Origin of the sequence: Phaeovulum veldkampii DSM 11550 (assembly GCF_003034995.1) — a bacterium.
Taxonomy (GTDB): domain Bacteria; phylum Pseudomonadota; class Alphaproteobacteria; order Rhodobacterales; family Rhodobacteraceae; genus Phaeovulum; species Phaeovulum veldkampii.
In genome coordinates this window covers 1-55,025 of sequence record NZ_PZKF01000021.1, presented here as the reverse complement: position 1 = coordinate 55,025, position 55,025 = coordinate 1, and the positions used below count along the sequence as shown (strand labels likewise).

Sequence of the window (55,025 nt, the reverse complement as noted above, 5' to 3'; positions counted from 1 at the left end):
GCTTCGTCGAGTCATGCGTCTGTAAACCGGGCCAGGCGATGTGCCGAAGTTTACGCGGACGGCGGTACCCGTGGGCTGGTACCCGGTGTAGATTTCACCGGCACGCCCGCGCTTGATCACGCAGAACAGCGTAATCGCCGAGCATCCGAATGATGACCGCCCCTTCCGGAAGCGCCTCGACCTCGTCGGCCGCTCGGCTCTGATCAGCAGCGCTGTATTCCACCACAGGTGGGCAGAGTGTCCGGGCCTCAGAACCGCGCATTCCGCATGCGCTGAGCCAAAGCATCACGATCAGCAGGGCGGCGGGTCGCGGCGTCCAGCATATGGCGTTGGATTTCATGGGTTCTCTCCGATGTTGAAAGGCGCTCGGCAAGCCGCCCGGCGCGTTCACCGGCGCGGCGGAGGTTCAGGACGAACAAGGCGATGGTGAGGGCGATCAGCAGCAGGCCCAGCGCTTTGCGCGCCGGGCCGCTGGCGAGGAATGCGGTGATCCAGCCTGTCATCGCTGGCCCCGCTTCCAGTCATCGATCCGGGCGTGGATGGCGACGGCGATGCCGATCAGCGCCACAGCGATGAAGACCCAGCGCAGGGTGTCGAGATAGGGCACCAGGGGCAGGATGGCGGATTGGGTTTCCGCCAGGACTTCCTGCGCGACTTCGACACCAGCGGCGCCGACAGTTGCGATGCCTGCCGCCCCACCGCCTTTGAGGGTGCGGCTGTCGGCCAAGACTTCACGGGCGGGGGCCACCTCCGGCACAAAGGGCGTTGCGCGAATGGGGAACGGCTCGCCCCAGCCGCGCGCAGGCCCGAGGTCGATGTGCATGAAACCCGACCGGGGATACGTGCCGAAACCGAGAAAGCCTACGGCGCGGGCGGCCTCGGCAAAAGCCACCGGATCATGGTTCGACATGGCGATGTCGAACGCCGTGCCAAGCATGTGTTTCGAGGCCGGGGCCCCTCCAACCGCCCTGTTATGGCTGGGACTGCGATAGCCGGAGCGCACGATCAGCGGCTTGCCGAAGCGGTTGCGCAGGGCTTGCAGCTTGTCCATGGCCTCGGTGTTGATCTTGATCGCGCCGGTGCCGCGGCAGGCGATCTCGGCCGGGGAAAAGCTGGGCCAGCGCCAGGCGCTTTCGGGCACGTCGCGGAAGTGGGCATAGGTCGTGGTCGGCATGATGGTCTCCAGAAATGCAAAACCCGCCTCGAGGGCGGGTGGGGTGGGAAGGATGGTTGGTGGCTTGGTCAGTCGGTGCGGCCGCGCTGGAAGGCCTCGAACATCACGTCGCGCATCGCGCGAATGTCGGTCTCAATCCGCTCCAGCCGGTCAGCATCGGCTTTGCGGTCTTCGGCACGCTGTTTGTCGATCCGCTCGCGTTCAAGGAGCAGTTCGCGGTCGAGGCGCTCCAGCATCGCCTCGTTGGTGAATGCCTTCCTCGTCACTGTGGCGGCAACGGCAAGGCAACCGCCGACCAGCGCGGTGATGGCGGCAGTCAAGCCATTGTCGCGGAAGGCCTGGCCGACCTCCTGCAGGAGGGTCGTTCGTTCTGTCATGTTGATATCCTTTAGTAATCTGTCTCGAGGTAGACGCCCGCGCAGTCGTAGGCGACGGCGGCGGCTGTCGCGCCGTTGTTCATGTAGTTGCGCGGACTGAGCAGTTGGGTGGCAGCGGGCATGTCGGTGGTGATGGTAAACTCGACCGCCGCGCCGCTGACCTCCTCGACCAACCGCAGGCCGATGTCGGACCCGTTCGGCGTGGCGGCGATGTAGAGCGTCAGCACATTCGTCAGGCTGGCCACAGGGAAACTGGCCCCGAGGTCGATCAGGGTCGGAGCGCCGGTGCCATCGTTGTGGACCAGTTGCCAGTTGGTGTGCGTCCCGCGCTGGAACCCGATGCCAATGCAGTTCACCACGGTGGCCAGCGTAAGGGTGGTCGCCAGCGCCGCCACCGATCCATAGAGGCCGAAGAACCCCATCCCCGTCGCCTGCAGCGTGGTCAGCGACAGCCGGTTCACGTAGTTCCACCCTCCCAGACCCGCGGCATTGCCGCGCCAGCAGACCCAGCCTGCCGAGCGTTCTTCGGCGGCGGCATTGGCGGTCGCGGCACTGGTGACGCGCCAGCGGCGGATGCTGGCGGCAAGGCCGGTGGTGGCCAGCGTCGGCGTAGCCACGGTGCCGACAGCGGTGCGCGGCATGCCGTCGGTCGTCACGGTGGTGCTGACTGACGGCGACCAGGTGGCCACCCGGTTGACCCCGAAATGCGGTTGCAACGGGAAATGGCGGCCCGAGGGGCGCTGAACATCGACCCAGCCCGTTCCGGCACGATTGCGGCCATAAAGCGCGATCCGCCCGGCTGGCGGTGGCGCGGGGGCTGCGTCATGCGCGGGCAGCACCAGCGGTTCAGGCAGTTCGACCCTGCCATTGGTGCGGTCGATTTTCACAGCCTCGATGAAGGCTGAGCCGTCCGGGCTGACCTTGACGCTGAAATCGTCACTGCCCAGCAGGCCGAACAAGGCCCGCGCAGAGAAGCCGGTCTTGAACGCAAAGGCCGCATCGTTCCCGGCGGCGGCCTTATTGACGGTGGCCTCGATCCCGGCCCCGGCATTGTTGAACAGGAGCGCCGGGGTGTTGACCGAAACCCGGTTGTAACTGTCGGCCGTCGCCCCGCCGAGCCCGAGAAGCTGCGCGGTGAGGTTGGCTTGGGGCATGCCGACCTGCGTGACGGCATTGGCGAAGGTGACCGTCGGCGTGTTTACGACCGTCGTGCCGCCTGCGCCTGCTGTGGCTGACCCGATGTTGACGACCGTGGTCGATCCGGATGCGCCGCCGGTGCCGAGGTTCAGGGTCTTGGTCACGCCGGTTGGATTGACCCCAGTCCCCATTCCATAGGTTGCAGCGGTGATCGCCGTGCCGATCGAGGCTGCTGCGCCGGAAACCGTGACCGTGCCCGAGGCGGTCAGCGTGCCACTGATGGACACCGCGCCCGATGCGGTCAGCGAACCGGAGAAGGTCTTGTTGCCGGAAAAGGTCTGCGTGCCCGCAAGGATCGCCAGTTCCGACGAGGTGTTCGGCAGGGCGAAGGTCCGGGTCGTGCCGGTGGTGAGGCCCGAGAGGGAGAACAACGCCTTCTTGGTCGGATCGGCGTCGTTCACCAGACTGAAGACGGCATCCGACACATCCACCGGTTCACCGACCAGATCCCAGGCCGACCCATTCCAGACGACAAAGGTCTGTTCTGCGGCAATCCAAGCCAGCCAACCCGGGCGTGGCACCAGGCGCATCCAGACGCCATCGACCCAGAAGGCGACGTTCAAATCCCAACCCAACCACAGACCTGTCGCGCCTGATGCCACGATATGCCGGTCGCCATCGGTCGGGCTGACGGGTGGGGCGGTGCGTGTTCGGTCGAGGACTGACAGCTGGACCATGGCATCCAGCAGGCGCAGCGCTTCGTTATGGGTGACATGCTTCTGTGCCTGCGATGCCAGGATGTAGGGCAACAGCAGATGGGTGGTGATGTCGGACATTTTTCGGTCTTTCTGGGGGTGCGCTTTCAGAAGGTGAGGGTGACGGATCGCCCAGCGCCCCGGCCAATCAGAGCCGAGAGCTGGAAGATGCGGATCGATAGGGATTGGCCAGGCCCGAGCGGTGCGCCCCAATCGGCGGTCTGCTGGGCGGCGGTGTAGAGGGCGCTGGTCGTGGCAACTTGTAAGGTTCTCTTACGAGTTGCTCCGTCGAGGATGTCCACCTCATAGGCTTCACTGTCCTCGGCCAAGGGCACATCGCCAGCGCCCCAAGTGTCAGCAGCCAGCGACCGGGACCGCCGCGTCCAGCGGATGGTCAGATCGCCCGGGCTGCGGGCGATGCGCCATGGTTGCTCGACATGGGCCACCGAAAACGGCCGCAGTCCAGCGCCCTCGGGCGTGAAGGTGGTGGCAACAAAGGTTTCGTCGCTGGCCGGGCGCGATGCCGGGCCGATGCGCCAGTTCCATGGCAGACCCAGATCGGCTTCGGAAATCGGCAAGGGCGCCACGGCCGTGTCCAGCACGACCACCCGCGCGCCGGTCGGCACCGTGCCGACGATGGCACCTTCTGTTCCGCGCTGGCCGCGCAGCAGGCGCGTCAGCCTGTATCGCCCAAGTGCGATCAGTTCGGCCGTGCCCGCCTGGACAATTTCCCATTGCTCAGCGCCGGTCTCGACAGCCAGCGCGTTGGCCCCACCGAGCAAGGCAATGTCCGTGACGCTCTCCAGCGTGCCGGAATAGAGATCGACCACCAGTGCATTGCCCAGATCAAAGCGCGACACAGGTCCAGCGTAGAAATCCTCAGCCAGCACACCCATGCGCGCCCGCGAGCTGAAGGTGGTCAACAGTGTGAAGCCGTCGGTCGCGGCACTGCGGTAGACCGCGATTTCGCCTGGCCACGGTTTGGCATGCGCTGCGATCATGGGCCTATGCGCAGGTTGATCCTCACGCAACTGTGGCAGGTCCAGCAGCACGATGTCGGGTGCACCGAATACCGTCGGCGTCGACAAGGACGCAGGTCGCGGCTCTCCCGGCGGCAAGTCATAGACCGCCCGGTCCTGGCGCACGGCGTCGACACTGCGCAGGTCGGAGTCCGCGATGGACACCAGGCGCATTTCCGTCAGGCGGCCATCGTGGTCGAGCAGGATCACATCGCAGGGATCCAGCGCCAGTCGCGAAGGCGGCAGGCGGAACACGGCACTTTCGCGGCCAATCCATGCCTCCATCAGCGCGCGACGGCAGCGGCGCTCGGCTTCTTCCGGTGGGATCGCCATCGGGAAGGACTCGGACGCGATGCGGGTGGTGTCGACGGTGATGCGGCGCGCCTCGACCTGTGCCGCGTCATAATCCTCGTCGGCCCGCGCGACCTGCCATTTCAAGGCCTGCGGCAGTTCGGTTTCCTGCGCCCGAGTCAGTTCCATCACATCGCCCTGCGCAGAGGCGGGGGCCACCATTCCATCCGGGGTGATCGTGGCACCGGCAATTCGGCCGCGCATCAGGAACTTGATGCGCCCTTCGCTCTCGACAGCATCGAAGCCGAAATGCCGGGCGAGTGTGGAAATTGACGCGCGTGGGGCTTCAAGCGCCGAGATCACATAGCCCTCGACCGCACCCCAGAGGCCGGAGACGTCGATCAATTCTGCGGGCATTCCGGCGCGGAGACAAAGGTGGCGGACCAGTGCCGCCAGCGATACTGCGCCCAGCCGCCCGGTCAGCCAGTGGCCCAGCCGCCAGTTCGGGCCATCAGTCCAGACATCGGTCAGTTCGGGAAAGAACGGATAAGGCCGTGCGTCCCATGTCCAGGCGGCGCATTCGGGCATATGGACCATGCGATTGCCGTAGACCGAGGACACCGGGTTGTTCGCCGACGTGCCCCAGAATAGAAAACTGGCTTCCAGATAGGCCCGCTGGATCGCATCGTCGCGCCATCCGCGCGAGAAGTAGGGCGTGAAGCTTTCCGAGGATTTTGGGTCGAAGAACACGTTCGGCTGATTGGTGCCGCGGTCAATCGCCGGGCAACCCAGTTCGGTGAACCAGACGGGTTTCGACTGCGGCACCCATGCCGTCGGCGTACCGCTTTCGGCCCCGCCGGGCCGGTTGAAATGCGGGTTTTGCCACCAAGCGCGCAGATCCTTGAAGCGGAAGACCCATGGTTTGGCCGCCGCGCCATCTGTGATCGGCGTGCGGTTCTGCGCGGTTCGATCAAGGGCGTCAGCATAGAACCAGTCGAAGCCTTCGCCGCCGGTGATGTTGGATTGCAGATACTCCCGGTCATAAATCGCAGGCGCCAGCGCGGCGTCAGCGTGATCGAACCCGTCGCGCCAATCGGACAGCGGCATGTAGTTGTCGATGCCGATGAAGTTGATATTGGCGTCCGACCAGAGCGGGTCGAGGTGGAAGAACACATCGCCGCTGCCGTCGGCAGGGTGGTGACCGAAGTATTCCGACCAGTCGGCGGCATACCCGATCTTCGGCCCAACGCCGAGGATCGCGCGCACATCGGCGGCGAGGGATTTGAAGGCGGTGACCGCAGGATAGGTGCTGGCACCGGAGCGGATCGTGGTCAGGCCTGGCATTTCTGAACCGATCAGGAAGGCGTCGACGCCGCCTGCCGCCTTGCAGAGATGCGCATAGTGCAGGATCATCCGGCGCAGGGACCACTCGCCAACCGGGCCGGTCCAGCTGACAGTGGTGCCCGACACGCTGAAGTTGGCTGGTGTGGCCGTGCCGAACAGCGCTGCGACCTGCGTGGCAGCGGTCGCGGTCTTGTCCACCGATCCTGCAAAACCCGCCGCCGGGGAACAGGTGATCCGGCCGCGCCAGGGGAAGGTCGGCTGGCCCGAGGTGGCCGCATTGGCGCTGTAGGGGTTCGGTTTGGTGTTGCCGGGCGGGACGTCCAGCAGCAGGAAGGGATAGAGAGTCACGCGCAGCCCGCGTGCCTTCATCTCCTGGATCGCTTGCACCACGGCGAAGTCGGCGGGCGTGCCGCCATAGACCGGGCGGTCCTCGGCATCGCGGCTGACAAGAAACGCATCGGCACGGGCGACGCCATTCACGACCCAAGCCGAGGGCGTCGTCGTCTTGGTGTCCACCTCGACACCCGGCCGCACGTTGCAGTTCCCGGCGCGCAGATCATTGCCAAACCACGCGACAACCAGGCTCACGCTTTCCACAGCCGGAGCGAGTGACTGCAGCCGGTCCAGCGCCACAACGATGTCCGCGGTGTCGGTGATGGCATTCAGGTTCTCGGCCACTGTCGCGCCGCCGGAGCCGTTGGATTTTTTGACCGGGGCGGTCGCATAGGTGAATTCGCCCGAGGCCGGGATCATCGTCACCGCCTTGACCAGCCCTTCGGCGGTGTCGGGATCGGCCAGCGGGCGGAACACCTCGAAACTAATCTGCGGCAGACGATTGCCGAAGGCGCTGAGGTTCAGTTCTTCGAAAACGACGTAGGCGGTGCCGCGATAGGCCGGGGTGTTGGCTGCGCCCATCTTGGCGGAGATGAACGGATCGGGGGATTGCACCTCGTCGCCCGGATACCAGCGCCAGGTGACCCCGGTCATATCCATCGCCTTGCCATCAGCCCAGACCCGGCCAATGCCGGTGATTTCGCCCTCGCACAGCGCGACTGCGAAGCTGGCATAATAGAGGTATTCGGTGGTGGTGACCTTAGGCCCGCTGCCTTTGCCGCCGCCTTGACTGGTAGTGTTGACCTCCTCGCGGAAGTCAGTGGCCCAGATGATATTGCCGCCGATCCGCATCCGGCCGAACAAGCGTGGGATCACGGCCCCTTCGGTGGAGGACGTGATGCGCAAGCTGTCCAGCCGCGCGCCCTCGATCCGCTGCGCTGGGGCGAGGGATGAGACGATCCAGTTGTCGACCACTGACCCGATAGTGGATCCGATGAAGCCGCCGATGGCCGCACCGGAAAAGCCGAGGATGGCCCCGCCAAATGCGCCGCCAATCGCGGAGCCGACGGCGCCGAGAACCAAAGTTGCCATGTCTGGGGTCTCAATCTCTGGGAAACAGGAAGGCGAAGGCGATCTTGCGCGCCCATGCCGGTGTCAGGGTTTCCTCGACCACGCCCAGCCGTTCATAGGCGTGGATGAAACGATCGGGGGCGGTCAGGATCCCGACATGCTTGGCGATGGCACGCGGGGCCATGCGGAATAGGATCAGCGTGCCGGGCCCCGCTTCAGTGGGCGTGATTTCCGGCATCATCTGGCGCGCACCCTCTGCCAGAATCTCGTGCGAGCCGGTCTCACCCCAATCCCGGCTGTAGGGCGGGATCGGGAAAGGTTCGTCGCCCACCACCTCGCGCCACACGCCACGTGCCAGCCCAAGGCAATCGCAACCGACACCGCGCAGACTGGCTTGATCGTGGTACGGCGTGCCGAGCCAGCGCCGAGCGGTGGCGATGACCAAGTCGGGATCAGCGCTCTTCACAGCACATTTCCTTCATGGCCGCCGTCTTGGCTGGCATAGCGCAGGACCGCATCTTGACCCGGAATGTTGGGAAAACCCCGGAAGTTGGCGACATTGGCAAACTTGGCGCTGCAGGTAGTGATGCGCTTGTCACAGCCCGCGCGGGCGATGAAGCTGTCGCCCTCGGCGATGGCGCGAACCGGTGCTTCCAGCAGGGTCAGGGTGGCGATGCTACCATCCAAACCGTGTGCCAGCACCTCGGTGACGCGGCCCGCATTTGCACCACTGGTCCAGGTCAAGGTGCCGGAGGTGAACCAGCCCGCATCAAAACCAGCCAGCCCGGACGCCATGAACGCCCGGTCGCGCAACAGGTCGGTGACGACGCCCGTACCCTTGTAGACGACGGTTTCCAGATCGATGCCGCAGCGGGTGTCGCCCAAGCGGGCATCACACCCCGCCTGAAACGTCCGGCCGACCGTCTGGCCGAGAAGGTGCGCAAGCGAGCGCACCTCCGCGACAAAGGCCATGCGGCCGCGGCGGATTTGCCCGACAGCACCCCGGCGTAACAGAACGCGCTGGCTGGTATCGGCCCAGTTCACCCGCCACAGCTCCACCGCCGCATTGTCCCACCGCCCGTCGAGGATGTCGGTTTCCGTGATCCGGTCGGAGGTCAGCACACCGGTCGCGTCTTGCGCATCGACGGCGAGATCGGAGCCCGCGCGGATTTCCGAGGCGGCGAACCCGCTCTCCGGCTCAAACATAGTGCCATCGAAACTGAGGGTGAGATCATGATCCGTAAAGCCCAACGCCACGCCATCGCTGCGCGAAATCCGCCAGCACCAGGACAGGGTGGTCGTGCCTTCATCGAGATGGGCCTGCAGCGCTGGGGAGAGGTTTTTCATCTGCGGATCTCCAGCAGGGGAATGGCGGTGATTGATCCCAGCCGTTCAAAATCAAGGGTGACGTCGAGGGTGTCGCTGTCGAACCGCACCGGCACATCGAATTCGAAGCCAGCGCGGACGACGACGCCACCTGCAGGGGCGGTGGTGAAGGTAACGACGCCAGTCGTCGTGTCCACGGTCCAGCCCGACATCTGCTCGACCATGCCCAGCGCCGCGCGGACAGTTCCGGCGACCGGTTTGGTGATGATCCGGACCCACGTCTGTGCTCCGGACGTGTAGCGCTTTGCCAGCTGGAAGGTCTGCTGACTGCCGGTCCCGGTGCCGATCTGCTGGTCTGTCGGAGTAATCGCCTGCGACGGCAGGGCAGATTTATAGTCTGCCCAATCCTTGTAGCGAAAGCCGTGCAAGCGGCCGTTGCGCGCCTCGAAGAAGGCGACGACTGCCGCCAGATCATCCGCACGCCGGATGCCATAGGCCACATCATAGCGGCGGCGGCTGTTGGCCCAGCTGGCATTGCGTTCCTCATCGCCGCTCGCCAGCTCTACAACTTGCGTGCGCCGTTCTGGTCCGCCCCGCGCGCCGCGGCTGATATTGTCGGGAAAGCGCACTTCGTGAAACGCCATCACATGCCCCTCCGGCTGAGGGATACGGCCCGGGCGATATCGGCTGCGACCTGCGTGCGCGACTGCCGGAAGCTTTCGGCATCGCGGGCCATGATGGTGACGGAGATGTTCGGGGCCACGGTGGTCTGGCCGTAGGCCGCTGCTTCCCGGCGCGACAGGACCCGCTCTCCCCGTTGCAGGATTGCCGGAACCTCGTCGGGCTTGATCCCGGCCCAGCCGCCTGCATGCATGCGCGGGGCATTGGCGAAGGCAAGCGCCGGGACCATACGACCCGGGCTAGGCGATCCGACCATCCCACCCGCATGCAGGATATTGGCGAAGATACCACCCGCGCCGCTCAGTGCGCCCGACAGTGCATTGGCGATGGGGCCGAGAATAAACCGACGAGCCGCCAGTTTCGCGAGATCGGCGATCATCGAGGTCACGAGATCGCGGAAGTCGAGCTTGCCGGTCTTCACGAACTCGCCCACGGCATTCTCGGCCGAAGTGAAGGCAGAGACCAGCGCATTGCCGATGTCGCCCCCAATGTCGCGCGCCTTGGCAGCGTAGTCGGCGAGCGTGGCGACGGCCGCCTCCCATCCGGTCTTGGCCACTTCGGCCCCGGTTGCGGCGGCGGCACCGGCCCCACCGGCAGCGCGCCCGGCTTCGGTCATCGACTCGTCCAGCCGGTTGGCGGCCTCTGCGGCCCCATCGAGTGCGGTTTTGCCTTCGGTTCCGGCACCGGCGACAGCATCCTTCAGCGCCTGCCAGCTTTGCAATGGACGGGTGGCTGCATCGGCCAGCATGCCGGAAGCCTCGCGATAGGCATCGGCCCGGGCGGTCGCCTCTTCAGCCATGCCGGTCAGCCCAAGATCGGGCGTAGTGACATAGGTCTGCGCCATCGCCGCCGAGAAGGCTTCAGCGGCGGCAGTTCCGGCAGCAGCTGCGGACCCTGCAAAGGGATTGTCGATCCGGCCCAGCGCCACGGGGTCCAGCGTACCGATCCGCACCCCGCCTTCGCCGACAGCCCAATCGGGCAGAAGGTCGAGTGCTGCGTTCAGCCCGTTGATGAAGTTGTTGATGCGAGTGACGACGCCGTTCAGCATGGCCTCGACGCCGCTGATCAGACCGTTGGCGGCTTGGAAGGCAAAATCACCAATCGCGCCCGGCAATTGGCCCCAGATTGCCTTCACTGCATCATAGGCGCCTTTGAAAATGCCTGCCGCCGAATTGCCGAAACTGGTCACCGCCTCAACTGAGGACTGCATCGCGCCGTAGATGGTGGCTTGCAGCCCGGCCCAGCTGGCCTCGATCTTCGACCAGGCAGACGCGGCCCCAAGGCCGATGCGATCCCAGACCTCCAACGCCAGTTCTTTCAGCAGGCCAATCGCTGCGCCAAACCCGCCCGCGCCTGCGACGAGCCGGGTGAACTGGAACACCAACTCCCCTGCGCCGACGATCAGCGCGCCGATGCCGGTGCGGATCAGCGCCCCGCGCAGGATGACGAGGCCGGTGGCAAGGCCGCGCACCGACAGAGCTGCAGCGGCCAGCCCCGCCACCCAGCGCCCTGCCATCAGCGTGGCAAAGGTCGCAGCGTAGGTGGTCAGGCGACCGATGTTGTCGAAAAGGGCATTGATGGCGATGCCAATCGGCCCGGTGCTGCGCGCCATATCGGCCAGCGTGTTGGCGATGGTTTCCAGTGCTGGGGCAACGGCCGCCGTCAACCGGTTGGTCAGCCCGAGCCAGATCAGGCTGAGTTTGGCGATTGCGTCGCCGGTCCGTTCGATCTGTGTGGCATCAGCCGCGCTGACCGCCACACCGAAATCGCGCACATCCTGCGCCGCTTCGCGCAGGGTGGCTGGATCAATGCGAAGGAAAGCCAATGCCGCCTTGTCGCCGAAGAGGTCGGATGCCACGGCGGCGCGTTCCGCTTCGGGAACAAACCGGTTCAAGGCTTCCTGGATGGCGACGATGCGCTGGTCGAGTGGCAATGCCTGAAGGTCGGCTGCTGTCAGGTTCAGCCGCTGCAAGGCCCCGACTGCCGAACCCGATCCGGCGGCAGCTTCCGACAACCGGGTGGTCAGCTTCTTCGTGGCCTGTTCGATCTCGCCCATGGAAACCCCGGCAAGCTCGCCAGCCCACGTCAGCACCTGCAGGCTTTCGACGGTGGTTTTCAGGGATGCCGCCATGTCCGCCTGCGCGCCGATGGTCTCCAATCCGGATCGGACCATCGCCACGCCAGCAGCCGCCGCAGCAACCGTCACGGCCGCCAGCGCGAGCCCGGCCTTGCGGGCAAAGCTGGCCAGCCGCGTGTTGGCCAGTTCCATCTCGGTCGAGAGGCGGCCAAAGCCCCGCGCGCCAGCATCACCGATGCCTTCCAGTTCCGCACGCACCTGGCGACCGCCCTCCGCCACGAGGCGGACGCTGACCCTTTTTTCAGCCATCGCGGCTTCCTTCCATCTGTTCGTTCAACTTGCGCACCATCACTGCCTCGATCTCAGGCAGCAGCTCGGCGGCGATCAGGGTGTCGATGCCCAGCGCGTGGGCCATGGCGAGGGCAGCGCCCATGTCCCAACCGAGGACCGCACCGGGGATTACGCGGAGTTGCCCGCCAAGGCGTCCGACCAGATCCCAAACCTGCCAGCCCTCGGGGGTCTGGGGTCGGTTCAGTCTTGCGGGGCAGTCCGGGCACGCTCCCGCGCAGGCGGCGCAGTACCGATCGCCCCCGCCGAAGGACCAGTCGGCGAGGGCGCGGAGACGTTTTTTTCTGCGTCCAGGATCAGGCCCTTGGCGACATACATCGTCTGGAAGGCTTCGAAGATCGGCCAGATTTCCAGAAGGGCGTCGATGCCCTCGGGGCTGACGGGCACGACATTTCCGGCATCATCGCCCACACCTTCCCAATCCAGCACAGCACGGCGGGCGACGGCCTTGGCCATCGCGAGGGCCAGCGCCTCTTGGCTGGCACCTTCCGGCAGGGTCTCGATTGCCGGATCGGCGCGTGCGGACACCATCAGTGCGGTGGTCAAGGGTCCGACGAGCAGGCGCAAGCCAGGGGCGAGGTCCAGCCATTCAGGCGTGGCAGTCAGGTTCAGTCGGATCATCTTTGGGCCTTTCTCAAAACAAAAGCGACGTGCCGGGGCACGTCGCTGGGGAGGGTGGTCAGTAGAGCAGGTGGACTGTTCAGGTCATTGGAGGCAGCATTTCTTGAACTTCTTGCCACTGCCACAAGGGCAGGGGTCGTTTCGGCCGGTCTTGCCGGTGATCACGCTGTTGAACGGATCGCTGCTGCGGGGCATCAGCGACGACAGGACGTTCAGGCGGCCTTCAGCCTTCTTCGCCAGGTATTCCGGAGTGAAGCAGTACCATGGCTCGAGTTCGGCGATGGTGTCAGTGATCAGCGTGTTGCTGGATATTTCAGTGAACCAGTCGGGCCGACCGGCATCCAGCGTTGCCTGAAGCCGCTCGGTGAAATCCTCGACACGGCTGTGATCCGGGGTGATCAGACCACTGTCGAACACGGCGCGCACCGCAGTTTCCATGTTTGAAAGGCCAAGGGCCGCAATACATTCGGCCCAAGACCACCAGACTTCCTCGCCTGTATTGGTGCCGGTGAGGTCGAAGAAGTCGACGAGGAACTGCGAAACGCGGGGCCGCAGACCGGGATTTTCCAAGGCAACGATGGCCAGCGTGTCAAACATCTCGCCACGCAGGAAGCTGTCAGCGGTATCATCCTGCAGAATGTCGAACAGCGGTTGCAGATCGCCGTCAAACACCCCTGCCATGACACGCGCCGAGGCTTCGGTGATCGAATCTCCCAACAGTGCATCCAGAAATTCCGGATCGCGCCGGAGCAGCTTGGCCAGTGGGCGAAATGCCCGGGTCTCGCGCCATTCCGCTAGAAGGAAGAAGATGAAAACGAACGCATCCATGCGCTCCAGATCATCGATCTTTGCCGTTTGCAGTTTGCCGATGTAGTCCAGAAACACCGGCACCATGGCTTCGCGCGATTGTCCTGCTGCTTCCAATGCGTCGCGCGGCAGCGGGCCAACGCCCTCCAATGCAGCCATGATTTCGGCGGGTGTCATGTGCGGAACCTTTCTCGGGGGAATCGTTGAAACGGATACCGCCATTTCGCGCCCGCCTCCACTGTGCGGATCAGCCTCCATACCCAATTCAATAGGCCGCCAAGGTGTTGATGAGGACGGCGGTGCACATGCGGGCGGGGCTGGCTGCCTTGGCGGCCATCCAGTCGAAGGTGGCCTGCACGCCTTGGGGTCCGGCGATTTCGATGCGCGGGCGGGGCAGATAGACGGCGTGGGCAGTGAAGGTGAAGCTGGCGTTGGCCCCGAGGCTGTAGTTGAACTCCAACTCGCAGGGCGTGCCGTCGATGGCTTGGGTGATCAGCGCCGTGTCGGAAAACCGCACCTCGATCCGTCCCGACAGGGCGGCCATGGCGGGGTCAGCACCATCAATGCGGCCATCGCCCCGGATGGTCTCAATGCGGTCGAGGTTGTTGGAATAGGTGATCTCGGCCGAGACCACGTTCCCCAGGCTGCTGCCGTTGCGTTTCACCGTGCCGTTGAAATGGCCGAAGCGCTGCAGGCCCAGCGCGGTGGGCGTGCCTGCGGCAGTGGCGGCTGCGATGGTTTCGCCTTGCGCGACAAGCCGTGCGGTCGCCGTAAGAAGGCCGGAGCGCTGCATCTGCCAGGTCAACTGATCGAGGACACAGCCGGAATACATCGCGAAACGCGGCACTTCGGGCATGGCAGTTTCGATGGCCATGCTGGGCAGCGTCCAGTTGCCTGACTGGAAGGTGTGGGTCTTGGGCGTGGTGCCGCTGGTGACCGGCTGGCCAAACGCCGCCTTCAGCCAGAACCCGAAGGCCTCCACATCAATGGGGATCACCACCTCGCCATCAGCAGTGACAGCATCCTTGATCGGGGCGAGGGGATCGCGGCCATAGCCCAGCAGTTCGGATTCCAGCAGCGGCTGTTCCGAACCGAGCGTGGTTCGGGCAAAGGGCATCAATCGGAACCCACTCACCGGCGGGGTGCCGTAAACCGTCTCATACGCAAGCGCCATCTGCGCCCGCGCGCCTTGCGCACGTGCCATGGGAGTCTCCTCGATGTTTGGGGTGTCAGGCCAGAGGGCCGGTGGTGGTGTAGTGCAAGACGACAGTGATGACCGCCGCCTTCAGCGCCGCCGCGCCCTCGATGGGCAGATCGACCGAGGCCGAGGATTCGGGTTCGACCCAGTCGCAGAGGCCGCCAAGCGTGCGGTCGGATTCAATCGCTGCGCCGATGCTGGCGATCAGGGTGTCGAAGGGGCTGGCACGACCGGTGCCAGCCTGGACAACGACCTCCAACTCGGCGCGGTGCTGGTAGTGATAGCGCAAGGGCGACAGCGTCACCTCTGGTTCGCCCGGTTGGCCGTCGCGCAAGATGATCATCCCGGCCGCCGGGATCCGTTCGGGCAAGACCTCATCGCGCAAGGTGAGGGCGGCGAGCGGCTGCAGCCGCGCGTGCAGCGCGGCGAGGATGGTTTCGCGGGTGGTGGGCATGACAGAGCACTTCCTGAATTATGACTTCTGTGATGGTCGCGGATGTGCTAAAGGTAATACCCATGAATACTCGCACGGAGCAGCACCGATGAACGCCGTCCGACCCATCGCCGTGAAGCTCGATCAGGACACCCGCGACCGCCTCAAGCGGCTGGCGGATGCCAAGGACCGCTCCACGCATTGGATGCTGCGTGAGGCCGTGGCGCAGTTCGTCGACCGCGAAGAGAAGCGCGAAGCGTTTCGGCAAGCCGGGTTGCAGGCCTGGCGGGAGTATCAGGCGACCGGCAAGCACGTGACACATGACGAAGCCGATGCCTGGCTTGCCAAGCTGGAAGCAGGCGAAGCGGCGGCAGCCCCTGAATGCCACGACTGATCTGGTCGCCCGCCGCACTGCGGGATGTCGAGCGGCTGTACCGTTTCCTTGCTGACAAGAACCCTGATGCCGCCCGACGCGCCGCCAAATCCATCCGCGAAGGCATGAACATCCTGCGCGATCAACCGGGCGCCGGGCGACCGGCTGAGGACATGGAACCGGAATTCCGCGAGTGGTTCATCACCTTTGGCGACAGTGGCTATGTGTCGCTCTATCGGTTTGACGGTGAAACGGCGGTGGTATTGGCCGTGCGCCATCAACGCGAGGCTGGCTACTGAGCAGAAGTGGCGATCACACTTTCCCCTCCACCCAATTCGCAACAATTCGCCCCGGCACGCCGTCCACCGCCCGCTCGGCATCCCGCGCCAGATCCAGCCGCTTGCGCAACTTGACTTGCGGCACCAACAGGAAGATCGGGACAGTCGTCAGCCCGCGTCCGGTCTTGGATTTCGATGCCACGGCCCGGCCTTTCGAATTCAAACGTCCTTCCGCCACCAGCAGGCTGGGCCCCCGGCGGCGGTAGATGAACCGCAGGCGCAACCCGGTGCGGCGTTCCCACTCGCCGGGGGTGATCCGGCCGCCCTTGGTGCTTTTGCCAGCGGCGGGGGTGGGGATCGCCAGCCAGAACCCGTCCTTGGACCGGATCAGCGGCCCTGTGTCATGCGCGCCGATGATCACCGGGGCGTTGGACCAGACCAGCGCCGCCGCGTTCAGGCTGTCGCCGGATTTCGGGAAACTGGCGAGGCGGATAGAGTTGCCCAGCCTGGTGCCCAGCCCCGCGCCGTTGATCTGGCCGCGCCAGGCGGATTTCAGGGAAGTGCCCGCCTCGCGCATGGCCGCCGACACTGCCTTTTCACCAGCAGCGATTTCGGCCTGCATCAGCGAGACGAGGTCTGGGTCGAAGGCGATCTTCAACCTCATGATGGCCGCAGGTCCAGTGTCCAGATCAGGCGTTCGCGGTCGCGGACAGGCTCCCCCTGGATGGTGAAGCTGCCCGCGCCGATCACGATCAGATCGCCGGGGCGGGGATCGGCCAGGTCAGACACGCGCACATCCACCATCATGGTGTCGCTGACAAACCGCCCAGCGCCGAAGTCTGTGATGCGGTCCGGGGCGCGGCGGATGACGCGGATCGGGCGTTCCTCTGATGTCGTAGCGGAAATCCAGACGGCGGTCACCGCCATGGACGGGTTGGCATAGATGCGGTCCATGGCGGCGGCGAAGGCGTTCATGTCGGGGCCGTCAGTTCGATGTGTGGATGCGGATCGCGATGCGCGGCCGCTTGTTCACCGGCAGGATCGAGGCTTCGGTCATCAGGTCGATCCAGCGGCCCTTTTCGTCGAGGTGCTGGCGGGCGTAGAGGGGCAGGCCGAGGGTATTCGCCGCCTCCAGCAGGTTGGCCGGGCCGCCGTAGGTGGTGAAGGTGTCCATCGTGCCCAAGGGGAACGCGATGCCTTCGCTGGCGGGGACCAGCCGTTCGGTGGCCTTGGTCGAGAGAGTGACGGTGCCCGCATATTCCTCGAACACGATGCCCGCGAAGGGGAAGTTCCGGCGCACATCCTGGCGCAGGGGCTGTGCGCCGGTGGCGGCGTAGAACTTGTAGGCTTCCTCGGTTTTGGGGTGCGCGATCAGCTTGTCGAAGAACTCCCGGCTGACGAGGGCATGCACGTCCGACATGCTTTCGCCGAGGAGGTTGTCTTCGATTGCCCGCAAGACCTCGCGGACCTTCCCTTGGACAAGGGTGCCTGCCGTGCCCAGCAGGAAATCCACCGAGATCTGCGCCAGGCCGAATTCGGTGAAGTAGTTGTAGAGGGTCGTGCCCGCGCCATCTTTCACGATGCCGCGCAGGGCGTTCATCTCCATGTATTCGCGGGTCTGGGCATGCTTGCGGCGCATGAGTTGCAGCTTGCGGTTCATCACCTCGACCAGCGGGTCGGCGGCATCAAAGGCACCCAGCGCGGGCTGGCCCTGAATGTCGCCGGGCAGGATGACATCATCATGCGGGATCCATGGCAGGGCGAAGGAACGCATCGACCGCCCCTCGCGGGTGCCGACAGTGGAGGGGCCGCCGAGGGGGACCGAGGGCAGCAGGTTCAGCACCCCCTCGTATTGCTCGATGATGACAGAGCGTTGGGTGACGCCTTCAAAGCGGAAGAGGCCGATCTGGCCAAGGCGGGTGTAAAGGTTGGGCAGGATGTTGATGGCCTGCGTCATTTCGGCCAGCGAGTAGCCGCCAGCGTCAAAGGGATTGCGGACAAGGGTCATGGGGTGCTCCGGTGATTTGGGGAAAGGGATGCAGACGGCGCGCGTCAGACGCCGTCGCGAGCGATGATGCCGACGGTGGCAAGCTGGGCGATCTTGGCGGTGATCTTGGTGCCGTCATCGACAGTGGCGCCGTAGGCGAGTTCTGCGCGCGACACGATCGTGGGGCCACGGGCGACGACAATGCCTGTCGCATCCGCCAGTGTGGCATCGACGGCGTAAAGCAGCACGGCGCTGGCGACCTGCGAACCGTCCGCCCCGGTCGCAGGTGACAGGGTATATTTGCCGCTGGCGGTGATCTTCCCCAGCACCGAACCGACCGGATAGGGCAGGCCTTGCAGCAGCGTGATCACCTCGCGGGTATAGTTCGGGTTGACCTCATATTTGAGGACATCGCCCATGCTGGGCGGTTCCGTCAGGACGGGCATTGGTCAGTCTCCATGGTTTGGGGAAGGGGGAAGGTGGAGGAAACGCGCGCTAGTTCAGCGCTTCGCGTCTGTCGCGGCCTTCTTGGCGGCAGCGATGATCGGGCTGTCTTTGGCGGCAGCTGCCGCGGGGGCGGTGGCGATGATGCCAGCCGCATCGCTGCGGGCGGCGAGATCAGCCAGAACCCGGGCGCGAAGCGCTTCGGGTTTCAGCCCCTTGGTGACCGCGTCGGCCGCGTCGATGGTCACGCCCAGCCGGGCGGCCTGTGCGCAGACCTGCGCAACCTCGGCCGCCTCGGCGCGCACTGCGTCGGCGGTCATGGTCGAGGGCGCTGCATTGGCCGCCGCAGTGGGCGGCTCTGGCGCACCCAGAACTGGCGGTATTGCCACGGGTGTCGTCGCGTCGGCGGAAATTTCAGGCGTGGTGGTCATCTGCGGACCCTTTCTGTTGCTGGAAGTTGTGCCTCGAGGTGCGGCGGCGAAGGCGGTGAAGGCGGTGACGGGATCGGCGAGATCATCGGCCAGACCGGCGGCGATGGCCTCTGTCCCGCGGAAGACCGCAGCTTCGGTGGCCAGCGCGGCTGCATGGGTCAGCCGATCCCCGCGACCGGCGGCGACGGTCTCAGTGAAGAGGAAGCGCACCACTTCCAACTCGCGCTGCATCTGGTCGTGCACAGCTTCAGGCAGCGGCTGATAAGGATTGGCATCAGTCTTGTGCGCCCCGGCGTGGATCAGCGTGACCGCGATCCCCTTCTGATCCAGCGCCCCACTCATATCTGTGTGCAGCGCCACCACCCCAATGCTGCCGACAGCGCCCGTGCGGGGCAGGATGATGCGGTCGGCTTGGCTGGCCAGGACATACCCAGCCGACAGCGCATGTTCCGCTACAAAAGCGTGGACCGGCTTTTGCGCCCGCGCCGCCCGAATGCGATCCGCCAGATCGAAGGCCCCGGCGACCTCGCCACCGAAGCTGTCTATGTCGAGCGCGATGCCGCGCACGCCGGGATCGGCCAATGCGGCCTGCAACTGAGCGGCAATGCCCTCGTATGAGGTCAGACCCGAGGATTGCCCGATCCAGGCACCGCGATGGACCAGCGTTCCGGCGATTTCGATGACCGCGATGCCATCGACCACCGCATAGGGTTGGGTGCCATTCCGCAGGTGGCGCTGGGCAAGATCATTGCCAAAGAGCGAAGCTCGGGCGGGAACTGCGGCAGCGGCCTGATCATCGGCTTCCACGTCCAGCCCCTGGAAGGTGATCTCTTGCCCGGTGATGCGCGGGCCAAGACCGGACAGGAAGGCCAGTGCCTTGGCGGGGTCCACCATCAGCGGCGTATTGAACGCGCGCTGGGCGATTTGCGCGTGGTGCATCATGCGCCCTCCTTAGGGTCAGGTTTTTCGTCGCCGGTGTCGTCGGCCTCGTCGTCCTTTTCTGCGTTGGCAGCTTCAGCCGACTTGCCGCTTTCACCCGGCCCCTGCGCCGGGGATCCCGGGCGGCGGAAATCAAGGCCCAGCGCCGCCTCGCGTTTTCGTTCAGCGGCGATTTCGCGGTCCACCTGTTCTGCGTCGTATCCCCGCTCTGCCAAGGCTTGCGTCCGAGACTTCAGGCCTGCTTCGATCTGCAGGATCTCGGCCGAGGCGTCCTTCATCGGGTCAATCCAGTCCCATTTCGTGGGCAACCAGGCGCAGGCCTGATATTGACGCCGCTGGCTGTCATAGCCCGGCAGGTCCAGCGCGCCCGACAGCACAGCAGTGTCCATCCAGCGCACCCAGACCGCCCGGCAAAGCTGATAGACCAGCACGCCGTGCTGCCAGGCGGATATCCGACGGCGGAATTCGATCAGAGAAATCCGGGTGTTCGAGAAGTTGCCCTTCGCCGTGTCGCCGGTCAGATAGCCATAGGGCACGCCCAGCGCGGCGGCGATTTGCAGCAAGGTCCGATACTGGAACGGTTCATAGGTGCCGCCCGAGTCCGGTGTGGCAGGGGTGGACACATCCTCGCCGGGATCGAGCCGCACCACCTGTCCAGGTTCGACCTCCAGATCCTCGTCGGTTGGGTCCAGCGGGGTTTCGGGCGCGGGTGAAGTGATGAACATCGCGAACATCGCCGCGATCTTTTTCCGCTCCAGCTCGGCATCGTCATAGAGGTCCAGCGTGAACAGCTTCACGATGGCGGCTGCAAACCGTGACACGCCGCGCAATTGCCCGGCCTCGACCGGGTCGAGGACATGGATCACGTCGGCGGCAGGTACACGGACGGTTTCGCCGGATAGCCCCGGATCGGTCAGATCACCGGGATGGCGACGCAGAAAGTGATATGCGACGCGGCGGCCGATACCGTCGAACTCGATCCCCTGCCGGATCAGCCCGGCACCGGGCAGCGTGCGGTTCATGTCGAGGGGTAGCATTTCTGCGGGCAGCATCTGCAACTGGAGCGGCACCGTCAGACCGTCCTCGGCCCGGCGCGGCCGGATGCGAATGAACACCTCGCCTGACAGGAACACTTCGCGCGCCGCGCGCCGTTGCAGCCCGTAGAAATCCGTCAGCCCTTCTGCGTCAGCATCGTCAGTCCACGCGAGCCACAGCGCCTGCAGCTCTTCCTTCTTGGCGGCATCCGCGATGGTCGACGAAGGCTTGATGCCATCGCCGACGACATTGCTGGCGAAAGACTCCACTGCATTCGCTGCATAGCCATTGTTGCGCACCAGCCAGCGGGCGCGGGCGGTGATCGTGTCGCCCGAGGCGGCGATCAGCGTGTTCACATGCGCGCGGGAAGCCCTAAACCCGCGCATGCGACGATGGGCTTGGGCCGCATCGAACCCGCCGATGATCGACCCCAACCGCTGGCGGAAAGCCTCGAACGCCATGGATCACAGACCTTTTGACGCGACAGTGCCCCAGCGCCGACGGCGCGGCGTGCCGGTCGTGGCTGTGGCGATCCGGGTTTCGAGGTCACTGATGGCATTCGCCAGTTCGGCGTCCGAGCCATAGTTGATCGACTTGCCGTCATAGCTGACCGACCGGACGCCCGCGTAGCGCGCCTCCTGAAGTGCTGCCAACAGGGCGCGCATCCGTTCCAGATCCATCTCAGTCCCTCATGAAGTTCGGTGTGTAGGCCCGACGTTTCCGCCGTGGCGTGGTCGGTGTTCCGGCCTTGGGCGTAGTCGGAGCAGCCGGTTCAGTTGTGGCGACGGGCGCCGCATGTCGGGTTTCCACGCCTGCCTGCGCTTCCAACCGCCGCCAGGTCGCCTCGTCCCAGCGATCTGCGCCCATGATCCACGCCGCCGCCCGGGCATAGACCCGGGCGTCGAGCGCCTCGTTGCGTTCCCGCATCTTCTGCCATTCGGGGTGGGCGTAGCCGCGCTTGTTGCGCACGGTGACCAGCTGTTCGGCCACCAGCTGCTTCAGCCATTCGGTGTCGATCCAATCGGGCAAGTGCACCGTGCCGGGGGCGTCGAGTACGCCCAGCGCGCGGTCTTCGTCCGAGGGGCGTTCCAGCCGCAGGAAGCGGTAGGTTTCGGTTTTGAAGGACGCGGTGGCCACCGACCACAGCCGCGCCCCGCGGCGCAGGCGTTTGCCGCCGATGGTGGCGTCGACGAAGGTCGGGCCCGACACCGGCGTCGCGCGGTTGAAGCCTTCGAGGCCTTTGATCGGTGCAACTTGGTCGAACCCTTGCTTGCGTGCCCAAGCGTAGACGGCCGGGGCTTCATAGCCGGTGTCGATGGCCAGCTTGCCGATCAGCATCACCGCGCCATTGGCGCAGGTCCATGTCCGGCCGAGCAAAGCCGTCAGCTTGTCCCAGCAGGTCGGATCGTCGGGGCCACCCGCGATCACGATGTGATCGACCAGCCAGCTCTCCAAGCCCCGGCCCCAGGCCCAGACATCGACTTCGATCCGGTCCTTCTGCACATCGACGCCAGCCGTAAGGAACAGACCGCCGACGGGGATCTGCGCGCCCGCGTAGCTTTCGCGACGTTCCGCCAGCCGCTGCCACTCAGGGGCTTCGCCCGACTCCACCCATGTCTCGCCCAGCAGGGTGTTGCGCGCGACGCGCAGCATTGCCTCCGAGCCTTGCGCCGCCAGCCATTCCCGCGCGATCTGCTGCCAGCTTTTCCAGCCCAGCGGCGAATAGAGTGCCGAGATATGGAAGCCGATGGAATGCGGATCGGCGGAAACAGCCGTCGCGCGCCACTCCCCGCATTCCAGCATCTGAGTCTTGTGATGCTCGGCGATGGGGCGTTCGCAGCCCTCGCAGTGATAGGCCGCCGTGTCGGGCCGTCCTTTGTCCCAGCGCAGGCGTTCGAACTGCAGCCATTGCATCGCCCCGCAGTGGGGGCAGGGCACGAAATACCGGCGCTGGTCCGATGCCTCGAACTCGCGCTCGATCCGGCTCAGCCCCCGGATCGTCGGGGTCGAGACCATGAACACCTTGCGCCGGTGCGAGAAGGTGGTGGTCCGCGCCTCGGCCAGTGTGACCGGATCGCCTTCCTCGTCGGCAGAGGCCGGATAGGCATCTACCTCGTCGAGGAAGATGTAGCGCGCGGGCATCGACCGCAGGCCGGTGGCGCTGTTGGCACCGGTCAGCACCAGGATACCGCCGGGGAACTCCTTCGACAGCATCGAATTGCCCGCGTCGCGGGACCGTGCCGGATTGACTCGTTCGCGCAGCGCAGGGGAGTCAGAAATCAGAGGATCCAGCCGTCCGCGTGACGTACGCTTGGCCAGTTCCAGGGATGGCAATACCGCCAGCATTGGCCCCGGCGCGTGATGGATGACAAAGCCGATCCAGTTGTTGCCAGCCTCGGTCGCGCCGACCTGCGCCGCCTTCATGAAGGTCACGCGCTGCGCAGGGTGGCGCGGTGACAGCGCATCCATGATCTCGCGCAGGTAGGGCGCGCGGGCCGTACGATAGCGCCCCGGTTCGGCCGCCCCGCGCGAGGACAGCCAGCGATGTTCATCCGCCCATTCCGACACCGTCAGGTCTGGGTCGGGACGCATCCCTTTGCGCCAGGAGCGCAGTATGTCCTCGGCCCCGTCAAAGCCAAGGTCGAGGTCTGCTGTCAGGTTATCGCTATCCGAGGGAAACTCGGAGATCGGCGAGGTCGTCGAGGTGCTGTCTGACATGGGCTTCCAACACCCTCTGCAGGATCGCGGCCTCGATGATCACCGGTGTTCCGGTTTGTTTCTCCACTCCCAAGGCCACTTCGGCCGCCATCAGCGCCGCCACTCTGTTGGGCCAGGTCACCCATGCGTCGCGCTCCTGTCGGGCCAACCGGAACACCAGCGCTTCCGCCCGGGCGCGGTCCACCAGCGTGCCCTTTTTCTTCTGGATGCCCAGCTGCTTGTCTTGCGCCTGGTAAACGGTCAGCGCGGTGCGGGCCTTCAGGTAGGACGAGCTGTCCGCTGGCCCTGAGAAGCCGCTGTCGCCGCCGGTGCTGCGGCGCTGCTGGTCGGGATCGGTCATCTCGCCACGCCGCACATCGGACGCGGTGGCGTTGATAGACCCATCGCTGTAAACCACCAGCCGACTGGCTTTTCGGGCCTTCTGGATGGCCCCGCGCGACAGGCCTGAATGGGCGGAATACTCCCGCTCGGACATACCTTCCATGCTGTTGATCGCTACACCTAAGGCAATGAAATTGCTAGTTATTCAGTTGATTACACTCCGGTAAGGAGCGATTCTGATTGCATCAGAACGATGCAACTCACCCCGGAGACCACGCCATGACCATCCGCCGCGCGACCGACAATACTAAGGCCCTCGATGCCTTCATGACCGCCAAGTCCCAGATCGACGCTATGCTGGAGCGCCTGAAGACCCTGAGCGACGATCACTTCGAGACCCACCCCGACGAGATCAACTGGGGCCACGTCGGCACCCTGAACCACTATGCCAGCCTGTTGCGCCAGATCACCGACGCCGAGTTCAAGGAGGGCGACCATGCCGCTTGATCCCGCCCAGCGCCACCAGATCGAACAGGATGCCATCACCGCCGAATGGGAGGCAGAGCGACTGGCCGCCTGCGACGAGGCCATCGCGCTGCTGCGTGAGATCGCCGATCTGGACCGCGACGACGACGGGGACGTGATCATCGGCACGGATGCTGATGGCCACAACGACCTGATGGCGCGCATCACCGCCTTCCTTGCCCCCAACGACCAATAGGGGAACGCCATGACCAAGCTGACAGAAACCCAGACCATCATCCTCAGCGCTGGGGCCCAGCGCCCCGAAAACATCGCTCTACCGCTGCCCAAGGGGCTGGCCGGGGCGGCGGCGAAGATGGCCGTGACCAAGATGATCGAACACGGCTGGCTGCTGGAGGTCGACGCCAACCTGCGGCGCAACGAACCGCTCTGGCGCGAGACTGGCGATGGCCATGGCACGACGCTGGTGGTCACCGACGCCGGTCTGCTGGCCATCGGGATCGAACCGGTGGTGGTGAAGACGGTGATCGCGATCCGCGCGCATGCCGCCAAAGCTGCGGCCCCCAAGCTGCCGATCCAGCGCGCCGGAACCAAGCAGGCGCAGATCATCGCCATGATGCAGCGGCCAAGAGGCGCGACGGTCGCCGAGATGGTCAAGGCCACCGGATGGCTTGCACATACAGTCCGCGCCTCGGTCTCGGGCGCCCTGAAGAAGAAGCTGGGCCTGCCCATCACCGCTGAAAAGGTCGAGGGCAGGGGGACGGTGTATCGGCTTGCCTGAAGTGGCAGATCGATCAGCAGTAGTCGTCCATGCAGTCGTCGTAACTCTCACCCGTCAGTTCACAGAAGGTCTTGAGTGCCCCCTGTAGGGTAAAATACTGGTGTTCGCTGCGGTGGTAGAAGAATTCGCCACGGACACCCACATGCGCCACAGCCCAGCACTTGATCGCATGATCGCTTGGATCGTGCGTAAGGACCACGAGGCTGTCCTCTGTCATGTCATGCTGCACGACCAAACTCTGGTAGAGATGGTTTCGTGCGAAAACACGGCCAAACTTCAGGTTTTCCCCGTAGCGTTGGAGCGCGTCCTCGGTCACCGCCTCCGGACAAAGAGGGAATTCTGTCGGCACTTTCCATTTTACCTGCACGACTGACGGCGTCAGCGACTCATATTCTTCTGGCGGCGGTTCATAACTCGCCCGCTCTCTTGTCCCATAAAGCCACTCGCCCAGCGCGCCGCCGCTTGGGGCAGCGCCACTCTTCGCCCATTCCTGCAAACGTGCCTTTGCGGCTGCTGCCTCGTCCTTCGACAAGGTGCGCATCCAGGATATGTCAGGAAAGGCCTTGTCTGTCTGGACCCGGGTGGGGTCAGCGAAGAAGGCTTCAATCGAACCGTAGACCAGTTCGATGCGCCGAGCAGAGATTTCGTTGAGCAGTACGTTCTCAAGGCGGGTGACCCAGCGCAGGTTTTCTGGTCGATTGTTCGCCCTGTTCGTATCGATGTGATCAACGACATGACGGTCAGTGGGCGGCTCGCCGTGAAAAGCCCAGCACACAATCCGATGGACAGGCACGCCGCTCAGATACAAGTAGCCAGTCGACAACCCTTGTCGCCCAAAGGTCCATTGGTCATCAAGCGGTCTGGTCTTCTGCCGTTTCTGGGGCAGACGATGCGCGGAACCATTGTCACGAACCCGATACCGCTCGCCACGGTATTCGACCTCCACTTCGCGTTCAAAGATGTCGATCAGCTGGTCGGCCTTGCCGTTGCGGGGAGATGAAATGGAAGGGCTGCGCATCAACTGCTCCGGTGCAATGCGGCCTTTCAGATACTGAAGGCGGTAGACCGGGTTCCCATTCTCCTTCTGCGTAAACATTCGCAAGTTCCCGCCAACTGGTCAATCGCGGCTGGCTATCAGCCCCGTCGCAATCTCCCACCGCCGCACGGCCACGTCGCAATAGGCCGGGTCCAGTTCCATCGCGAAGCACCGCCGTCCAGCGCGTTCGGCGGCGACCAACTGGGTGCCGGAGCCGCAGAACGGCTCATAGATCAGATCGCCGGGATCGCTGAAGGCCATCATCACCGCCTCGACCAGCGCCACTGGAAACACCGCTGGATGCGATCCAGCGGCACCCAGCCCGCCCTTGTGGCGCATGATCCGGAAGACGCTGTCGGGGATGCGGTGGCTCTGGATCGCGTTGCCGGTTCCGGTCTTGGCGTGGACGGTACCGTCGGCCCCGCGCAGTCCGCCGCCACCGAGGGTTTCGCCCGCGTGCTTCGACGGGACGGTTTTGTGCGGTTTGCGTGGGGCACGATTGAAGTGGAAAATGAACTCGTGCGATGGAGCCAAGCGACCGTTCCAGTCGCCCGGCAAGCCCGGCCCCTGATCCCAGACATACCAACCAAACCGTCGCCAACCAGAGGCGCGCATCCATTCCACCCATCCTTCCCAATAGGGCTGCCATTCGCTGTCGCGGTGCACGAGGCCTAGGTTGACCAGCAGCTGTGCGTCCGTTTTGACCGGTGCCGCGGCGAACACGCCCTGCATCAGCGCATCCCAATCGCCGACCTTTTCCTTGGCCGCGCCATAGTCGCGCTGCTGGGCGTAGGGCGGCGATGTAAACATCAGCGTGGCCTGTTCGCCCTGCATCAGCCTCGCGACAGCGGCCGGATCGGTGGCATCGCCGCAGCACAAGCGATGTTTGCCCAGCGCCCAGATATCTCCCAGCTTGGTGATGGGTTCGGCGGGAGGGGCGGGGATGGCATCGGCCGCATCGTCGTCGATCACCGTTCTGTCGTCGTCGCCCGCGTGCAGCAGTGCGTCCAATTCATCCTCCGGAATCCCGATCAGCCCGAGGTCGAAATCCTCGGCTAGCAGCGCCTGCAGTTCTTGAAAGAGAAGCGCCTCGTCCCAGCCGCCCAGTTCGGTCAGCTTGTTGTCGGCGATGCGATACGCCCGGCGCTGGGCTTCGGTCAGGTGGCCAAGCACTATGACCGGGGCCTCTGACAACCCAAGTTGCGCGGCGGCCAGGATACGACCATGGCCAGCGATCAACTCGCCGTCGGCCGCGATCAGCACCGGCACGGTCCATCCGAACTCGGCCATGCTGGCGGCAATCTTCGCGACCTGATCGGCGTCGTGGGTCTTGGCGTTGCGGGCGTAGGGCTTCAGCCGGGCGAGGGGCCAGTGTTCGATCCTGCCCGGTAGGAGGGGCGCATTCATGCCGCCAGCCTTTTCGCCTTCAGGTCGGCAAAGGTCTCGCCGGTATCAGCCAGCACGGCATTGGCGCCGGTAAATTGCTGCCAGCGCTCGATTGCGACATCGACATAGGCAGGGTTCAGTTCGATCCCGAAACACACCCGCCCCGTGGTTTCTGCCGCGATCAGCGTGGTGCCGGATCCCATGAAGGGTTCGAACACCGCTTGGCCCGGGCTGGAGTTGTTCAGGATCGGGCGGCGCATGCATTCGACCGGCTTCTGGGTTCCGTGCACCGTCTCGGCGTCCTGATCCTTGCCAGAAATGTGCCACAGCGTCGTCTGCTTACGGTCGCCAGCCCAATGGCCCTTTCCGGTCTTCTTGACTGCATACCAGCAAGGTTCGTGCTGCCAGTGATAGTCGCCGCGGCTCAGAACCAGGCGGTCCTTGGCCCAGATGATCTGCGACCGCACTGCGAAACCTGCCGCAACCAGGCTTTCGGCGACGGTCGAAGAGTGCAGCGCGCCGTGCCAGACATAAGCCACGTCGCCAGGGAACAGCGCCCAAGCCTCACGCCAGTCGGCCCGGTCGTCATTAAGCACCTTGCCGGTGCGCTTGGTTTTGGCCGCACCAGCCTGGTTGCGCCAGGACGGATCGTATTCCACGCCATAGGGCGGGTCCGTCACCATCAGCAGCGGACGAACATCGCCGAGCAGCCGCCCGACCACATCGGCGGAGGTGCAGTCACCGCAGATCAGCCGGTGCGACCCGAGCTGCCAGAGGTCGCCTGCGATGGACACGGGCGTGACCGGCGGTTCGGGAATGTCATCTTCGCCCTCGACCGCGCCGCCGTCTACCTGATCCGGGTCGCGCAGGAGGGCGTCCAAGTCTTCGTCGGCGATCCCCAGCAAAGACAGGTCGAAATCCTCGGCCAGCAGCACTGCGATCTCGTCGCGCAGCATGGCCTCGTCCCACTCGCCCAACTCGGTCAATTTGTTGTCGGCGATCCGGTAAGCCCGGCGTTCAGCTTCGTCGAGGTGGCCGAGCCGGATCACCGGCACGTCCTTCAGCCCCAGCATGATCGCGGCCAACACCCGGCCGTGCCCGGCGATCAGCTCGCCATCGTCGGCCACAAGGCACGGCACGGTCCAGCCGAACTTCGCCATGCTGGCGGCGATCTTGGCGACCTGGTCCGTGCCGTGGATCTTGGCGTTTCGGGCATAGGGGCGCAGCCGGTCGAGAGGCCAAGTCTCGATCTGGCTCGGCGCAAAGACCAGGTCCATCGGGTCGCTTCCATGTGGGGCAGGGGCGGGCAAGCCGATGCGCGTTGGGCGATACCAACGTGAGGATCAGGATCCGCGATGTGAGGAAATGAAAAACGCCCGCGAGGAGTGTCCTGCGGGCGCAATTCTTCGATGATCAAGGGGTAGGTCAAGGGGGGCAGCTTTGTCAAATGAAAAATGCACGCGGATTCAATGGCTTCCCTGCAAGTGGCTTCCGCTGGCTGGCTTCCGGCAAGGTGGCTTCCGCAAACTGGATTCCCTGGATTCCGCAAAGAATCCAGCGCGCCAAGATCGTGATTCCGCAAGCCTTTGATAATGAGTCGCTTTTTCCAAGATCACCCGGCAGGTGGATTCCGCCTGGCTTCCCCGGTGAAACTGCCTGTCGCTAGCGAAACGCCGCGCTGCGCCCCCCCGCATACGTTCAGGGCCGGGGAGGAACCATGCCGAGGGGGTGGGCCTAGGACTCGCCGAACCCCTGATCCCTCATGCGCCCGAGCGCATCAAGGGCATGGCGGGCCTGCAGGTCTGAGGGGATCCGGCGCGGCATGGACGCGCAGATTTCGAGGATCTGCATGTCTTTGGGCGTAAGGCGTTTCCGCTCGCGTCCCCAAGCCAAGACCTCCTTCCAGAACTCAGCGCCCAAGGTCACCACCTCCGCCTGGGCATTGATGCCCTCTGTCATTGCCTTCTTAGCCTTCTCGTCGCGCTTTGCCGCCTTGGCGGTATCCACGAGGGTCAGGCAGGTCTCGAAGTCATCGTCATAGTTCAGCGTTCGACCCTTCATCCCGTTCCAGCATGCCTGCTGTTTTGCCCACTCCGACATGTTGCGGACACCTGCGGGAGGGTGGGTGATGACGTCATGTGCCTCTGCTGCGGCCAGAAGCAGAGCGCGCTGGAGGGCCTCCGGAACAGACTGCCGTCTCCAGATCGCGTCGAGGTCGAGGACCTGCTTCTCGCCGTTGGCATCGTGAAACACCTTGGCCATAGAGTAGGTGACGATGTTGGCGCGATAGCCACCCTCGTACCACGGCTGCTTCGGAACCTCGGTCTCGAGCCAGCGAAACACGATCGCCTTCGAGACAAGCCGCTTGTACCAGAGCTCGTCATACTTGGCGTCGCTCCTGGACCATGATTCACCGATGTCCTTGGCGAATTCGGCGAAGTTCTTCTGGGCCCCGCGCGAAACGATGTGCGGCTGGCCGGCCGCCGAGAACTCGAACTTGGCGAGATCGGTCTTGCTGAAGAGCTGTGATTTGGGGAACTGGATGTCGAAATCGGTCTGGGCTTTCCCTTTCACCTTCGGCCGCGCGTTGACGAACTGACCGCGCGAACGCTCGTAGAACCACTTGGTGTCATGACGCTCGCCAGCACGCGCCGGAAAGAGAACGCTGCGCGAGAACTGTTCCATCCGGATATGGAAGGGATGGTTCGAGAAGAAGTCCGCAGCGTTCACCTTGTTCTGGGTGTTCGCGTATTCCGAGATCTTCGGCACGATGTCCTCGGACCTGTCGGGAGGAACGACGGTCAGTTTCATCTGTACGAACACTTGCGGGAGCTGTTCCTTCGCGGACTTCAGCCCAGCGTGGATTGACCCGGTTGTCTGCGCGCCGTTGACGATCTGCAGGTTGCTGATCGATGCAACGGCCAACCCGTCATCCGTCCTTACGCAGGACACGGCATCGGCGGTGGCCGACAGCCCGTTGTTGTAAGGGAAGAAAAGCTCGGGCTCTTCCTTGACGGTCTTCTGAATGCCCTTGTTGGTCTTGGCCCTCGCCTGAAGAAAGGACCGGACGTTGGCTTCGAGAAGTCGAGCGCCCCACTTGTCATAGATCGCGGCCAACTGCTCCCCTGGCACGATTAGCAGATAGCTTTCGAGGGCTGCGCCAGACTGTGATGCCTTGAGCGCAGGAAGGGGCGCCCCAAAATCCTTGGCAAAGTCTATGACCATATCCTCGCGGGCCTGTCCCGAGCGGTCGAACCGCTCGAAGCGTGCCAAATCCCAGACCGACCACGTAATCGGCACCTCGCCGATGTCCGCCAGTTTCACCGTATCGTCGCGGCCGATGTACTGCCGGTTGGAAATGAGGATCAACTTGACCTTCGTGACCTGCGACCACGTCGTGATGATCAGGTCCGAGACCTGGAAGGCGGGATTGGCCTCGTTCAGCGAGTCCCGGAATTCCTCGGTCTTTGCCTTCTTCAGAAAACGGATCAGGGGGTTCAGGATAGGGGGCACGTCCCCCTTGCCAAAGGTCTGGACAGTGTCGCTGTCGGCAAAGTCGCAGACGATCAGCCCCAGCACACCTTCGCTGTCGCGCGGGTCACCCGCATAGCCGTCAATCCGCAGTCTCTGGGCACCTTCACCGCTCTGGTAATAGGCGCGATCAGCGACCTCCAATTCCCCGGCTTCGGTCAGCCTTTCAGTCATCCGGTCGAAGAAGGCTTCCACGGGAAATACGCCGCTTGCATCTGCTTCACGGCGTATGTCGGCCATCAGGTTCTGGTGATACTCGTCAAGTTCGCTCATGCCTGCTCTGCTTCGTTCAGCGTTTCCCGCATCGTGCCCCAATCCGTCCGGAATGGCGTGCAGGCAGAAAGGGCGAGGGCGTAGGAAACCGTGGATAGTCCGAGCGGCACGGGTGCGGCAATCCGTGGAAAGTCCTCGGTCACTGCATGGAAATCGGGGGACGACACGATCCAGCGCCAGGCCGAGTAGTCGTGCAGGATGTCGAAACCGGCATCGGCCAAGTGCAGATCCCAGTCCATGATGGCTGAGGGCTCGGTCCGTTCCAGAAGCTCGGTGACTTCCGAGACATACTCGGTCAGCGTGCGGCCATGCGGCGGCTGCACCTTGTCGACGGCCAGCACCGCAAGCCAAAGCCGCCGTTCCGGCACATCGGCCAGCTGGAACTCGTTCGTGATCTTCACGAAGGGCTGCGATGCCCCGCGCCTCGCCTTGACCTCGATGCAGTCGGCCTTCAGCTCGAAATCCTTCGGTGCGCCGGAAGGGCCCGTCCACGCGGTCAGCGCCGGTTTTGCGCTGAGCGTGGAAATCAGCAACTTCAGTACTTCGATCTCGCCGATCAGGCCCTTCTGGGCTTCTTCCGAAAGCACTTCGAGCTTTCCGCCGCGCAACAGGTAATGCCAGCGGAAGGTTCGCCCGATGGCGCGTTCGAGGGCCTCGGCCTCCGTTTCGGCAAGCTCGCCAGCCGCCATCACATCGCGGCAGAGGGTCTCGAACAGTTCCAGTTGCGCGCTGTCCTTGAGCCGGATGTACAGGATCGGTCCACCAGGCAATGTCTGGAATCGTATTTCGAGGTTCCGGAGCTTTGGCAGGTCCGGGGTGGGCTTCGGGAGGTCACCAAGTTGCAGGACTAGCGCGACATCGGCTCGTGGCATTACTGCCCAGAACCAGTTCCACCGTGCCGATGCCGAAACCCGGCGCGTGTCCACCTTTCCGGCCTCGAGGCCGGACCATGGCGTGTCAGTCGGTATCACCGCGCGCCTCCTCCTCGATCTCTTCATCGCCGAACATCTCGCGCATGCGGATGGTGTTGACGATGTATTCCACCGTGCCGCCTGCGATTTTGCTGGACGGGAAGGAAAGACCCCATGCAAGGATGTCCTTCCCGTAGACGGTCTTGCCATCGGCATCTTCGACCTTCGGCCGCACGAGCCGCAAGATCAACAACGGTCGTCGTCCCTCTACCGACCTGTAGTAACTGGGGTTTATCGTGGACTTCGGTTTTGCTTCGGGACGGTCGCGCCTGAAGGCGTTCTCGGCGGCCGCGATCTGATCGTCCGTCAGCCCTTCGCGTTCATCCTCGGCCGAACCGACTCGGCGGCTTGTGCCGCTGATCGTCAGAACGCCCTTTGCGAAGTCGCGAGGGTCGACCGACCGCCCGTATGGCACGAGATCCAGATGCCCGAAGGCGACCGGATCGAACTCCTTTCCGGTCGAACTGGCAATGAATACGTCCCACAGCCGCAATTCGCTGTCGGCCCGGGCGGCGATGTAGTCTCGGATCAGCTTGGGGTCCGTCAGAAGATCGGCCGGCACATTCGCCGGATCCGTACGGAAGGTCCGCAGGAAAGCGTCGATCCGCCCGACGGCCACGCCATTCACCAGGTGACCGCGGCTTCGCTTCTCGAACGCAAGGCCATCTGAAACCAAGTCCTGCAGCAGTGCCTCGCCTGCCGCAAAGTTGCGCCGCATCAGGCCCTCCTCGGCAACGATGCGTGTCGTTTCGACCAGTTTCTCTTCAAGGCTGACCTTCATGGGGAATTCCTTCCCCGTGCCCATCTTGTTCCTCGCCGTCACGATCAGCGATTCCGGGTGGCTGCGGACGGCGAGGCCGAACTGCTCGGGCGTCGCCTTGGCCAGTTCCATGCGCTTCAGCTGGGTCTGCAGGTCGTCCATCGCCTCGTGGATATGGGCATACCAGCCAACGCCATCGGCAGGGATCCAAACACGGCACAGATCCTCGTAGCCGGGCCGGTAACCGAACCACCGGCCCATCTGCATCAGGGTGTCATACATCATGGAGTTCCGCAGGAAGTAGCTGATGGTCAGTCCTTCCAGCGTCAGGCCGCGCGAGAGGGAGAAGCCCCCGACGGCAATCACCGTCACGCCATGTTCCCCACCTTGGTCATAGTCGAGCGGCTGCGACCGCTTTGACGCGTTGACCTCGACAACACGCGCGGCAACCAGAACCTCGTGCAGCCGGGCCTGGACGGCGGGCCAGTCCGCGCCCTCGGCCTCGGTGAACTCGGACTTCCAGACCGCATGCAGGGCGGCAATCTCCGGGCTGCGAAGCGCAGCATGGCCCTTGGCCCCATCGACTGCGACGGCGGCCCGTATCCTGTCGACCACGTCGGCTACCCGGGACCGCAACCGCCCCTGAACATCCGTAAAGCGCGAGGCGTTGATCAGCATCGAGGCATGGGCCCCCTGCTGGCCCCGGGCGTTCCGGATCGCCCGCGCGACGACAAATGCGCGCACGGCACGGATGAGGCTTTCCGGCAGCACGTCGACCGGATGGTCGATCTTGTGCTTCATCGGAAGGATGTCCTCGTTGTCGTCGATCAAACGGACATGCCGTTCACGGGCATCGAGAAACACCTTCTGCGCACCGAAGTAGTTCGACGGCGCGTCGAGGCCGATGATGAAGTGCCGCGGGAACAGGTCCTGTTTCAGGGCATCATCATCGGTGTCCGGGTCGATGAAGATGTTGGCAAACGGCGTCGCCGTGTATCCGACATAGCAGCTGCGGTGGAACATCGACAGCAGCTGCCGGAGCTGCCCATTGATCCGGGTAACCTCGTCCCGTGCGTAGGCCGTGTTGATCGAGGCATTGTCGGCCTCGTCATCGATCAGCAGCATGGGCTGGCTGACCATCTTGGTAGCCCCGGTTGCAGAGTGTTCCTCCAGCCATTCCAGCAGGTTCTTCAGCGTGCTGGAGTTCTTCTTGATCACCAGCACGACGGGCACGTTGTATTGCCCGATCTGGCTGGTGTTCGAGGTGGCCGTGTCCTTGTTGAAGTCCTTGATCGTGTTGGTAAGGGAGACGGGGAACTGGCTGTCACCAAACCGACCGACACCGATGATCTTCTGACGCTGCGCCTTGTTTGCGTGGGCCAGTCGCCCGGTATCCCGGCCGATGAAGCCCTCGTCGATCCTCGCCTGTGTTTGGTTGCGAAGGTTGTTGTGGATGCCCGCGATCACGACGATCAGACGATAGCCTGCATCTGCCGCCTTGCAGATCAGCCCCGTGTAGTTGGCGGTCTTGCCGCTTTGCACATGTCCCACCACCATCCCGCGGCGGCTCCAGGGGCTCAAATTGCGCGGATCGCCAAGACGATCCAGCACACGATCCGTCACCTCGTCCGTCGCGTCGATTACCGACTTCGGCAGTCCCTTCAGGTTCAGGAGTTTGCGGTACCGGCCCCAATAGAAGTCCCCGATCTCGCCGTTGATCCGGGCGTCATGCAGCCAGGGACGGAAATCCTCTGCATCGACAATGGCGCCAAAGCCCATGCTGATGCCGTATTTCTCCTCGATCAGGCGTGCGAGTTCCTCTGCGTCATCATCTTCGACTTGGCCCGCGAACATCGGCATGACACGCAGTTGGGCGATGATCTCCCGGATCGACTGCGCCGTATGGGGGCCGGGCTGCGACGCCATGTACATGGACGTCATGCCCTCGAGGCTACTCAGGATCTGCTTCACGTGTCTTCCTTCGTCTCGATCGTCGCAGCGATGATGCGTTCCGTATCTTCCCAGGCCGATCTGAACGGATCGACATCCTTCATCAGCGACTTGATTTCCTTGATGTCCTTGCGCGCGCCCAGAAGGACCGAGAGGGTTGCCTGAACTGCCTGGGCAAGTGTGTCTTCGTCCACCCGATCCGGGACGATCTGCTCGGCCGTGCCAGCCATGTCTGCGTGCAATGTTTCGATAGGCAATGACGCCCCGACCAGCGCAATGCAGTTGAAGAAGCCGCGTCGCAGATCCGGGGGCAGGCTTTCGGCGAAATCGGCAAACGCCGGATGTTCGATGTTCGGGCGGTAGCGGATCTGCCCATCTGCCTGAATCCGGTGCCACATCGGCAGCCGTTCATGATCGACGAGCTTCTGTCCCCGCTTGCTGTAGGTGCGCTTCGAACCCGCGAGGATGCGTTCGATCACCTTCTTGAGTCGGTCCCGCACCACAGGCGGCAACTGAGCCGAGGATTTCTTGACGTCGATCTTCCAGTCCGCATCCATGCTGTTGGGAATGTCGATCCTGACCCGGGAGAGCTTTGTCAGTTCCGATTGGCGACACAGTCCGAACCAGGTGCCGTGAAGGATCAGACGCTTGCCGCGATAGAGATAGAAGCCCTGCGATTTCAGGTGGCCTTCCGGCCCACCGATATCCTCCCAGTCCGTCTTGGACATCTGCTTGTGATGGGGAAGCGTGAAGCTCTGGATTTCTACATCGCCCTTGATCAGCGTCAGCTTTTCTTCCGGGTCTGAAATGGTCGCAGGATTCTTTCGAGCGAACGGATCAAGCGGACGAAGCAGTCGCCCGTTCAGGAGAATGCGCAGCGGTTTGGCATCTTCCATGAACCGATGAAACACGAGGCGCAGGTGGCGCTCCGTTTCAGCGATCCTCTGGTTGATGACCTCCGCGCGCTTGGCCGCATTGTGGGAATATCCGCCAGTCAGTCGGTCAAGTTTCTGCCAGAGCACAAGCGTACCATGCTGCCCCAGCTTCTCGATGCCCGGGATGAGATCGAAATGATCGGGCAATTGCACCGCCCATTCGTTCCGTTCGGCCACATCATCAAGATCCCAGATGGCTGCGCTGGTTTGCCCTGAACGACGAGACACGACCGTGAGCCGACGGCACTGGGAAAAGCTGGCACTCTTGAGCCCGAGACCGAACCGACCGAGGTCGGGTTCATCACGCGTGGCCAGCGGGTTCCTGCTGCCGGGTCGCATTGCTGCGACAAGTTCGTCTTCGGTCATGCCCAGGCCATCGTCGATGATCGCGATGTAGGGTTCGTCCGAATAGGTCTCCGTGACAATCTCGATGCGATGGGCGCCCGCGGTGATAGAGTTATCGATAATGTCTGAAATGGCCGTTTCGAGGGAATAACCGATATCCCTCAGGCCCTCGATCAATGCCGCGGCGTGAGGAGTGGCATCTGCCCGTCTTGAAACAACAATTTCCTGCATGCGAACCCTTGGCAGTACGATCACGATCTACTCTGGCGCGAACGGATCGTCGTTACAAGGTGCGCGAAGTGCCTCAGAGGTTGAGGGTGTCCGGTTTTGTCAGGGATGCATGGATTAGCGATGCAATCTGCCTTGCAAGGAATGGCGGGACCGCATTTCCGACCTGAACATACTGCTGTGTCCGGTTGCCGAGGAACAGGTAGTCGTCAGGGAAGGTCTGCAGCCGGGCGGCCTCGCGCACCGTCAGGCTGCGGCACTGGAGCGGGTCCGGGTGGATGAAATAGTGCCCGTCCTTCGAGATGTGGCTGGTCACCGTCGTCGAAGGCTCGTGTGCAAGCTGGACGCGAAAGCGGTCATTGAAGACGCCGCTGTGCCAGTTACGGTGATCCGGGCTGAGGGCCAGCGGGAAATCGGCCGCCTTGGGGCTGTAACCACGCACCTTGCCAAAGACAGCGGCAAACAGGTAGCGGCCGAGGTCCGTGGCCATGTGACCCCTGGTTTCGTGCTGGGCCAGCGCGCGCAAGCCGGGACGCTCCAGCCAGCGCATCAAGTCGTCATTCGACGTTCCGTAGGCCGAAGGCAGCATGGCGGAGGAGCGGCGGGTTTCGGCGCCGTGCTTCAGGACTTCCCTGATCTCGCGGAATTCCGACGCGAGGGCACCGTCTTCGTAGCTCTTGGAAATCTTCGCGAGCAGTTTGGCGAACCCTGCGACCTCCTTTTCCCAGGCCTCGACGGTGTCTGACGCGCGGCTGATGCCGCTGCGCAGAGGCGGCATGTTACCGATGGTCTCATTGACCGTACGGGTTGGGCCCGACACCGAAATGGTCGCGCCGACCGCCCGGGCCGCCAGATCGGAACGGATCCCGACGATGATGACGCGGTGGCGGCGCTGCGGAACACCGAATTGTTCGGCACGCACGATGAAGTCGGATGGCTGTGCCGCCTCTTGCAGGGTGGCCAGACCATCCGCAAGGCGGATCGCCCGAAGCTCGTAGTGATGGCCGTGACCCGTGCCCAGGGAAGCGAGGTCTTCCATCAGCATCTCGAAGACCAGTCGGCTTTCGACGGTCGAGGACAGCATGCCCTTGACGTTTTCCATGACGAAGGCGGCCGGTCTCAACCGGTCCAGCACCCGGATATATTCGCGGAAAAGGTAATGCCGATGATCTTGCTCGGGAACGTAGTCCGCTTTTCCGCGCGAACGGGCCCGTCCGACCAGCGAATAGGCCTGGCAGGGTGGACCGCCGATCAGGATCGTGTCGTCGAAGCGCGGCCTCAACCGACCGATAGCCTCGTCGATGGCCGCTGCGGCTGCTTCACTGCCAAGTTCGAGACAGCGAGCTTCGGCTGTCGCCTCTGCCCATGCGGCGGCGTCTACCCCGGACCAGTCCGGCTCGTCCGTCAGCCCTGCATGGAACTTCACGAAGGCTTCTGGCAGGGCGCCGTGCCGCGAAACATGGTCACGCATAAAGGCGCGGAGCCGAAGTGTCCGATGTGCTGATGCCTCCTTCTCCACCGAAATCCCGATGTGGAAGGGATGCTGACCGCCAGCCTCGAGCGAAGCGAACCCCTCTCCAAGGCCTCCCGGACCTGCAAACAGATCGACAATGCCGAAAGTGGCTGGCAAATCAGAGACCTCTCGAATTCGGATCACTGGCTGTATACTAGGTCCATCGGCCGAGGCCAGGAGGCAAATGACCGACATCGTCGACAGCCAGACCCGTTCCCGGATGATGGCTGGCATCCGCGGAAAGGACACGAAGCCGGAACTGGCGCTCCGGCGATCCCTGCACGCGCTGGGCTTCCGCTACCGCCTCCATGCCAGGGGCTTACCCGGCAAGCCTGATCTTGTGCTGCCGAAACACAAGGCCGTCATCTTCGTGCACGGGTGCTTCTGGCACCGGCACCCGGGCTGCCGTTACGCAAGCACTCCGGCAACACGCCCGGAATTCTGGGCGTCGAAGTTCAGCGCGAATGTGACGCGGGACTGGGCAGTTCGATCGGCTTTGTTGCTGGCCGGTTGGAGGGTTGCGACAATCTGGGAATGCGCCTTGCGAACCGAGGCTGGTGTTGCAGCCGTCCGGGACATTGTTTCGGGATGGCTTCAAGGTGATGGTCGAGAGCTTGAAGTCGGAGAGACGGACATTGGGGCGCCCAAAGACCGGAGAAGCGGCCTGGCAGGGTCTGAACGGACATGAAAGGTCAGAGCGTGGGTCGGACAGTCCGGAGCTGCGATATGACGGTCCGTCTGACATGTCACCGGCTCCCTTCCCAAGGTCGCATCTTCGGCATCGCCATCGTCACTTCGAGTTCGCGCAGCATCCCGCCCGCGATGAGCCCCTCACGCACCCAGCCCAGCGCCTGCCACCAGTCTTCATAGCCGCGCCAGGCGGCCTCGATCTGATGGGGATGGGGGGAGAAGGTGACGGGGCAGGCAAGGATTTCGACCGTCTTCCAAGCACTGCTCCCTCCTGAGCTACGCACGCGGATTCGCTCCGTGCCCACGACGATGGCGCCTGCGTGCGTGCCGTGCTGGTTCTGCTTGACGATGGTCGGCACGCAGCGCGGGACGGCGCCGGGCATCCAGTCCGGTGTCAGTCCTGCGCGGGCCAGTTCGGCCACCCGGATCGCCATGCGCTTGCCGCCGAGGCTGTCGGGGAGCCCTGCCACGGTGGCGGCGATGACCTCGGCGTCCTCGTGGGTGTAGCCGCCGATCTTGTGCTGGCCGCCGTCGATCTTGCAGCCAAGTACGGCCCGTTGCAGCAGGACGTATTCGAGGCCGAAGCCGAAGCCTTCCTCGGTGACGTCTGGGGGCATCGGCAGTTCCAGTTGCGCCTTTTCGATCCGGAACGCCCATTCCAGAGCTGCCTGCACGCCCAGCGCACGCTTGGCGGATCGCGCGCCCACCCGGCCGATCGGTCGATGCAGGGTCATCGCACCCCGCGCTCGCGCAGGCGTTCGGCCGTGACCAGCCCCCGGGCCAGCATGGCGTCTCGCATGGTGTTGGTGATCGCGCTGACCGGCAGGTAGCGGTCGGAATTGACCAGTTCGGCGTAGAAGGCGGGCAGGTCGGTGATGGGCTTCGCAGCCGGGGCAGGGGGCGCCTTTGGCTTGCGCCGTTTCCGGCCTGCATCCTCGACCTTGCGCTGGGCGGCCCGTTGCATCGCCCGGTCCAACGCCTTCGGCCCATCGGGCGGTTCGGGATGTTCCTCGCGGCTAGCCTCGGCTGCAGCGATGATCTCCGCCTCGGTCAGCCCCAATTCGTCGCGCCAGCGCTGGACGTGCAGCCGGGGCGGCCAGCCTTGCCACCAGCCGGGCAGGGCGGCGGTGTCGAGGCCCAGCGCGTCCAGCAGGTCCCCGAAAACCTCATCGGAAATCGCCGCGCGCGCCCGCGCGCCCTCCTCCTCCTTTACTGGTTTACTTAGAGGTTCCCTTACAGGGTTAGTGTCCGGATTTCGGACACGGCTTTCGGCATTTTCCGGACACGGGTCGGCCGGAAAATCGGACACGGCTTCCGCATCGGTCCCGCGTCCGAAATCCGGACACGGCAAGGAGTTGACCATGCCATCGCCAGCAGAAGCATCGGCATCATCGAGCCTTTCCGCACCGTCGCCTTCGCCGTGTCCGATTTCCGGACACGGCACCACAGCCACGGGTGTGAACCCCGGCTCAAACCCCAGGATGTAGCGGGTCGGCAGCTGGCGCTTGGTCACGGGGTCGAGCCGCGGCACCCGGCGCAGAAGGCCCACGGCCTCGAGCTGGCCAAGATGATCGTTCAGCGTGGAACGGCTGATCTCGCAGTCATGCGCCAGGCGGTCCTGCGAGGGGAAGCAGCCGTAATCCGGGTTGAACCGGTCGCAGAGGTGCCAGAGCACGATCTTGGTCGTGGGCTTCAACCCGCGCTGCTTGATGGCCCAGTTGGTGGCCTCGTGGCTCATGGTGCGGGCCTCCGCGGGGAAGGGGCGATGCGCGTGGTGAAGCCGTGATCGGCCAGTGCGCCCAGCGCGTCGTCGAGGCTGCGCACCAGCGCCCAGCCAAAGCCCTGCGCCTGCACCGCATCGCGGAACGCCTCCTGCTCTGGCCGCAATCGCCCCTTCGGCGCCTTCAACTCGAGGAACAAGACGCGGCTGTCGCAGATCACCATCAGGTCGGCGAACCCGGCATGGACGCCCATGCCGACGAGGATCGCCTGGCGCTTGGCCCCGCGGGGCCCGGCCTCGGTCACCTCGTTGGCGCAGTGGTGGATGATGGCGGTGCGGGGCAGGGCGATGCGCAGCGCCTGCAACACGGCACGCTGCAGATCGGCCTCGGGTGTGCCGCGGCGCATCATCGCGCGGCCCTCCCCTGATCTTCGCGCTGGGCACGTCGCACCGGCCGTCGAGCGTCAACGATGACCAGCAGGCGCTGGGCATCGGCGCGTTCGGCCGGGGTCTCGCCATGCTGAACCAGCACTTTACAGGCGAGCCGGATCAGAAGATCGCTGTGATGCGCGACATCGGCGATGACAGCGCGGGCCTCGGCCACGCGGTCGGCAGGCCAGGCGAAACTGCGAGGCTGAAGGGGCATCACCGGCGCCCTCCGGCACGACGGCGGCGCGGCGCGGCCTTTTCCTGTTCCTCCAGCCATTCCTCGACGGCGGTGCGGCGGTAGTAGACCTTGCGCCCGGCCCGCACGCAGGGTGGACCCGTCCGCATCGCCTCCCAGCGGCGCAGGGTGTCGACCGAGAGGCCGAGTTCCAGCGCGAGGTCGAGGCGGCTGATCCAGCCGACCAGCAGCGTGCGGGGTTTCTCTTTCGGGTCTGGCATCGATCCGAGATGCGGCATCAGGGTCTCCTGGTCCTGGCCCCGAAGATCGGGGACGTCTTGCAGGGACCAGTGAGCGCAGAGCCCAAGGGGTGGCGGCGAGGCGGAGGGTGGCAGAAAGGACGCCAGCTTTGTGCCACCCCTTGTTTTGTTGGGATTTCTGATGGTGGTCGGTTGGCGCGGGGAGATTACGGCCGGTCCTGCCAGATGGGCGAAACGGACGCCAAGGCCGCAAACACCGGCGAACAGTCGCATTGACCGGCTTTGACCGCCATTGACGGGCAATGAGGGGGTGGCATCCGACACGGCACCCCTGCCACCCATTGAATTCCTTGAGGATTGGCCTTTCTGCGGGTCTTCAAAGGCCGGATTTGCAGCGTGATGATCGCGCCTACGGCCTCAGACGTCCCATTGCGCATGTCGTTGCCAGTCGCGCATCGATCCGCCCAGCGCCCAAACGCCAAGAAAACAAGGGGTGGCGCGACTCTGGCGTCCTTCTTGCCACCCTCCGCCTCCCCGCCACGCGGCGCGTCATGCTTGCCTTGATAGTCAGGCGAAACCACGCCTCATGTCGGATGCAAGAAGGACCGAAGCCATGCCCGAACGCATCAAGCTGACCGAAAAAGTGCTGCGCGACGCCGAGCCGGTGCCGGGGCGGGACTATCAGATCTTCGACACCGACGTCCGGGGCTTTGCCGCCTGCATCTACCGCGGTGGCGGACGGGCCTTCACGCTGGACTACCGCCATGCGGGGCGCCAGCGCCGGATGACCTTCGGACGCTGGCCGGAATGGTCGGTGTCGGCTGCAAGGGAGCGGGCCAAGGAGTTGCGACGCGAGATCGACGCCGGGGCTGATCCCTTGGGCCAGCGCGAGGCAAAGCGCGAAGCCCCGCGGGTGACTGACCTGATCGAACGCTACTGCGCCGAGCATCTGCCGAAACTCTCCGCCCGCAGCGCGGCCGACCAGAGGTCGGCGCTAGCCAAGATGGTGGAACCGGCCTGGGGCCGAAAGCTGGTGACGGAGATCACGCCGACCGACGTCGACAAGCTGCTGACCAAGATCGCCGAGGGTAGGGCGCGACCGCACAAGGAAAAGCCCAACAACCGGGCACGCAAGCTGCAGGGGGCCAAGCCTACGCCGGTGCGCGCCAACCGGATCGGCGAGGTGCTGCGCAAGATGTTCACGCTGGCGGTCCAGTGGGGCTGGTGCGAGGACAACCCCGCCCAGCGCTTTCACCGCCGCACCGAGACCCCGCGCGAGCGGTTTCTCTCCAAGGACGAGATCGCCAAGCTCGCCGCCGTACTGGATGCGGCTGAGGACCGGCGCGCGGCCGACATCATCCGCATGTGCATGCTGACCGGCGCACGGTTGGGCGAGGTGCGGCAGGCCCGGTTCGAACAGTTCAACCTCGAACACATGAGCTGGTCGAAGCCGCCCACCATGACGAAACAGCGCCGCGCCCACCGCGTGCCGATTTCCGACGAGACCGCCGCCATCGTGCGCCAGCGCCAGCTGCTGGTCCCGAAGGGATCGCCGTGGCTCTTCCCCGGCGACACGCCCGGCCAGCCGGTTCAGGAGGTTCGGCGGTTCTGGGCGCAGGTCCAGAAGCAGTGCGGGCTGCAGGATGTCCGGATCCACGACCTGCGCCACACTTTTGCGTCCTTGCTGGTCAGCGGCGGGGCTTCGCTGGAAATGATCGGCAAGCTTCTGGGTCACAGCCAGATGCAGACCACCCTGCGCTATGCCCATCTGATGGATTCGCCCCTGCGCGCCGGGGTGGACGCTGTCGCCAGCGCCTTCCGGCCGAAGCCCCGGCTGGTCCATGACGCCGACGATCAGGGCGGCCGAAAGACCGCCTGACCCGGGCCAGCGCGGACCCTCGTCATCACGCGTCCTCCCGTCGCAGCGCCCTCCATATCGGCGTGATCCGCCGCCGGATCGAACGGCTGTCGGGCATTTTCTTGCCGTCCGACCGATCCGCGAACCAGTCCTGCATCTCGGCAACCAGCTCGGCTTGGGTGGCGGGCAGACCATGATCATGAATCCGCACGATCAGGGCGATGTTCATGCCCTCCCAATCGTAGGGTGTGGCAGCACCTGGCCCCGCCGCCACCCGCCGCACCATGTCGTTCTCTTCCTCGAAGGCATGCACTTCTTCGGCTAGGATCAGCATGTCCGCCACGGCGACGGGAATTCCGCCTGCAGGATCGGTGATCAGCAACCAGTCCTGGCGCCCCATGGGCTGGATGCGGCGCATCACGCCTTCAGTCGGGCCCGTGCCGCAGCGGCGGAACAGAGGCAGCAGTTCCATCGGGGACAGCACCACCTTTCCCGCGACGACCTCGTCGCCGCAACGAATGGCGGGGATGCCGGTCAGGATCCGGAACCGGCTTGCATCGGCCCATCCGGCGACATCGGCGATGTTGCAGCCCCAACGGGCCGTGACTTCCTGAAGGGTGTAGTAAACGCGGGGCGGCAGAGCCATGACAAATCATCCTCACATGAACCGAGGACGGGCCGAACTCATACCGCATGCAGCCCGTGCCAGGGGCGGCACGGGTTAAGTGATCGGGCGCAACGACACGAGAGGCGCCAAGGCACCTTCGGTCAGAGCGACTGGTGTTCCGATAGACCTGTTATGCTTTTGGTTGAGGGCTGCTCTCCTCAAGCGTGCACCCTGACGCGGGCTTCGATTCGGAGCAAGTGGGTGGGAGAGACGAAGCTGTGGATAACGACGCCTGTCAGTACGCACCTAGGGTGCTTGCGGTCACGCTCGTTCAGTGAATGCAGCCGTTGAACGCACTCACGGCGGCGAAGGTGGTTGCAGCAGTATGTCGCGGCAAGGTGGGCCAAGGGATTTTTCTAGAAGAAATGTGATGTGGCTAGACGATCGCCATTGTAACGGACTAACTTAGCAAAAAAGTACCGCACCTGAAAGGCATGTACAATGACCGTTGATGTTGATCTTGGAGATGTTGAAGACGCCGATGAAATGTCGGTTGTTGTCGACAACAGAGATCCTGACGAGTTTCTGGCGAGAAACGCCTTTCGAGTTGTGTATCAGACGAATAACTTTCTGCTGCCTCAAATTAGGGATATGATTGACCGAAAAGAGGCGATTAATCTTCACCCGGAGTATCAGCGCAGACTGCGTTGGACAACTGCACAGAAGTCGAGGCTTATCGAGTCGCTTTTGCTCAATATCCCCATACCTCCAGTATTCTTCTACGAAAGCGATGCTGCGCGCTATGAAGTTATGGACGGTCAACAGAGACTCAACACGATACGTGAGTTCTTTTCTGGCTCGTTTGCTTTGGTCGGCTTGAAGGTGCTGTCCCCTCTGAATGGGATTCGTTATCCAAAGGCCCCACCCCGAGTAAAGAGAACCTTAGATAGGGCAAGCATCTCTGCTATTGTTCTATTAATGGAGAGCGAGTCGGAAATTTCTGGTCAGGGCACCTTGGCGCTGACTGACATTCGTCGTTTAGTATTCGATCGCCTAAATACGGGTGGAATGAAGCTCAATGCTCAAGAGCTGCGAAATGCGCAAAACCCCGGCCCCTTCAACGATGCAATCGTAGAGCTGAGCCGATACTCTCTATTCACCGAAGTATTCGGTATTCCCGCCTACACTGAGAAGGATCCCGAGGATTACTATATAAATCCTGAGCGGCAGAAAAACAATCTCTACAGCACAATGAAAGACTGCGAGCTGGTCCTGAGGTATTTTGCACTTAGAGACCCTGATAATATCCGTGGCTCAATGAAGTCAATGCTTGATCGCGCGATGGAGGTCCGGTTGACTCCAGAGAAGGCTGATTTGGCAAAGAAGGAGTTCAGGGAGCAATTTAAATTCTTGTATGATCTTTTTGGGAAAAATCCGTTTGCAGTGCCGTCGAGGGCAGATGGCCGAGAGAGGGTGTCGGCGGCAATTTACGATGCAGCAATGGTTGCTGCAAATAGGAATTGGCTGCGCCGCGACGAGATTGTCAAGAACCGAGACAAAGTTATTTCAAGAATGAAAGAAGTAATAGATAGCGGTGTGGAGTACGAAGTTCTCATTGGTCGAGGAAATACAGCGGAGTCTGTAAAGGACAGAATTGACCTGCTCCAGAAAATTCTTCTAGCTTCGTGAGGTCACTTTGACCAGCTCCTACGATCTGATTGCCGAGGACTTCTTGGCAGACCTGGCGGCACTATCAGAATTGGTCGGTGCCGCACACAGTGGCGGTAAATCACCGAAGACACGAATTGCATCTGTCAACTCGTCGACCCTACTACTTGCCGCGACATTTGAAGAGTTCGTGCGGGAGATGGGCCGTCAGTTTGCAAGGGACATGGTTTCAAGAACTGTCGATCCTCGGCGGCTTCCCAAAAAGCTTACTGCGACTGCTTGGAAGCGAACGCTTGAACACTTGGCTCGTGCAAGGATTGATACTGGAGGTACGCCCCTATCTTTAGATCATATATCAAGCGATTCACGGGCCAAGTTCGACGCAGTCTGGGCTTTTCTAGGGGGAGATGTAACTCAAGACATCTACTCTACGCTTATTCACAATGAGAACAATATGCGGCCAGGAGAGATTAACGCAGTCTTTTCCGTTTGTGATTTGCAAAATGTTTGCTCGAAGATTTCAGAGCATGAGAAGATGAAGGTGTGCTTTGGGGAGGAGGATGGCGGTAAGGTTCATGGAAAATTTCTTGTTTGGCTGAACGACTTTATGGAGACACGAAACTCAATTGCTCATGCTTTAAACCTTGGAAGCTCCGTCGGTCCTGATGATTTTGCGTCATGGGTTCGGACTTTTGAGGCTATTGCACACGCCTTGGCAGGAACTCTTCCGCACAGTCTTCCAGTGCTACCAGCTGAGGCATGAGTACCTATCGGTTCCGAGGAAGAAATGTCTGAGCGCAACGACATTACTGGCCTTCTGGCCTTCATCGGCCGGGAAGGGGACTGGCGCGACCGGCTGCAGGCTGTTGTTGCCGAACACCTGATGCCCGCGCTCGAAGAATTCGAGATCGACGAGGACGGCTTGGCCGACCTGCTGGGTGAGCAATGGTCAGGCGTCCTCTGGGGGTGCGGGTTCGAGGATTTTCTTGGCCAGCGCTATGAGGACGGCAACATCGTCGATCTCTATCTGAAACGCCGCGGCTGGAAGGAAACGGTGCTGAACAGGGCCTATTTCGCCGCGCTGCGGGATGCGCCGGTCAGCCTGTACGAAGTCAGCGATGTCCAGCCCGGGACGTCTATGGTGCTGCGCGACCTGCTGTCGGATGCCGCACCCGTCATGGTGAGAGAGAAATCCGCCACGCGCACGCTGAAGCAATGGGACCGGATCGCTGTGCGTGTGGTGCCCGAGCGCGATCACCATGTCATCTCCGGGGCGCTGTTGCCCTTCCGGGCTGAGGCGGTGGATTTTCTTTTCGCCGGGCTTCGCGATGCCCTGAAGCTGAAGAAACGAGATGCGCTGCGGCTTTCGCACGATCAGTTGATGGGCTGCGCACCCATCTTCACCTCGGCCTGGCTGTTCATCGAGATCGACCGCGCTCTCACTCCGGAACAGCCGCAGTTCAGCAATTCCGACGGCGATGATGTGCTGTTCCACGACCTGCGCTACCCGCTCACCAGCGGCGTCACGCAGAAGGCGGTGGCCGAGCGGCTGGACCGGGTGAAGGACTTCCAGCCCGAGGGGGCGAAGTTCTGGAACTGGCTGGCAGCGAGGAAGGAGCGTGGTGGCAAGGCGGGCGGCAGCATCATGCTGGACACGCAGATGGAGGGGGCTACTGTCTTGGGTTCCGTGGAACTAAAGGGCAAGACGCTGCTTGTGACCGTCAATTCGGCCGAGCGGGCGGCCAAGGTCCAGACGTTGATCAGCGCGGCCGCCGGGGATCTGCTGCGGGCACCGCTGACCACGATCCGGACGGTGGAGCAGATGCGCGCCGACCAACAGCGTGACGGGCCGCGCAAGGAAGCCGACGAAATCCCACCAGAGATCGCGCGCCAGTTCATGCGGGATCACCTCGACAAGCATTACCGCGAAACGCTGGACGCGCCGATCCCGGCGCTGGGCGGAAAGTCACCGCGCCAGGCTGTCCGGACGGCCGCGGGGCGTGCGAAGGTCATCGACTGGCTGAAGATGCTGGAGAACCGCAGCGCCGGGCATGGCGAGGGGCCGATTGCCGAGTACGATTTCGGCTGGATGTGGGTCGAGCTTGGGCTGCAGGAACATCGGAAATGAAGGCTGACAAGACGGTCTGCGATTATGATCTGCGGGGAGGGCGCGTGGGCTACATCAACACCACATCAACCTGCGACTGCGGGCTTCGTGCCGGTCTTGCGTGTGAATCCGTGCGAACGCTGATACTTGCGAGAACGAAAATCACGCCAGAACAAAGGCTTGCCTCGTAAGTCGCTGGTTTCGCTGATTATTCAGTTTTCCCCGTCCATGGGCTCATAACCTGAAGGCCGCAGGTTCAAATCCTGCCCCCGCAACCAAAATTTGCTGTCTTATCAAAGACTTCTAAGCCGAGCTAAACGCTCGGCTTTTGTCGTTCCAAATTCTTGTCAACACCTGGTCAACGTTTTACGAGCCCCCCATCGAGGGTGCGGATAATCGTCGCCGGAGGCATCCGTCACTTCGGAAGATCCGTATGCGGTGGCCACGACCCATTGATTTCGCACTTGCGCGGCGTCGCGATGGGATGAGGCGGAGGGCAGTCGGTAGCTCGTCAGGGACTACGAGACGAGGTCTTTATGAGCCCTCGGTCAGCTGGGCGTAGGCCCAGGGCATCAGGGCGTCGATGTCCTTGTCGAGATGACCGTTGGCCAGTTTGGTGAACAGATCGCGCAGGTAGGCATAGGGTTCGATGCCATTCATCTTGCAGGAGCCGATCAGGCTGGCGAAGCGGGCCCAGTTTTTTCCGCCCTCATCATGGCCTGCGAACAGAGCGTTACGGCGGTTCATGGCGGGGCTGCGGATCGCGTTTTCCACCAGGTTGGAGTCGATGTCGACGTGGCCATCGTCAAGGAACAACCGGAAGCCATCCTGGCGTTTCAGCATGTAGGCCATTGCCTTGCCGAGATCCGACTTGCGCGAGACGCGGGCCGCCTGCGCCTTCAGCCAGGTGAAGAATTCGTCAACCAGCGGGCGGGACATCTCCTGCCGAACGGCCCGGCGGTGGTCCGGGTCGGACCCACGGATTGCATCCTCAAGCTTGTAAAGTGCCGCGATGCGCAGGAGCGCCTCGTCGACGATGGGGGAGCCCTTCTGGGGCTTGGCCTTGATCAGCTTGCGTCGCCCGTGCGCCCAGCAGAAAGCCAGCTGCAACGGTTTGCCCCCCGTGCGTTTCGGCGTGGCCAGATGGGAGTAGCCGCCATAGGCATCGACCTGGATCGTGCCGTTGAACCCCTCGAGGATTTCGGCGGCATATTCGCCCTTCCGCCCGGGCCTGTAATGGAACACCACACCGGGCGGCGCGGTCCCGCCCCAGCCGCGATCATCACGCAAGACCGCCCAAAGGTAGCCTGTCTTGGTCTTTCCCTTCCCCGGATCCAGCACCGGGGCGGTGGTCTCATCGACATAAAGCCGCGTGCTGTCCGCTTTCAGCTGCTTGGCCATGTGGTCCACCACGGGGGCGATCAGGGCACCCGTGCGGCCCATCCAGTCGGCCAGAACCGACCGGTCGATCGGCACCCCGTGCCGCGCCATCACCACGGCCTGCCGGTTCAGCGGCATGTGTTCCGAATGCTTGGACACGGCGATCTGCGCCAGAAGCGCTTCGGTCGGCAAGCTGCCTTCCAGCAGATGCGCGGGGGCTTTGGCTTGCACCACGCCTGTACGCCCCTTGGGGCAGGCGTATTTCGGGCGCACCGTGACGATGACCTGATAGCGCGCGGGAATGTAATCCAGTCGTTCGGTCCGGTCCTCGCCGATGCGGACCATGTCGCCGCAGCCGCAGGGGCACAGGATGCTGGCCGGCTCGATCACCCGCTCGACACGCGGCAGACTTTCGGGCAGCGCCCGCGCCTTGCGGGGCGCGCGCGGCTTGTGCTTCTCGGGATCACGTTCGCTGGCAGCGATCTTATCCTCGACATCCGCGATCTGCGCCTGTGTCTCGGCAATCGCGGTTTCCAGATCTTCCAGCGCCAGTTCCAGCTGCGCGGGCTCCAGTTTTTCCGATTTCGGTCCGAACTTCGTGCGCCGGTAATCCTGAACCTGGCCTTCCAGCTTCTCGATCAACTCCTTGAGCTCGACGATGAAGGCCTCCTTCTCGGCCACCACCGCCTGTTCATGCTGGCGCGCCGCACGTTCGACCGAAAGCTCGAACTGAACCGCCGCAAAGGCCTTTACCACCTCGGGCGGCAGGTCAGGGAATTGACTGAGATCGAAGGTCTGCGACATGCGCTTTCCTACCCGATCCGGGACAGAAAGCCCAACAAAACAAAGACAAAACTCACCGGGTGAGTCATCCTGCCGCAGTCGGGGCCTGCACCCGGCGCGCAACTGTCCGGCGCCAATCCAGACCTTCGAACAGGGCTTCCGCCTGCGCCCGAGACACCCGCATCATCCCATCCTGAACCTTCGGCCAGGCGAAGCTGCCCTGTTCCAACACCTTGTAGATCAGCACCATCCCGGTGCCGTCCCAGACCAGGATCTTCAACCTGTCCCCGCGCTTCGAGCGGAACACCACCGTCACCCCGGAATGCGGATCAAGCTTCAGCTCGGTCTGCACCATCAACGCCAGCGCCTGATGCCCACACCGGAAATCCACCGGCCGCGTTGCGATCAGGATCGGCAGCCGCTGCCCCGCGACGATCACGACGCCACCCGCAGTGCCTGCACCAGCGCCGCCGCGCGTTCCACCGCAACATCGCCGGGAATACGCAGCAGCAGATCGGGCCCGACCTCGATCGTGATCACCCCGGAACCACCCTGTGCTGCAACGGCTGTCGAAGGCACAGGGTGATCCACAGGATCGGGCACAATGGACAGCGGCACAAAGGCAGGCGCCGCCACCGCCAAACCGGGAGATGTGGGCAGCCCGTCCATCAGCTCACCCGGCAGTGCCAGCCGACCCTGCCGCGCATACCGACGCCAATCTGACAGGTGATGGGGCAGGATGTCATAGCGCGCCGCCACATCGACCACCCGGGCACCCGGTTGAAGGCTCTCGGCGACGATCCGCGCCTTGACCTCAGCTGGCCACTGCCGCTTGCCCCGCCGACGCGGCTCGACAACCTCGCACCGCCCCATGAACCCTTCACCACCATCCGCCATGCAAGACCTCCATCTGCTCACGAAGGCCTTCTCGCAGGCGTGTCACGCGTCAGGAACACATCAATTCAATGGGTCGGAGACGCCGCTTACGAAGATCCTCACGAAACCGGTCCATCTGATGCATCCGCTCTTGCAGGATCGTCACGATGCCAACATCCCCGTTCGACAGACGCCGCCAGTACACGAAATGATGCGCGTGCCGGAAGTAAAAGCCATCAACTCCGAACTCCGCCGGGATTGGGCGTGACGTGATGCCATGGCTTTCGATCTGGTCGAACGCCGCGAAGAGCTCAGTGATGTACCGATCCGCCTGCTCGGCGCCCCAGCGGTCGCGGGTGTAGCGGTAGATCTCGTCAAGCCGCAGCGATGCGGCCTCCTGGATGCGAATGGCCACGTCGTCAGCCTCGGTTCCGGGCGATCACCTCGGCAGCGGTCAACGGGCGATAGCTTTCTTCTGGTGCTGCGAAGGCGCGCGTCAGTTCCGCCTTCAGACGATCAAACGCCTCCCGCTCGGCCCGCTCCTTGTCGCGCCGGATCAGGTCGCGGACGTATTCGCTGATGTTCTCGTAGGACCCGTTCTCGCCCACGTTCGACGCAACGAACTCGCTCAGTGTGCCGCTGATACGGACCGTCATCGTTGTGGTTTGGGACATGGTCGCCTCCGTCTGCTGTGTTCAAGATACGCAAAAATGAACACGTAGACAAGATTGGCTCGGCATCCTTTGCCGCGCCATTATCCTGATGATGCCAGTGCTTCCAGATACGGGCGCATCTGGTTCCATGCCCCGTTCTCGCGCGCGGCTGTCGCGAGCTGGCCAGCCGTGGCCTTCCTCGCGCCCAGCGCCGCCTTCATCGCCTCGATGGTAACGGATCGGTCGAGCAGCTTCGGGTTCCGAAATGCGTCAGCAATCGTCTTGGCGATGGAATAGACACGCACCTCCACGCCCCGGATCCAATGAGTCTCGATGTCATTCGTCAGGTAGGGCTCGCGGAAGCGCACGATGCGGGTGCGGGGGTATTCGATCTTCGGTGCCCAGTCCTTGGCACCGATGGCGATCCACACCCGCCGTGGCAGCTGGTCGGTCAGTTGATGAAAGGACAGTGCCGAGGTCAGGCAGATGACGGCCTTGGGTGCGAGCTTGGCGATCTCGATCAGCCCCTCATGCAGGTCCGGCTCGCTGTCGGGCAGTAGATACAGTCCCCTCCCGATGCGCACGACCAAGCCATCTGCCACTGCCCTCGCGATCGTGGTTCTGCTCACGCCTATGGGCGCCAGATCCCTTGGCGCCAGCAAGGATGCCTGTGCTGCGGAAACATCTTCCGTTCAGAAGGCGCGCACAACCGGCTCTGCGACACTTGCCGCAGGATGTCGATGCATATGCCGGGGCGTATGTGATGGCAACGTTCATGCTCTACGCGGATGGGCGGGCGCGGTTGCGCAGCTATACCGCCACCAGCAAGGCCGGGCGGCACACCCTCAAGATCGAGGTCGAATATACCACGGCCGTCGACATGGGATTTGATGTCGAACACCTCGACGAAATCGCGGCGGCCATGAAGGCCGCGCGTGCACCCAAGCCCGCGCCAAAGCCTGCCAAACCTCGCGCCATCGCGGCCCAGCGGCCGCTGATGCTGCCCGCTCCGGAGGAGTGATCATGTCATATTCCGTCCGCGTCCGAGGGCAGGTGTTTCCGTCAGCACGGGCCTGCGCCGATCATTTCGGGGTCAGCATCGGCACGGTTTACAGCCAGATCAACCGAGGCAGGGCCGATTTCATCGCCCTGGGGAAAGGCGGCAAGCGGCCCCGCAACAACCGGGAGCGCGCCATCTCGATCGGCCCGCTGCGCTTTGCATCGCTGTCCGAGGCATCCGTGGCGTTGGGATACTACCCCAAGCACATATCAAACGTGCTTGGGCTGCCGCCAGAGCAACGGGCGCGGCGCTGGCAGCGCATCCTGGCCGCCGCCATGCGGCTCAGCGCACAGCAGGCGCTGGCCGAACAGCGCCGCCGACAGGCAACCACCGCAGCCACCGCAGCCACGAACCACGCGGCGCAACGGGATATCGCAGCATGACCTCGATCTGGACAGACGCCGTCTTGCTGCGCGCCCTGCACCTGACGGAAACCAAGGGCCTGACGCGGCGCCAGGCCGCCGAAATCATCTTGGCCGAGACGAGCCAGCGCGTCACCGAAAACGCGCTGATCGGCCAGCTTTACCGGCTGAACCGCGAAACCGACGCATCCGAAACCGCAACCGCGGCGCAGCGTCCGAATTTGGACGCTCTCGGACGTCGGACGCTGACAAAAACGGTCAGCTACTAAGTGCCTGATTTCATTGGATTTTTGGCTCCGGCGGTAGGGATCGAACCTAAGACCAATTGATTAACAGTCGGTTTTTTGGCCCATTTTAGGCCCTTGATTTAGTGACAAATTCCGTGATCGACGCGCGCAAAGTATTGTTTTTGCGTGACGTTAGGTGTATGACAATTGACAGTTTGTGACAGTCAGCGACAGTGACAACAGTTACAAACGGTGACAAATCCGGTGACAAGGTTTTGCCGATGACCGATTGATTGACCGATGCTTTGCGAGGGATTTCCCGGCGATCATGCCCGAAATCAACCGCAGGTGGCATTTGTCACCGGATTTGTCACTAACCCTTTGGAGGTATCGAAATGCCAAAACTGACAGACGGAAAGACCGGGACGATTGCCAAGGCAGAGGCACCGGCAACGGGGCAGCGGTTTATCTTTGACGATCACCGGGACGCACCGCGCGGGTTTGGGCTGCGGATCACTTCGGCAGGCGGCAAAGCCTTTGTGTTACAATATAACGTTGACGGGCGGCAGCGTCGCAAGACAATTGGCGATTGGCCCACATGGTCGCTAGAGGCAGCACGGGCGGAAGCGCAGAACCTTACACGCGGGATCAATACCGGCGTTGATCCTTTAGCAGAGAGGCAGCGGCGGCGCGAGGAACCCACGATCAAGGAACTTGCGGACGATTGGCTAAAGCTACACGCGGCGGGGCTGAAAAGCGAAAGCGCAATCCGGGCGTTGATCGGCGGCGATCTGGTCAAGGCAATCGGCACCATGAAAGTTTCCGATGTGCGGCGGCGTGATGTGATCGAGGCGGTGGAGGCCAAGGCAGCCACGGCACCGCGCCAAGCGGCGATCCTGCTGGCCTATGCGCGCAAGTTACTGGACTTCGCAACGGATCGTGACGTGATACCGGCGAACCCGGTGGCCGGGCTTAAACCTTCGGCGATCAAGGTGGCCGGGAAACGCGATCCGCTAAAGAGCGTCGCGCGGGGCCGCGTGCTGGATGCGGACGAAATCGCAGCATTCTGGGCCAATGTGGAAACGTCCGGGCTTCACCGGATCACCGCGCTAGCCCTAAAGTTGGTGCTGGTGACGGGCCAGAGGCCGGGCGAGGTTGCCGGAATGCACGCCAAGGAAATCAGCGGGCGTATCTGGACAATCCCGGCAGCCAGACGCGGCAAGACCGAAACGACGCAATCTGTTTACCTGACCGATACCGCGCTGGAAATCATCGCGGCAGCCAAGGCCGAACTTGAACGCTTACAGACGCGCAGGAAGGCACCGCAGGCGGGCTTTATCTTTGAAGCTACACCGGGAAAGCCGATCACCAATGCAGCCCTTGCACGGGCCGTAGAACGCGCCCACGGGGCGTTAGGTGCAAAGCAGGTTGACCCATGGGGCCGGTGGACGCCACACGACTTGCGGCGCACCATGCGCACCGGGCTTTCCGCCTGTAAGGTGCCGCCACACATTGCGGAACTTGTGATCGGTCACACGAAACGCGGCATCGTCGCGGTTTACGATCAACACGGGTTTGAGGATGAACGGCAGCACGCCCTAGAGGCTTGGGAGCGTCGCTTGCTGGCAATCGTCAACGGCACGAACCCGGACGCCCTGCCCGATAACGTGGTGAAGCTGGAGGCGCGCGCATGAACGGCAGCGATGGGCGTGGCGGTCAGCCTGCAAAGGTCTTGATCGTCACCCAAGGCGGATGGGTGAACGATCTGGAAAAAACGGAAACCGAATTCAGGCGCAAGGTGGCAAACCTGACAATCGAGGCGCTGCAAAGCGTCAATGCGCCCAAGTCTGTTTTCCCGCAGGCGCTTCGGATCATGCAGCACTATATGAGAGCGGTTGAACTTCCCAATAGCCCAAGAGTGAATTCAAACAATGCGCGCAAAGAACCCCAAGGGATTGCCCGCTTTGGGGGCGATCTTTCCCGCAGGGCGGAGAAATTAGCGGGGCAGTTGTTCGAGGCAATGAATGACGAACGCTTAAAGCATTTAGACAGCATGATACCGGATCACAGTTTATCTAGCCATGTGGCGGCAGCATATGACAGCCTAACGGCGATTGCCGATCTTATCGCGCTGGCAGATGGAGGCGTGACGCCCAAATCAAAAGCGCAGATAAGGCATGAGGCCGGAAGCAAGCTAAAGGCCCTTGCAAGGCAAAACGGCATTCCGATGATGGAATTTGTTGCCGCGTTCCAGATACACAATCCGAATTCTGATGAGGCGTTTATCAAGTGGTATCAGAGACTTGACGGATAGCCTGCTAAAGGATGCAAGGTAAGGCGCAAGCCTGACAAAATCGCCCCGCGTCTTGTCCAATGATCCGCCCTGAATGAATTGCGACAGTCGCCCCATGTTGAAGCACATGGAGCGCCAAGCGATGACCATTCTAGCAGACACCGTAA

General features: G+C 63.3%; 58 protein-coding genes. 15 read left to right on the top strand and 43 right to left on the bottom strand.

Translation table 11 applies throughout. The annotated features are described in order from the left end of the window. Nucleotides 1-248: 248 nt before the first annotated feature. From C5F46_RS10340 to C5F46_RS10280, 14 genes are all read right to left on the bottom strand, one after another. Entirely contained in the window at nucleotides 249-503 is a 255-nt protein-coding gene (locus C5F46_RS10340; RefSeq protein WP_107325274.1) for a hypothetical protein, read from the bottom strand. Next, entirely contained in the window at nucleotides 500-1,174 is a 675-nt protein-coding gene (locus C5F46_RS10335; protein WP_107325273.1) for a YcbK family protein, read from the bottom strand. The genes C5F46_RS10340 and C5F46_RS10335 overlap by 4 nt, the downstream gene beginning before the upstream one ends. Nucleotides 1,175-1,242: 68 nt before the next feature. Next, complete coding sequence (locus tag C5F46_RS10330) at nucleotides 1,243-1,551, bottom strand: hypothetical protein (RefSeq protein WP_103256906.1); 309 nt, start codon at nucleotides 1,549-1,551, stop codon at nucleotides 1,243-1,245. A gap of 11 nt (nucleotides 1,552-1,562) precedes the next feature. After that, nucleotides 1,563-3,524, bottom strand: a complete 1,962-nt coding sequence (locus tag C5F46_RS10325; protein WP_107325272.1) for a DUF2793 domain-containing protein — start codon at nucleotides 3,522-3,524, stop codon at nucleotides 1,563-1,565. Nucleotides 3,525-3,550: 26 nt separating this feature from the next. Beyond that, nucleotides 3,551-7,522, bottom strand: a complete 3,972-nt coding sequence (locus C5F46_RS10320) for a baseplate multidomain protein megatron (protein ID WP_107325271.1) — start codon at nucleotides 7,520-7,522, stop codon at nucleotides 3,551-3,553. Between the two features lie 10 nt (nucleotides 7,523-7,532). After that, complete coding sequence (locus C5F46_RS10315) at nucleotides 7,533-7,967, bottom strand: NlpC/P60 family protein (RefSeq protein WP_107325270.1); 435 nt, start codon at nucleotides 7,965-7,967, stop codon at nucleotides 7,533-7,535. Next, entirely contained in the window at nucleotides 7,964-8,848 is an 885-nt protein-coding gene (locus C5F46_RS10310) for a DUF2163 domain-containing protein (RefSeq protein WP_107325269.1), read from the bottom strand. The genes C5F46_RS10315 and C5F46_RS10310 overlap by 4 nt, the downstream gene beginning before the upstream one ends. After that, nucleotides 8,845-9,471, bottom strand: a complete 627-nt coding sequence (locus C5F46_RS10305; RefSeq protein WP_107325268.1) for a DUF2460 domain-containing protein — start codon at nucleotides 9,469-9,471, stop codon at nucleotides 8,845-8,847. Before C5F46_RS10305 ends, C5F46_RS10310 begins: the two co-directional genes overlap by 4 nt. Continuing rightward, nucleotides 9,471-11,894 carry a phage tail tape measure C-terminal domain-containing protein gene (locus C5F46_RS10300; protein WP_107325267.1) on the bottom strand — a complete coding sequence of 808 codons (2,424 nt, stop codon included), beginning with the start codon at nucleotides 11,892-11,894 and terminating at the stop codon, nucleotides 9,471-9,473. Before C5F46_RS10300 ends, C5F46_RS10305 begins: the two co-directional genes overlap by 1 nt. After that, nucleotides 11,887-12,045: a DUF7697 family protein gene (locus C5F46_RS17205; RefSeq protein ID WP_420875297.1), complete on the bottom strand. Its 159-nt coding sequence runs from the start codon at nucleotides 12,043-12,045 to the stop codon at nucleotides 11,887-11,889. The genes C5F46_RS10300 and C5F46_RS17205 overlap by 8 nt, the downstream gene beginning before the upstream one ends. A 71-nt stretch (nucleotides 12,046-12,116) precedes the next feature. Continuing rightward, nucleotides 12,117-12,554 carry a hypothetical protein gene (locus C5F46_RS10295; RefSeq protein ID WP_107325266.1) on the bottom strand — a complete coding sequence of 146 codons (438 nt, stop codon included), beginning with the start codon at nucleotides 12,552-12,554 and terminating at the stop codon, nucleotides 12,117-12,119. 84 nt (nucleotides 12,555-12,638) lie between these two features. Next, entirely contained in the window at nucleotides 12,639-13,538 is a 900-nt protein-coding gene (locus C5F46_RS10290) for a DUF1186 domain-containing protein (RefSeq protein WP_168796875.1), read from the bottom strand. An 88-nt stretch (nucleotides 13,539-13,626) separates the two neighbouring features. Further along, nucleotides 13,627-14,565: a phage tail tube protein gene (locus C5F46_RS10285; RefSeq protein ID WP_107325264.1), complete on the bottom strand. Its 939-nt coding sequence runs from the start codon at nucleotides 14,563-14,565 to the stop codon at nucleotides 13,627-13,629. Nucleotides 14,566-14,590: 25 nt separating this feature from the next. After that, the gene (locus C5F46_RS10280) at nucleotides 14,591-15,013 is read right to left on the bottom strand and encodes an acyl-CoA transferase (protein ID WP_107325263.1); all 423 of its coding nucleotides are present in this window, start codon (nucleotides 15,011-15,013) and stop codon (nucleotides 14,591-14,593) included. Here C5F46_RS10280 and C5F46_RS10275 point away from each other — a divergent pair. Then, nucleotides 15,012-15,386: a CopG family ribbon-helix-helix protein gene (locus C5F46_RS10275; protein WP_235820144.1), complete on the top strand. Its 375-nt coding sequence runs from the start codon at nucleotides 15,012-15,014 to the stop codon at nucleotides 15,384-15,386. The two genes, C5F46_RS10280 and C5F46_RS10275, sit on opposite strands and share 2 nt — an antisense overlap. Next, the gene (locus C5F46_RS10270) at nucleotides 15,374-15,664 is read left to right on the top strand and encodes a type II toxin-antitoxin system RelE/ParE family toxin (protein ID WP_107325261.1); all 291 of its coding nucleotides are present in this window, start codon (nucleotides 15,374-15,376) and stop codon (nucleotides 15,662-15,664) included. Before C5F46_RS10275 ends, C5F46_RS10270 begins: the two co-directional genes overlap by 13 nt. Nucleotides 15,665-15,677: 13 nt before the next feature. Here C5F46_RS10270 and C5F46_RS10265 read toward each other — a convergent pair whose 3' ends face one another. Genes C5F46_RS10265 through C5F46_RS10225 form a run of 9 tightly spaced genes read right to left on the bottom strand, consistent with a single transcriptional unit; the run spans nucleotide 15,678 to nucleotide 23,681 of the window. Continuing rightward, nucleotides 15,678-16,307, bottom strand: coding sequence for a DUF6441 family protein (locus C5F46_RS10265; RefSeq protein WP_107325260.1), 630 nt, complete (start codon nucleotides 16,305-16,307; stop codon nucleotides 15,678-15,680). Continuing rightward, nucleotides 16,304-16,618, bottom strand: coding sequence for a head-tail joining protein (locus C5F46_RS10260; RefSeq protein WP_107325259.1), 315 nt, complete (start codon nucleotides 16,616-16,618; stop codon nucleotides 16,304-16,306). Before C5F46_RS10260 ends, C5F46_RS10265 begins: the two co-directional genes overlap by 4 nt. Nucleotides 16,619-16,628: 10 nt before the next feature. Beyond that, on the bottom strand, nucleotides 16,629-17,651 hold the full coding sequence (locus tag C5F46_RS10255; protein ID WP_107325258.1) for a major capsid protein: 1,023 nt from the start codon (nucleotides 17,649-17,651) through the stop codon (nucleotides 16,629-16,631). Nucleotides 17,652-17,695: 44 nt separating this feature from the next. Further along, nucleotides 17,696-18,076 (bottom strand): head decoration protein, encoded by a 381-nt coding sequence (locus C5F46_RS10250; protein WP_107325257.1) that lies wholly within the window; start codon nucleotides 18,074-18,076, stop codon nucleotides 17,696-17,698. Nucleotides 18,077-18,130: 54 nt separating this feature from the next. Continuing rightward, the gene (locus tag C5F46_RS10245; protein WP_168796874.1) at nucleotides 18,131-19,444 is read right to left on the bottom strand and encodes a S49 family peptidase; all 1,314 of its coding nucleotides are present in this window, start codon (nucleotides 19,442-19,444) and stop codon (nucleotides 18,131-18,133) included. Beyond that, nucleotides 19,444-20,940: a phage portal protein gene (locus tag C5F46_RS10240; RefSeq protein ID WP_107325255.1), complete on the bottom strand. Its 1,497-nt coding sequence runs from the start codon at nucleotides 20,938-20,940 to the stop codon at nucleotides 19,444-19,446. The genes C5F46_RS10245 and C5F46_RS10240 overlap by 1 nt, the downstream gene beginning before the upstream one ends. Nucleotides 20,941-20,943: 3 nt before the next feature. Next, nucleotides 20,944-21,159, bottom strand: a complete 216-nt coding sequence (locus C5F46_RS10235) for a phage head-tail joining protein (protein ID WP_074555978.1) — start codon at nucleotides 21,157-21,159, stop codon at nucleotides 20,944-20,946. 1 nt (nucleotide 21,160) lies between these two features. Further along, nucleotides 21,161-23,197: a phage terminase large subunit family protein gene (locus C5F46_RS10230; protein ID WP_107325254.1), complete on the bottom strand. Its 2,037-nt coding sequence runs from the start codon at nucleotides 23,195-23,197 to the stop codon at nucleotides 21,161-21,163. Then, complete coding sequence (locus tag C5F46_RS10225; RefSeq protein ID WP_107325253.1) at nucleotides 23,145-23,681, bottom strand: hypothetical protein; 537 nt, start codon at nucleotides 23,679-23,681, stop codon at nucleotides 23,145-23,147. The genes C5F46_RS10230 and C5F46_RS10225 overlap by 53 nt, the downstream gene beginning before the upstream one ends. A 116-nt stretch (nucleotides 23,682-23,797) precedes the next feature. On the opposite strand from C5F46_RS10225, the gene C5F46_RS10220 reads away from it, so the two are divergent. From C5F46_RS10220 to C5F46_RS10210, 3 genes are read left to right on the top strand one after another with little or no spacing between them, the layout of a single operon-like run. Beyond that, nucleotides 23,798-24,025 carry a hypothetical protein gene (locus tag C5F46_RS10220; protein ID WP_107325252.1) on the top strand — a complete coding sequence of 76 codons (228 nt, stop codon included), beginning with the start codon at nucleotides 23,798-23,800 and terminating at the stop codon, nucleotides 24,023-24,025. Next, nucleotides 24,015-24,239, top strand: coding sequence for a hypothetical protein (locus C5F46_RS10215; protein ID WP_107325251.1), 225 nt, complete (start codon nucleotides 24,015-24,017; stop codon nucleotides 24,237-24,239). Before C5F46_RS10220 ends, C5F46_RS10215 begins: the two co-directional genes overlap by 11 nt. A 9-nt stretch (nucleotides 24,240-24,248) precedes the next feature. Beyond that, entirely contained in the window at nucleotides 24,249-24,782 is a 534-nt protein-coding gene (locus tag C5F46_RS10210) for a DUF3489 domain-containing protein (protein ID WP_107325250.1), read from the top strand. A 13-nt stretch (nucleotides 24,783-24,795) separates the two neighbouring features. Here C5F46_RS10210 and C5F46_RS10205 read toward each other — a convergent pair whose 3' ends face one another. The 8 genes from C5F46_RS10205 to C5F46_RS10170 all read right to left on the bottom strand — a co-directional run bounded on the left by C5F46_RS10205 (nucleotide 24,796) and on the right by C5F46_RS10170 (nucleotide 37,827). Further along, nucleotides 24,796-25,878, bottom strand: coding sequence for an HNH endonuclease signature motif containing protein (locus tag C5F46_RS10205; RefSeq protein ID WP_107325249.1), 1,083 nt, complete (start codon nucleotides 25,876-25,878; stop codon nucleotides 24,796-24,798). 21 nt (nucleotides 25,879-25,899) lie between these two features. Next, nucleotides 25,900-27,225: a site-specific DNA-methyltransferase gene (locus C5F46_RS10200; RefSeq protein WP_107325248.1), complete on the bottom strand. Its 1,326-nt coding sequence runs from the start codon at nucleotides 27,223-27,225 to the stop codon at nucleotides 25,900-25,902. Beyond that, nucleotides 27,222-28,481: a site-specific DNA-methyltransferase gene (locus C5F46_RS10195; protein ID WP_107325247.1), complete on the bottom strand. Its 1,260-nt coding sequence runs from the start codon at nucleotides 28,479-28,481 to the stop codon at nucleotides 27,222-27,224. Before C5F46_RS10195 ends, C5F46_RS10200 begins: the two co-directional genes overlap by 4 nt. 457 nt (nucleotides 28,482-28,938) lie before the next feature. After that, a complete protein-coding gene (locus C5F46_RS10190; protein WP_107325246.1) occupies nucleotides 28,939-31,008 on the bottom strand; it encodes an AIPR family protein in 2,070 nt (689 codons plus the stop codon). Further along, nucleotides 31,005-31,979, bottom strand: coding sequence for a PD-(D/E)XK motif protein (locus C5F46_RS10185; protein ID WP_201161476.1), 975 nt, complete (start codon nucleotides 31,977-31,979; stop codon nucleotides 31,005-31,007). The genes C5F46_RS10190 and C5F46_RS10185 overlap by 4 nt, the downstream gene beginning before the upstream one ends. After that, complete coding sequence (locus tag C5F46_RS10180; protein ID WP_201161475.1) at nucleotides 31,966-34,710, bottom strand: Z1 domain-containing protein; 2,745 nt, start codon at nucleotides 34,708-34,710, stop codon at nucleotides 31,966-31,968. Before C5F46_RS10180 ends, C5F46_RS10185 begins: the two co-directional genes overlap by 14 nt. Next, nucleotides 34,707-36,200: an ATP-binding protein gene (locus tag C5F46_RS10175; RefSeq protein WP_107325244.1), complete on the bottom strand. Its 1,494-nt coding sequence runs from the start codon at nucleotides 36,198-36,200 to the stop codon at nucleotides 34,707-34,709. Before C5F46_RS10175 ends, C5F46_RS10180 begins: the two co-directional genes overlap by 4 nt. A gap of 73 nt (nucleotides 36,201-36,273) precedes the next feature. Then, nucleotides 36,274-37,827 carry a DNA cytosine methyltransferase gene (locus C5F46_RS10170; RefSeq protein WP_107325243.1) on the bottom strand — a complete coding sequence of 518 codons (1,554 nt, stop codon included), beginning with the start codon at nucleotides 37,825-37,827 and terminating at the stop codon, nucleotides 36,274-36,276. A 67-nt stretch (nucleotides 37,828-37,894) separates the two neighbouring features. On the opposite strand from C5F46_RS10170, the gene C5F46_RS10165 reads away from it, so the two are divergent. Beyond that, entirely contained in the window at nucleotides 37,895-38,398 is a 504-nt protein-coding gene (locus tag C5F46_RS10165; protein ID WP_107325242.1) for a very short patch repair endonuclease, read from the top strand. 58 nt (nucleotides 38,399-38,456) lie between these two features. Here the strand turns inward: C5F46_RS10165 and C5F46_RS10160 are convergent, their stop codons facing one another. Genes C5F46_RS10160 through C5F46_RS10140 form a run of 5 tightly spaced genes read right to left on the bottom strand, consistent with a single transcriptional unit; the run spans nucleotide 38,457 to nucleotide 41,023 of the window. Next, nucleotides 38,457-39,134, bottom strand: coding sequence for a hypothetical protein (locus tag C5F46_RS10160; RefSeq protein ID WP_107325241.1), 678 nt, complete (start codon nucleotides 39,132-39,134; stop codon nucleotides 38,457-38,459). Beyond that, a complete protein-coding gene (locus C5F46_RS10155; protein WP_107325240.1) occupies nucleotides 39,131-40,138 on the bottom strand; it encodes a helix-turn-helix domain-containing protein in 1,008 nt (335 codons plus the stop codon). Before C5F46_RS10155 ends, C5F46_RS10160 begins: the two co-directional genes overlap by 4 nt. Next, nucleotides 40,135-40,530, bottom strand: a complete 396-nt coding sequence (locus C5F46_RS10150; RefSeq protein ID WP_107325239.1) for a VRR-NUC domain-containing protein — start codon at nucleotides 40,528-40,530, stop codon at nucleotides 40,135-40,137. The genes C5F46_RS10155 and C5F46_RS10150 overlap by 4 nt, the downstream gene beginning before the upstream one ends. Next, complete coding sequence (locus C5F46_RS10145) at nucleotides 40,527-40,766, bottom strand: hypothetical protein (RefSeq protein ID WP_107325238.1); 240 nt, start codon at nucleotides 40,764-40,766, stop codon at nucleotides 40,527-40,529. Before C5F46_RS10145 ends, C5F46_RS10150 begins: the two co-directional genes overlap by 4 nt. Beyond that, on the bottom strand, nucleotides 40,766-41,023 hold the full coding sequence (locus C5F46_RS10140; protein ID WP_107325237.1) for a helix-turn-helix transcriptional regulator: 258 nt from the start codon (nucleotides 41,021-41,023) through the stop codon (nucleotides 40,766-40,768). Before C5F46_RS10140 ends, C5F46_RS10145 begins: the two co-directional genes overlap by 1 nt. Nucleotides 41,024-41,597: 574 nt before the next feature. On the opposite strand from C5F46_RS10140, the gene C5F46_RS10135 reads away from it, so the two are divergent. Beyond that, a complete protein-coding gene (locus C5F46_RS10135; protein ID WP_107325236.1) occupies nucleotides 41,598-42,863 on the top strand; it encodes a tyrosine-type recombinase/integrase in 1,266 nt (421 codons plus the stop codon). Nucleotides 42,864-42,888: 25 nt separating this feature from the next. On the opposite strand, the gene C5F46_RS10130 is transcribed toward C5F46_RS10135, so the two are convergent. Then, the gene (locus tag C5F46_RS10130; protein WP_107325235.1) at nucleotides 42,889-43,488 is read right to left on the bottom strand and encodes a hypothetical protein; all 600 of its coding nucleotides are present in this window, start codon (nucleotides 43,486-43,488) and stop codon (nucleotides 42,889-42,891) included. A 462-nt stretch (nucleotides 43,489-43,950) separates the two neighbouring features. Here C5F46_RS10130 and C5F46_RS10125 point away from each other — a divergent pair, with 462 nt between their 5' ends. The 3 genes from C5F46_RS10125 to C5F46_RS10120 are packed head-to-tail and all read left to right on the top strand — an operon-like array spanning nucleotide 43,951 to nucleotide 47,245. Then, entirely contained in the window at nucleotides 43,951-45,138 is a 1,188-nt protein-coding gene (locus tag C5F46_RS10125; protein ID WP_107325234.1) for a DUF262 domain-containing protein, read from the top strand. A 7-nt stretch (nucleotides 45,139-45,145) separates the two neighbouring features. Next, the gene (locus C5F46_RS16435) at nucleotides 45,146-45,880 is read left to right on the top strand and encodes a HEPN domain-containing protein (RefSeq protein WP_133618541.1); all 735 of its coding nucleotides are present in this window, start codon (nucleotides 45,146-45,148) and stop codon (nucleotides 45,878-45,880) included. Between the two features lie 24 nt (nucleotides 45,881-45,904). Then, the gene (locus C5F46_RS10120; RefSeq protein ID WP_107325233.1) at nucleotides 45,905-47,245 is read left to right on the top strand and encodes a hypothetical protein; all 1,341 of its coding nucleotides are present in this window, start codon (nucleotides 45,905-45,907) and stop codon (nucleotides 47,243-47,245) included. A gap of 513 nt (nucleotides 47,246-47,758) precedes the next feature. On the opposite strand, the gene tnpC is transcribed toward C5F46_RS10120, so the two are convergent. The 6 genes from tnpC to C5F46_RS10090 form a co-directional block, all read right to left on the bottom strand. Next, nucleotides 47,759-49,408 (bottom strand): IS66 family transposase, encoded by a 1,650-nt coding sequence (gene tnpC / locus C5F46_RS10115; protein ID WP_107325232.1) that lies wholly within the window; start codon nucleotides 49,406-49,408, stop codon nucleotides 47,759-47,761. Between the two features lie 64 nt (nucleotides 49,409-49,472). Next, nucleotides 49,473-49,826: an IS66 family insertion sequence element accessory protein TnpB gene (gene tnpB / locus C5F46_RS16630; RefSeq protein ID WP_107325231.1), complete on the bottom strand. Its 354-nt coding sequence runs from the start codon at nucleotides 49,824-49,826 to the stop codon at nucleotides 49,473-49,475. Next, on the bottom strand, nucleotides 49,823-50,284 hold the full coding sequence (gene tnpA / locus C5F46_RS10105) for an IS66-like element accessory protein TnpA (RefSeq protein ID WP_107325230.1): 462 nt from the start codon (nucleotides 50,282-50,284) through the stop codon (nucleotides 49,823-49,825). Before tnpA ends, tnpB begins: the two co-directional genes overlap by 4 nt. Before the next feature lie 49 nt (nucleotides 50,285-50,333). Next, complete coding sequence (locus tag C5F46_RS10100; RefSeq protein ID WP_107325229.1) at nucleotides 50,334-50,678, bottom strand: type II toxin-antitoxin system RelE/ParE family toxin; 345 nt, start codon at nucleotides 50,676-50,678, stop codon at nucleotides 50,334-50,336. Nucleotides 50,679-50,682: 4 nt separating this feature from the next. Continuing rightward, a complete protein-coding gene (locus C5F46_RS10095; RefSeq protein WP_107325228.1) occupies nucleotides 50,683-50,937 on the bottom strand; it encodes a ribbon-helix-helix domain-containing protein in 255 nt (84 codons plus the stop codon). 80 nt (nucleotides 50,938-51,017) lie between these two features. Further along, nucleotides 51,018-51,578 (bottom strand): type IV toxin-antitoxin system AbiEi family antitoxin domain-containing protein, encoded by a 561-nt coding sequence (locus C5F46_RS10090; protein WP_268935660.1) that lies wholly within the window; start codon nucleotides 51,576-51,578, stop codon nucleotides 51,018-51,020. A gap of 101 nt (nucleotides 51,579-51,679) precedes the next feature. On the opposite strand from C5F46_RS10090, the gene C5F46_RS10085 reads away from it, so the two are divergent. The 5 genes from C5F46_RS10085 (at nucleotide 51,680) to C5F46_RS10065 (ending at nucleotide 54,879) form a co-directional block, all read left to right on the top strand. After that, on the top strand, nucleotides 51,680-51,937 hold the full coding sequence (locus tag C5F46_RS10085) for a hypothetical protein (protein ID WP_133618536.1): 258 nt from the start codon (nucleotides 51,680-51,682) through the stop codon (nucleotides 51,935-51,937). 2 nt (nucleotides 51,938-51,939) lie between these two features. Then, nucleotides 51,940-52,359: a hypothetical protein gene (locus C5F46_RS10080; RefSeq protein ID WP_107325226.1), complete on the top strand. Its 420-nt coding sequence runs from the start codon at nucleotides 51,940-51,942 to the stop codon at nucleotides 52,357-52,359. Beyond that, nucleotides 52,356-52,607, top strand: coding sequence for a hypothetical protein (locus tag C5F46_RS10075; RefSeq protein WP_107325225.1), 252 nt, complete (start codon nucleotides 52,356-52,358; stop codon nucleotides 52,605-52,607). Before C5F46_RS10080 ends, C5F46_RS10075 begins: the two co-directional genes overlap by 4 nt. 353 nt (nucleotides 52,608-52,960) lie before the next feature. Beyond that, complete coding sequence (locus tag C5F46_RS10070; RefSeq protein ID WP_107325224.1) at nucleotides 52,961-54,259, top strand: tyrosine-type recombinase/integrase; 1,299 nt, start codon at nucleotides 52,961-52,963, stop codon at nucleotides 54,257-54,259. Beyond that, the gene (locus tag C5F46_RS10065; RefSeq protein ID WP_107325223.1) at nucleotides 54,256-54,879 is read left to right on the top strand and encodes a hypothetical protein; all 624 of its coding nucleotides are present in this window, start codon (nucleotides 54,256-54,258) and stop codon (nucleotides 54,877-54,879) included. Before C5F46_RS10070 ends, C5F46_RS10065 begins: the two co-directional genes overlap by 4 nt. Nucleotides 54,880-55,025 lie beyond the last annotated feature (146 nt).

Bases quoted from the DNA above. Each gene is read 5' to 3' on its own strand.
- C5F46_RS10340 (WP_107325274.1), bottom strand. From the start codon at position 503: ATGACAGGCTGGATCACCGCATTCCTCGCCAGCGGCCCGGCGCGCAAA.
- C5F46_RS10335 (WP_107325273.1), bottom strand. From the start codon at position 1,174: ATGCCGACCACGACCTATGCCCACTTCCGCGACGTGCCCGAAAGCGCC.
- C5F46_RS10330 (WP_103256906.1), bottom strand. From the start codon at position 1,551: ATGACAGAACGAACGACCCTCCTGCAGGAGGTCGGCCAGGCCTTCCGC.
- C5F46_RS10325 (WP_107325272.1), bottom strand. From the start codon at position 3,524: ATGTCCGACATCACCACCCATCTGCTGTTGCCCTACATCCTGGCATCG.
- C5F46_RS10320 (WP_107325271.1), bottom strand. From the start codon at position 7,522: ATGGCAACTTTGGTTCTCGGCGCCGTCGGCTCCGCGATTGGCGGCGCA.
- C5F46_RS10310 (WP_107325269.1), bottom strand. From the start codon at position 8,848: ATGAAAAACCTCTCCCCAGCGCTGCAGGCCCATCTCGATGAAGGCACG.
- C5F46_RS10305 (WP_107325268.1), bottom strand. From the start codon at position 9,471: ATGGCGTTTCACGAAGTGCGCTTTCCCGACAATATCAGCCGCGGCGCG.
- C5F46_RS10300 (WP_107325267.1), bottom strand. From the start codon at position 11,894: ATGGCTGAAAAAAGGGTCAGCGTCCGCCTCGTGGCGGAGGGCGGTCGC.
- C5F46_RS10295 (WP_107325266.1), bottom strand. From the start codon at position 12,554: ATGATCCGACTGAACCTGACTGCCACGCCTGAATGGCTGGACCTCGCC.
- C5F46_RS10290 (WP_168796875.1), bottom strand. From the start codon at position 13,538: ATGACACCCGCCGAAATCATGGCTGCATTGGAGGGCGTTGGCCCGCTG.
- C5F46_RS10285 (WP_107325264.1), bottom strand. From the start codon at position 14,565: ATGGCACGTGCGCAAGGCGCGCGGGCGCAGATGGCGCTTGCGTATGAG.
- C5F46_RS10275 (WP_235820144.1), top strand. From the start codon at position 15,012: ATGACAGAGCACTTCCTGAATTATGACTTCTGTGATGGTCGCGGATGT.
- C5F46_RS10280 (WP_107325263.1), bottom strand. From the start codon at position 15,013: ATGCCCACCACCCGCGAAACCATCCTCGCCGCGCTGCACGCGCGGCTG.
- C5F46_RS10270 (WP_107325261.1), top strand. From the start codon at position 15,374: ATGCCACGACTGATCTGGTCGCCCGCCGCACTGCGGGATGTCGAGCGG.
- C5F46_RS10265 (WP_107325260.1), bottom strand. From the start codon at position 16,307: ATGAGGTTGAAGATCGCCTTCGACCCAGACCTCGTCTCGCTGATGCAG.
- C5F46_RS10260 (WP_107325259.1), bottom strand. From the start codon at position 16,618: ATGAACGCCTTCGCCGCCGCCATGGACCGCATCTATGCCAACCCGTCC.
- C5F46_RS10255 (WP_107325258.1), bottom strand. From the start codon at position 17,651: ATGACCCTTGTCCGCAATCCCTTTGACGCTGGCGGCTACTCGCTGGCC.
- C5F46_RS10250 (WP_107325257.1), bottom strand. From the start codon at position 18,076: ATGCCCGTCCTGACGGAACCGCCCAGCATGGGCGATGTCCTCAAATAT.
- C5F46_RS10245 (WP_168796874.1), bottom strand. From the start codon at position 19,444: ATGCACCACGCGCAAATCGCCCAGCGCGCGTTCAATACGCCGCTGATG.
- C5F46_RS10240 (WP_107325255.1), bottom strand. From the start codon at position 20,940: ATGGCGTTCGAGGCTTTCCGCCAGCGGTTGGGGTCGATCATCGGCGGG.
- C5F46_RS10235 (WP_074555978.1), bottom strand. From the start codon at position 21,159: ATGGATCTGGAACGGATGCGCGCCCTGTTGGCAGCACTTCAGGAGGCG.
- C5F46_RS10230 (WP_107325254.1), bottom strand. From the start codon at position 23,197: ATGTCAGACAGCACCTCGACGACCTCGCCGATCTCCGAGTTTCCCTCG.
- C5F46_RS10225 (WP_107325253.1), bottom strand. From the start codon at position 23,681: ATGGAAGGTATGTCCGAGCGGGAGTATTCCGCCCATTCAGGCCTGTCG.
- C5F46_RS10220 (WP_107325252.1), top strand. From the start codon at position 23,798: ATGACCATCCGCCGCGCGACCGACAATACTAAGGCCCTCGATGCCTTC.
- C5F46_RS10215 (WP_107325251.1), top strand. From the start codon at position 24,015: ATGCCGCTTGATCCCGCCCAGCGCCACCAGATCGAACAGGATGCCATC.
- C5F46_RS10210 (WP_107325250.1), top strand. From the start codon at position 24,249: ATGACCAAGCTGACAGAAACCCAGACCATCATCCTCAGCGCTGGGGCC.
- C5F46_RS10205 (WP_107325249.1), bottom strand. From the start codon at position 25,878: ATGTTTACGCAGAAGGAGAATGGGAACCCGGTCTACCGCCTTCAGTAT.
- C5F46_RS10200 (WP_107325248.1), bottom strand. From the start codon at position 27,225: ATGAATGCGCCCCTCCTACCGGGCAGGATCGAACACTGGCCCCTCGCC.
- C5F46_RS10195 (WP_107325247.1), bottom strand. From the start codon at position 28,481: ATGGACCTGGTCTTTGCGCCGAGCCAGATCGAGACTTGGCCTCTCGAC.
- C5F46_RS10190 (WP_107325246.1), bottom strand. From the start codon at position 31,008: ATGAGCGAACTTGACGAGTATCACCAGAACCTGATGGCCGACATACGC.
- C5F46_RS10175 (WP_107325244.1), bottom strand. From the start codon at position 36,200: ATGCAGGAAATTGTTGTTTCAAGACGGGCAGATGCCACTCCTCACGCC.
- C5F46_RS10165 (WP_107325242.1), top strand. From the start codon at position 37,895: ATGACCGACATCGTCGACAGCCAGACCCGTTCCCGGATGATGGCTGGC.
- C5F46_RS10160 (WP_107325241.1), bottom strand. From the start codon at position 39,134: ATGACCCTGCATCGACCGATCGGCCGGGTGGGCGCGCGATCCGCCAAG.
- C5F46_RS10155 (WP_107325240.1), bottom strand. From the start codon at position 40,138: ATGAGCCACGAGGCCACCAACTGGGCCATCAAGCAGCGCGGGTTGAAG.
- C5F46_RS10150 (WP_107325239.1), bottom strand. From the start codon at position 40,530: ATGATGCGCCGCGGCACACCCGAGGCCGATCTGCAGCGTGCCGTGTTG.
- C5F46_RS10145 (WP_107325238.1), bottom strand. From the start codon at position 40,766: ATGCCCCTTCAGCCTCGCAGTTTCGCCTGGCCTGCCGACCGCGTGGCC.
- C5F46_RS10140 (WP_107325237.1), bottom strand. From the start codon at position 41,023: ATGCCGCATCTCGGATCGATGCCAGACCCGAAAGAGAAACCCCGCACG.
- C5F46_RS10135 (WP_107325236.1), top strand. From the start codon at position 41,598: ATGCCCGAACGCATCAAGCTGACCGAAAAAGTGCTGCGCGACGCCGAG.
- C5F46_RS10130 (WP_107325235.1), bottom strand. From the start codon at position 43,488: ATGGCTCTGCCGCCCCGCGTTTACTACACCCTTCAGGAAGTCACGGCC.
- C5F46_RS10125 (WP_107325234.1), top strand. From the start codon at position 43,951: ATGACCGTTGATGTTGATCTTGGAGATGTTGAAGACGCCGATGAAATG.
- C5F46_RS10120 (WP_107325233.1), top strand. From the start codon at position 45,905: ATGTCTGAGCGCAACGACATTACTGGCCTTCTGGCCTTCATCGGCCGG.
- tnpC (WP_107325232.1), bottom strand. From the start codon at position 49,408: ATGTCGCAGACCTTCGATCTCAGTCAATTCCCTGACCTGCCGCCCGAG.
- tnpA (WP_107325230.1), bottom strand. From the start codon at position 50,284: ATGGCGGATGGTGGTGAAGGGTTCATGGGGCGGTGCGAGGTTGTCGAG.
- C5F46_RS10095 (WP_107325228.1), bottom strand. From the start codon at position 50,937: ATGTCCCAAACCACAACGATGACGGTCCGTATCAGCGGCACACTGAGC.
- C5F46_RS10085 (WP_133618536.1), top strand. From the start codon at position 51,680: ATGGCAACGTTCATGCTCTACGCGGATGGGCGGGCGCGGTTGCGCAGC.
- C5F46_RS10080 (WP_107325226.1), top strand. From the start codon at position 51,940: ATGTCATATTCCGTCCGCGTCCGAGGGCAGGTGTTTCCGTCAGCACGG.
- C5F46_RS10075 (WP_107325225.1), top strand. From the start codon at position 52,356: ATGACCTCGATCTGGACAGACGCCGTCTTGCTGCGCGCCCTGCACCTG.
- C5F46_RS10070 (WP_107325224.1), top strand. From the start codon at position 52,961: ATGCCAAAACTGACAGACGGAAAGACCGGGACGATTGCCAAGGCAGAG.
- C5F46_RS10065 (WP_107325223.1), top strand. From the start codon at position 54,256: ATGAACGGCAGCGATGGGCGTGGCGGTCAGCCTGCAAAGGTCTTGATC.